The sequence below is a fragment of the Kaistella soli genome, assembly GCF_019038595.1.
In the GTDB taxonomy this organism is placed as follows: Bacteria; Bacteroidota; Bacteroidia; order Flavobacteriales; family Weeksellaceae; genus Kaistella; species Kaistella soli.
The window spans coordinates 519042-576712 of the sequence record NZ_JAHOPF010000002.1 but is presented as its reverse complement, the minus strand read 5'-3'; the positions used below and the strand labels follow the sequence as shown (position 1 = coordinate 576712).

Here is a 57671-nt window from a genome sequence, read left to right as displayed (position 1 = left end):
ACTTAAATTTAATAACCGCTAAACAGATTTTTTAAAAATCCCTGAAGCGATCTTCAATTAAATAAATCCCGTACTTTATCAAAAAATGTTTTCTCTTTACCGGAAGGTTCTGCCATCATTTCTCCGTTCTTCATCTGATTTTCGAAAAACTCGCGCTGTTCGGGTGAAAGGTTCTGCGGCGTCCATACATTGATGTGAACAAACATATCGCCTTTTCCGTAACTGTCGATGCTTGGTAAGCCTTTTCCGGAAAGTCTCAGGATTTTCCCTGACTGTGTTCCGGCATCCACTTTTATTTTTACTTTTCCGCCAACTGTAGGAATTTCTTTCTGAGTTCCTAAAGCTGCTTCCGCGAAAGAAACATAAAGCTCCTGATGAAGATTGTCGCCTTCACGTTTGATGGCTGCGTCCAATTCTTCTTCCACCACGACCAACAGATCGCCTGGATTTCCGCCGAAAGGTGCATCATTTCCTTTTCCGCGCACATTCAGCTGAATGCCTTCTCTTGCGCCTGCCGGAATATTGATGGTTACTTCCTCGTCTTCTTTCACTAAACCCTGAGCATTTGCGCCTGCAGGTATTTTATCAGCAATTTTCCCCATTCCCTGACAGGTGGAGCAATGCGTCTGAGTCTGCATTTGCCCGAACATCGTGTTCATTACTTTGATCTGAACTCCGCTACCGTTACAGGTCGGGCAGGTTTTTGAAGTAGCGCCGGGCGCCATTTTCATTTTTTTTACTTTGATGGTTTTCTGGGTTCCGTTCACCATTTCCTCCAGGTTCAGTTTAATTCTTACCCGAAGATTGGTACCGCGCAGCTGCTGTCTTTGTGCACCGCCGCCGCCACCGAAATGTCCGCCGAAAATATCTCCAAACTGGCTGAAAATGTCGTCCATATTCATTCCGCCACCGAAGCCACCGCCGCCAAAGCCGCCGCCACCGTTCATTCCGGCATGTCCGTATTGGTCGTAACGGGCTTTTTTGTTGCCGTCGCTCAAAACTTCATAAGCTTCCGCCGCTTCTTTAAATTTTTCTTCAGCCACCTTGTCGCCCGGGTTTTTATCCGGGTGATGTTTCAAAGCCATTTTGCGGTAGGCTTTTTTTATTTCGTCGGCCGAAGCAGATTTTGATACTCCAAGAACTTCGTAATAATCTCTTTTTGACATATTTTATATGAGGGAATTTCGAGTGAATTCCAGCGGAGTGAAGATGCCAATTCAGACATGCTTTTTCACCGCGGATTTATTCACTGCTTTCTTTTATTAGTTTCCTGTTACCACTTTTGCAAAACGGATCACCTTGTCGTTCAAAGTATATCCTGTTTCAATTACATCTACAATTTTTCCTTTTAAATCTTCTGATGGTGAAGGAATCTGAGTAATTGCTTCATGAAAATCAACATCGAATGTATCGCCTGCTTTCACTTCCATAGGTTTCAGGCCTTTTTCAGATAATTTATTTTTGAATTTCTGATAAATAAGTTCAACGCCCTGTAAATCAGCTTCATTACCGTTTTTAGCGATTTCTTTTAAAGCTCTTTCAAAATCATCCAAAACAGCAAGCATCGAAATCATCATATCCTGATTGGCGTACTGAAAAAATTCCATTTTTTCTTTCGCCGTTCTCTTTTTATAATTTTCAAATTCAGCAAAAAGACGCACGTAACGGTCTCTTTCTTCTGCCAAAAGTTCTTCAGAATTAGGTGTTGCTGTCACATTTTCAGTGTTTTCTGCTTCAGGGTTTTGGTTCAATTCTTCCTGCATGTTTACACTTTCATCGTGTATATCATTGTTTTCCGACATAATATTACATTTTATTAGTCATCAGTTCGCAACAATTTTGCCAAAGAAAGTTTTAGGACAATTCGGCAGAAAATGCTATTCGGTACTGAAGCGGTAAGAAACACCGCAGCAAATAAAATAGTCAGGAGATGATTCGGAAATCCCGAAGCCTGAGGAAGCATCCAACTGAAAATCGTTGCTGATAAGATAGGTGAAACCGCCATGAAGGCTGTGATTTGCTTTCTGAAACTTATTTAAAAATCCAAAAACTTCCGCAAATGCGCCCCATTTTTCGTTAATGCCGTACGCCGCTGATAAAGTGTATACCGCTGTAGCATCAGGAGTTTCACCATTCCAGTCGGCGCCGAGATTATATCCCATCCGCCACTTTTCAGATAAAGTGTGCTGAAACAGAAATTTGAAACTTGGTGCGATATGAGTGGTTTCGAAATGCTTTGAACTCAGTTTATTGGCAGTTAAATGCCCGATAAATGAAATTTTCGGAAGGAATTTTTTTTCGTCTGTAAGTTTTGCCTTAAAACCCAAAGTCAACGGCATCATTCCGGAAAAGGTTTCATTTCCCGATTTTTCCGAGCTGAATTCAGTAATCATTCTGAGCTCAAAATTATCATTGATTCCGTATTTCCAAAGAATGTTCGGGTGCGAAAACTTTTCAGCCTGAGTACCGGTTTTTTCATAGAGAAAGCCGCTTTCAATCTGGATGAATTTTTTTGGAGTAAGCGATGCCGATTCTGTCTGATCCGGACGGTCAGTCTCTATGCTTTCCTGAGAACACAAAAAGGAAAAAGTAAGTATAAGCAGTACCGAGCTGATCTTTTTCATGACGGAAAGAAGGTTTCAAAAAGTAAGTACAGATTTAGAACGATAATAATTACCGCAATAATCCAGACGAGGATTTTCAGCCAGCGTTTATTTACAAATTCACCCATTTTCAGTTTTGATCCGGTAAACATGACCAAAGGCACTACTGCAAAACTCAACTGCATTGAAAGTATCACCTGACTTAAAACCAGCAGATTGGTGGTTCCCTGTTCGCCGTAAAGAATGGTTACAATCAAGGCGGGAATTACCGCAATCAGCCGGGTAATTAATCTTCTCAGCCAGGGTTTTAAGCGGATATTTAAAAAACCTTCCATTACAATCTGTCCGGCGAGCGTTCCTGTTAATGTTGAATTCTGACCCGATGCAAGTAATGCCACAGCAAAGAAAACGCTTGCAAGGGTGGTTCCCAAGATTGGCGCCAGCATTTTATGAGCATCGTGGATATCTGCAACATCCTGATTGCCGGTGGTATGGAAAGTAGCTGCAGCCACGATTAAAATCGCAGCATTGATGAAAAAAGCAAGAAAGAGCGATATAGTACTGTCCAGCGTAGCAAATTTAATGGCTTCCTTTTTTCCTTTGGGAGTCCGTTCATAATTTCTGGTCTGCACGATGCTGCTGTGTAAATAGAGGTTGTGCGGCATCACGGTAGCTCCCAGAATCCCAATGGCAATGTAAAGCATCGACGGATTGGTAATAATTTCCTTTTGTGGAACGAGTCCGCTCAGTATGGGGAACACATCGGGTTTGCTGAGTATGATTTCATAGGCAAAACAACCGAATATTACGATAATCAATCCACCTACAATACTTTCGAGATAACGGAATCCTTTCGCCTGCAGGAACAGTATGATAAAAACGTCAACCACCGTGATTACCACTCCCCAAGTCAGCGGGATGCCGAAAAGTAAATTGAGCGCGATGGCTGAACCAATCACTTCCGCGAGATCGCAGGCGGCAATTGCAATTTCGCAGAATACCCAGAGGATGAAGTTAGTGGTAGGATTAAAATGATCTTTACAGGCCTGTGCTAAATCTCTTTCCGCAACAATCCCGAGTTTTAAGGAAAGATGCTGAAGAATAATAGCAAACAGGTTTGAGATTAAAATAACCGACAGCAAAGTGTAGCCAAACTGCGCACCTCCGGCAATATCCGTGGCCCAGTTTCCGGGATCCATATAACCTACCGCGACCATTAAGCCTGGGCCGGTAAATGCCAGCAGTTTCCGCCAGAAACCTGCGTCTTTCGGGATATTTACGCTGGAAAAAACTTCAGGCAAAGAGTTTGAAGTTCTGTCGTTCCGCCATGCTTTTGAAAAGAGTTTTGAAGCCAATGTCTGTAAATGTTAGATTAGTCTAACAAATTTAGTTAAATAAATATAATATGCAAATTCCGGACAAAAAAAATTACCTGAAAACTCAGGTAATTATTTAGAAAATAGGTTTGTAGATCTGATATATTAAATATGTTCAGACTTTTTCGTTTTGTTAAAGATCCAGAATATGATCGGGAAAATCAGCAGTGTTAGAATGGTTGCGGTAACCAAACCTCCAATAATTACGACCGCCAAAGGTTTTTGAGATTCGGAGCCAATGCCTGTAGAAAGCGCTGCCGGTAATAAACCGATGGATGCCATTAACGCTGTCATTACAACAGGCCTCGTTCTGGTTTTTACTCCCTGCAGAATGCCATCTGCGACATTCATTCCTGATTTAATATTCTGATGGAATTCTGAGAGTAAAATAACGCCGTTCTGAATGCAGATTCCAAAAAGTGCAATGAAGCCTACACCGGCGGAAATGCCGAAGTTCATACCGGTTAAATGAAGAGCAATAATACCACCAATTAAAGCAAAAGGAACATTTGCCAAAACGAGAAGTGAGTCCTTCAGATTTCCGAATAAAACGAATAGCAGAAAGAAAATCATCACCAGACTTACCGGCACTACCTGAGCTAAACGTCCTGTCGCGCGCTGCTGGTTTTCGAACTGTCCTGTCCAGCCGATGCTGTAATTATCGGGAAGTTTAATTGCATCTACTTTTTTCTGCGCTTCAGCTATAGTACTTCCTAAATCTCGGTCACGGATCGAAAATTTAATTCCGATGTAGCGTTTAATATTGTCGCGGTAGATAAAGGCGGCTCCGTTGTCCTGATGGATTTCGGAAATTTCTTTTAACGGAATCAGTTTGCCTTCCTGGTTAGGAACCATCAGATGAGCAATATCGTTTTCATCTTTTCTGTATTCTTTCGCATATCTTATCCGAATATCGAATTTTCTTTCACCGTCGAAAAGTTCAGATGCGGTTTTACCTCCGAAAGCGGTTTCCAGAACCGACTGCGCATCGGAAAGTGCGACGCCGTACATTGCCATTTTATCCCGGTCCAGAACGACGCTGAGTTGCGGCTGCCCGATATTTTTAATAATACCGGGTTCTTTTACGCCATCAATATCTTTTATAATAGTGTATACCTGTTTTGCATATTTGTCGAGGGTATTCAGATTGTCACCATAAATTTTCACGCCGTTTTCAGCTTTGAAACCTGCCACTGCTTCAGCAACATTGTCTGAAATCGGCTGGGAATAATTAAAAGTAATTCCCTGATATTCTTTCATTTTAGCATCCATTTCAGCTATCAAATCTTCCATGGAAATTTTTCTCGGCCATTCATCTTTGGGTTTCAGACTCACGGCAAACTGTACAAACCCGAATCCGTTGGGGTCGGTTCCGTCATTGCTTCTTCCGGTTTGGGACAGTACGCCGGTAACTTCAGGAAAGGTAAGCAGTGTTTTTTTGAGCTTTTCCGTTGTCTTCAGGGATTCATTCAAGCTGGTACTCATGGGCATTTCTGCGGTTACCCAAAGTGAGCCCTCATTAAGCGGCGGTAAGAATTCGGTTCCTAAAAATTTCGAGGAAAACAGGGTGATTCCCAAAAAGCTTAATGCCACTATTAAACTCAGCTTTTTATGTTTAAAAGTATATTTAAAGCCTTTCTCCACGATTCTTTCCCAAAAGATCACGAAAGGATTGTGTTTTTCTCTTACGTTTTTGTTGAGCATCATGTGCGAAAGCACCGGGACCAAAGTCAGCGTAAAGAGCAGCGCACCGATTAAAGCAAATCCAAGAGTAAAAGCCAGTGGTGAGAACATTTTTCCTTCCACTTTCTGGAATGAGAAGATAGGCAGCAGGGAAGTGATGATGATAAGTTTGGAGAAGAAAATGGCTTTTCCGAGTCCGATGCCGGTATTTTTAATCCATCCTGCTTTGGCAAGTTTGTTGAATCTTTCGGTACCGTATTTTTTAGCTTTATGATCCAGCATTACGAATATTCCTTCGACCATCACGACGGCTCCGTCGATGATAATCCCAAAATCTACGGCCCCTAAAGAGAGCAGATTGGCGCTCATCCCAGCCATTTTAAGACAAAAGAAGGCGAAAAGTAAGGAAAGCGGAATGATGATCGAAACAACGAATGTCGTGCGCCAGTCGGCCATGAAAAGAAATACAATGACCGTTACAAAAACGATTCCCTCGATCAGATTGTGCATGATGGTTCGGGTGGTAAAATCCATCAGCGTTTCCCGGTTGTAGAAGGTTTCTATCTTTACATCTTTGGGTAAAATTTTTGTGTTGAGTTCTTCGATTTTTTCTTTTACAAGTTTCAGAACTTCCACAGGATTTTCCCCTTTCCGCATCACAATGATTCCCGCCACGACATCATTTTTGTCATTGAAACCAGCCTGTCCCACTCTTGGCAGCGAACTTTCGTGCACGGCGGCTACATTTTTCACCAGAACAGGGTTGCCGTGATCGTTACGGATGATTACATTTTCAATGTCTTCAATGGATTTTAATAAACCAATACCCCGAACCACGAAAGACTGGCCGCTTTTTTCGATGACATCGCCTCCCACATTCAGATTGCTTTTGGAGACCGCGTCGTATACCTCAGAAGTAGTCAAACTGTATTGATCAAGTTTTCGTGGATCGATGCTGAGTTCGAAAATTTTGTCCTGTCCGCCGAAAACATTAATGTCGGCAACACCGGGAATTCCACGCAAAGCACGGTCGACCACCCAAGTCTGCAAAGTGAGCAGTTCCCGGGAATCTTTTTTGGGGCTTTCGAGGATATAACGGTAAATTTCTCCGGTCGGTCCGTAAGGCGGCTGCACGTCGGGCTGCGCACCTTCGGGAAGCGAAACTGTTCTGAGCTGATTGTTGACCTGGTTTCTTGCAAAAGTGTCATCCACACCATCATCGAAAATAATTTTAATAATGGAAAGTCCGAACATCGTTGTGCTCCGGACACTCGATTTTTTCTGTACAGAACTCATCGAAAGTTCGATAGGAGTGGTCACAAATCTTTCCACTTCTTCAGCACTCCGCCCGTTCCACTGGGTGATGATGACAATCTGGGTATTGGTGACATCCGGGAAAGCTTCAATCGGCATGTTTTTGAAACTGATAAAACCGGCAACCGCCAGAAGGGCAACCCAGACGAATGTGAATGCTTTGTTTTTTAAGGAAAAGGAAATGATACTTTTAATGAATTTATTCATTGTAAATTTTTAAATCTTTAAATCTTAATGGGAATTCTTACTGGATTAAGTTTTTATTCATTCAGGCTTCTGTAAATCAGCAGTTGATTTTCGGTGATGACGACGTCATTTTCGGAAAGTCCTTCAGAGATAAAAGCTTTTTCGCCGCTTTGCTTCAGAATTTTAACTTCCTGAATTTTAGCCTGATTATAAGATTTCAGAAGCACAACAAAATATCTGTTATCATCGAATATCAAGGCGTTTTTTGGGATGGCGACCGCCACAGTGTTTTCGGTGCTGGATACTTTTATGGTGGCTTTGCTTTCGGGAATCAGTTCGCCGCTGGTATTATCCAACACCACTCTTGCCTGCATTGAGTTGGTCTCGGGATCGATGATTTTGAAGATTTTATCAATTTTACCGTAGTATATTTTTTCAGGATCGATCAGGGTGGAAACCTGGGCTCTCATTCCCAGACTTACTTTACTGATGTCGCTTTCGTTGATGTTTACTATTGCCCAGACTTTTGAGGTGTTGGCCACATCGAAGATATTATCGCTTCGGTCACTTCTCAGCTGCATGTCTTTGTTGATGTTTTTCTGCACGATATAGCCACTGATGGGCGCCACCACCTGGTAAATATTTCCTTTTCTTACATTATAAACAGTGCTTACCGCTTTTGATCTCTGCATCTGATCCATTGCTTTTTGCAGTTGGCTTTTAGCTTCGCGTACATCTTTTTCGGTATTCAGTTTTCCTTCGAACATTTCGTTGGCAACGCGGAGATTATTCTGAGCTATAACCAGGTCTGTCCGCGCATCACTTACATCTTTCTGCACTTCAGCCAATTCCGTACTCCTGATGGTCGCCAGAACCTGACCTTTTTTGACATAATCACCAAGTTCTACATTTACGCTCATCACATTTCCGCCAACCAAGGGGAAGACGTCGATGTAACTGTTTTTGTCCGCAGCGATTTTTCCGTAGAAACTGTAGGTGTTTTCAACGTACTGGTTTTCAGCTTTGGCGGTTTTAATGGATTTAAGCATCGTCTGACTCAGTTCAAAACCTTTAGATACTGTTTCCTGGGTTTCCTGCTTGTGGGAACAGGATAAAACAGTAAAGGCAAGCAGAAGAGAGAGTGTATAATTTTTCATTCGTTAATAATAGATTTTGGTTTGTACTAAGTTGTTGAGCTGTTCGGCGGAGAGGATGATCTGTTTTTTCATTTCGCAGATCTGCAAGGCAGTCTGTCTGTAGCTTTCCATGAAATCAGTAAATTCAAGGAGACTTACGTTGCCGTGTCTGAAGTTGGTTACCATGCCTTTATACACCTGATCCAGATGATCCATATCACTGGTTTTGATCTGCGACAGTTGGTTATAATGATTTTTCCAGGTTCTGTATGAGGCTTCCACCATGGTTTCCAGATTTAATTTCTGATACTCCGCATTTTTCTGGTTTTGGCTGATGGAATAGCGCGCTTTCTCAATATTCCCCTGGTTGGTTTTCCATAAAGGAAGAGGAATTCCGATCTTTATATTGATTTCATTTTTAAAAGTTCCGCCGTTTTGATCCCAGGCTGCGCCTAGGGTGAGGTCAGGTGTATTGAAGGATTTTTGCCACTGTTCATAGAGCCTGCTGTTTTCCGTCAGTTTCAGAAAATAAAGATAATCAGCGTTATTTTCCAATGCTTTTCTTTTCAGATCGTCCAGATCGTCAAAAGGCTGAACTTCGAGAATCTGCTTAGCTTCATCCTCCGAAACTTGCGTATCGAAATCTTCAGTAGTACCTGTCAAAACTTTCAGAGTTTGTCTAAGTCCCATGATTTCGTTCTGAATCGTATTCTCATCACTGCTTAACTGAATGACAACCGATTGCAGCCTTACCGCATCTTTCAGCGAAATATTTCCTTTTGCTGTCTGTTCCTTATAAGCCTTCAGTAAATCATTCATATAAGCCAGCTGTTTCTGGGTGCTTTCCAGTTTTAGGTGCTCAAAATAAAGATTGTAATAATTGCTTCTAAGTTGGGTTCGGAGTTCTGCTAAAAGTTGGGAAAACTGGAGCTGTGTCAGTTCCTTATTGGATTTGGCGAAGGCAATTTCATTTTTCTTTTTGCCTCCCAAGTAAATCAATTGGCTGATTTCGAAACTTTTGGAATTCTTTGCATCTAAAATTTTGTGATCTTCAGGATTGTAAGCGTTGATCTGCAGGTCAGCCCGCGGCAGTTCCCAAATCCTTGCCTGCAGAATATCTGCATCGGCCATATTGATGTTATACTGGGCAGCAAGCAGGTGAAGATTATTTCTCTGAAAAGCAGTTTCACATTCCGTTACCGACATTTGCCGCTGAGCGCTCAATAATGATGAAAGGGCAACAAATAGCCCGGCAATTCTCTTCATTTCTCATATTTTTTGGAAATGCGAAAATGCGGTGCTGAACTTAAAATGAACTTAAAGAAACCTTAAAAAAAAATTAAATTATGATTTTGGGAAAGTAAGGGTGAATTTGTTGATGTTTTCTGATGGGGAAGTGTAGACGATGGATGCGCCGTGATATTCCAGAATTCTTTTTACAATCCGCAGACCCAATCCTGATCCGGAAATATGCTGTGAATTGTCGCCCCGCATGAACGCTTCGAATAATTTCTGCTGCTCAGCCGGAGATATGGTTTTTCCTGTCGTGATCATATCTACGGAAAGTTCGTCCGCAGCTTCGGTAATTAAAATATCGGCTTTGGTATCTTCAGAATAAAGCGCGGCATTTTTGAAAAGATTGATGAATACAATTGCTAATAACGACGGAATGCCTTTAATAACGAGAAGGCCATGTTCTGCGGATTCTTCGGAGATCAGAAAATCCATTTTCAGGGTCGGATGACTTTTTTCCACTGTTGCAAAAGCTTCAAATATCACTTCATCAATTCTTAGTTCTTCATAAAGATTCTGGATGTTTTCAGTATCAAACCTTGTGAGAAGCGAAAGCGAACTGATCAAATCCGACAGTTGGTAGACGTCCTGCTGAACCTGTTTTAAAGACGATAAAATATGTGGAGGATGCTGCTCCAGTTGGATTAAATTCTCGAGTTGAAAGGCAACCCGGGTAATCGGCGTCCTGATCTCATGGGAGGCACTGGCGGTGAAATCTTTTTGTGACTGGAAAACATCATTAAGCCTTGAAATCATGAGATTAAAAGATTTCGCGAGAACATTAATTTCATCGTTGGACTGCTGCACAGGGATTTGGGTCGTTAATTTATGCGCTGTCACTTCAGACACTTCTTTGTTCAAATTTTCCAAAGGGCGGAGAAACTGGCCCATAAAATAATAACTGAAAAAACCGATCAGCAGCGTGCTGATGATGTAAGCGGTGATGAGCGAGAATTTAAGATAAGCCAGTTTGGATTGTCCGGTGGTATCCACTGCGCTGGTAATAATGTAATAGTTTTTGCCATTGATGCTTTTTAAGGCTGCATATTTTTCCGGAGATGATTTCTCAAGATAAACTGTTCTTTTTTGATCCAGTTCATTCAGCAGATCCGTGTCCCAGCTGATAATGGTGTCTTTTAAAGTGCTGTAAATAAGTTTTTTTTCAGCATTGAAAATTAAAATGGATTCACCCAGCAGGATGTTGTCCGAATTTTCGCTGAAAAACACGGGTGCTTCTTTTTCAAAATTATTGGATTTCGAAATAAAATGGGAAGTGAGCTCCAGTCGTTGCTTAAATCTTTCTTTGAATTCATCTCTCCTGAAATCTTTAAAAGCAATATATATGATGACCAGTGCAGTACCGAAAAGAAGTGAAAAGGCAATACTGAGATTGAAGGCAATTTTTCTTTTTAAAGACATCTATGAAGGATTTAAATAATACCCAAAACCGGAGCGCGTGTGGATGAGTTTAACAGAGAAATCCTTATCTATTTTCTTTCTCAAAAAATTGATGTACACTTCTACTGTGTTGGTGTTGGTGTTAAAATTATGCTCCCAAACATTTTCAGTAATCTGCTGTTTGGAAACAGTCCGTCCCTGCGCATCGGCTAAATATGCGAGCAGCTGAAACTCTTTAACAGTAAGGTTTATTTCATTGCCGTTTCTGAAAACTTTCTGTTCAGTTTTATTAATAATAAGGTCTGCAACAGTAATAACTTCATCAGCAGCTGGGTTGTTGTTGCTGTTCCGTCTTAATAATGAACTGATCCTCAGAAGCAGTTCTTCAAACTGAAAGGGTTTAACCAAAAAATCATCTGCTAACCTGCCGAACGCGTTCTTTTTATCAGAAATATCACCGTTGGCAGAAATGATGATAATGGGAGTATTATGATCTTGCTCGCGGATTTTTTCGCAAACCTCGAGTCCCGAAATTTTAGGAACATTGATATCGAGTAAATAAAGATCGTAAGGCTGATTCTGTTTTAATTCCGTGATAAAAGATTCGCCATCATATACTTTTTTTACTGAGAACCTGTTGTTCTCCAGAAATTTGGTCAGTTCTGCGGAAAGGATGAGGTCGTCTTCGAGTAAAAGAATATTCATTTGAAAATTTTCACGAAATTAAGGAAATTTATCCCAAGACAATGAGCACTAAAAAATCCCGACAATTTTGTCGGGATTTGATATTATTTTATTTACTTTAATTATTTGGCAAACCTCACTGCCATTTTTCTGTCAACTGCTCTCTCAGCATCAGATGCAGTAGCGGCAACAGTGGCAAATTTGCTTCCGTACCCTTCAGCTCCCATAACCTGTGCACCAACTCCCGATTTTTCCAGAGCTGCTTTAATGAAGTTAGCTCTGGCTGTAGAAAGTTTAACGTTAGCAGCTTCATCACCTACTTTATCGGTATAACCGCCAACTTTGATTTTAGCTTCAGGATATGCTTTCAAGATCGCCACCAAATTGTCAAGCTGAGTCTGAGAACCTGCTTCCAACTCGGTTGATGACCCCATTTTAAAGTTTACTTTATCAAAAGTATACCACGCATCTTTTAATGCAGCATCATCCGCAGCATTTTTGTATCCTCCGGATTTCAGGAAAGATATCATAGAATCTTCCATTCCGCCTTTGTATCCTTTCAGAGCAACACCGTTCAGATCAATATTTTCATCTGTTTTCGGAGCAGTAGTTACCATTGAATCTGCAGGCATTGCCATAGCAGCGGAATCTGAGACTACCGCAGTAGAATCTGTCATGGTCGTAGTTTCAGTTGCCGGCTTGTTGCACTGTTTCCACAAAAACCATGCTGCAAGGGCAAGAAGTAAGAGCGGAAGTAACCATTTCCAGATCGATCCGGCGTCTTTGTCGTCAGTTCTCTCAGGATTCATGTGGGTATTGCCTCCCCGGTTAACTTCCACTTTAGGCTGATCGTATGATGTTACCGTAACTTTCTCGGTTTCAAGAGGAGTATCAGCACCGCCCCAATGTCCTAAACCTAAAGAGGCTAATGAAAGACCGGCAGGAAGTAATGAGGAAACAATGCCCTTCTGATCTCTTAAAAGCCCGGATAATCCTGAAGCTCCCAAATTATTGTCTGCAGCGTATTTCCCTAAAGAACCTACGGAAGCACCGGTCACCATATTCAGCAATGAATTTGATGAAGAGTTGCTTATTCCTGCATAACCTGAAATCGCATTGACCAATCCGCCAATTTTATCTCCAAAAATAGAAGATAGAACAGTAGATATCACAGAATTACCGGAAGAACCTCCCAGTAAATTTCCGAGTAATCCGCTGGAGGAAGCTCCAGTAATAGAGTCTAAAACGCCCGGATTATCAGCATGATTTGCCAATCCTCCCACAACAGCAGGCAGTAAACCGCTTATTGCTTTAGAAATTCCTGATTCGCTTTCTCCTAATTGGGAAGCTGCCTGAGAAACTAATGCAGGACCTAATTGCCCTTTGATAAGATCGATAACATTTAATGACATAATAGTTTATTTTAAAATTTAACTTAATAAAGTCATGCAAATTTCAATCCATTTGCGGTTGAAAATGCATAATTTATAATAAGATTAACATTCTATTACGTTTTATTCATTATATGCAATCATTAATATGATTTAGCGAAAATAACTCTCTGTTTTGATGGCTTTCCGGAAATCAGAGAAATTCCGTCTTCAAGTTTATTATCCAAAGGGATGCAGCGGATCGTTGCTTTGGTTTCGTTTTTAATCTGCTCTTCCTCTTGAGGAGTTCCGTCCCAGTGTGCAGAAATAAAGCCGCCTTTTTCTTCCAATACTTTTTTGAACTCATCGTAAGTCTCCACTTTGGTGATGTGGGTCTCGCGGTAATTTAGAGCCTTTTTGTAAATATCTTCCTGAATGGTCTTTAGCAATTCTTCGATGTAGATATCAAGATTTTCAATAGGCTGGGTTTCCTTGGTCAGATTGTCTCTTCTTGCAATTTCTACTGTTTTGTTTTCCAGGTCTCTTGCGCCCAGAGCGATTCTTACCGGAACACCTTTTAATTCGTATTCGGCAAACTTCCACCCCGGTTTGTTTTCGGTACGGTTGTCGTATTTTACGGAAATTCCTTTTGCTTTTAATTTCGCCTGAATATCGAACGCGACTTCATTCAGCTGCTGCAGCTGTTCCTCACCTTTAAAAATAGGAACAATAACCACCTGAATCGGTGCTAAAGTCGGAGGCAGAACCAAGCCCAAATCATCAGAATGCGTCATAATCAAGGCTCCCATCAGTCGGGTAGAAGTTCCCCAGGAGGTTCCCCATGCGTGTTCTATTTTTCCTTCTCTGTTGGTGAATTTTACGTCGAATGCTTTACCGAAATTCTGTCCTAAAAAGTGAGATGTTCCGGCCTGAAGTGCTTTACCGTCCTGCATTAAAGCTTCGATACAGTAAGTTTCATCAGCACCTGCAAATCTTTCAGATTCTGTTTTAATTCCTCTGATAACCGGTATTGCCATGAAATTTTCAGCAAAATCAGCATACACATCCAGCATCTTTTCGGTTTCCTCTACCGCTTCTTCTTTTGTAGCATGCGCCGTGTGACCTTCCTGCCAAAGAAATTCTGCGGTTCTTAAAAACAGACGGGTTCTCATTTCCCAACGTACTACATTGGCCCACTGATTAATTAAAATCGGCAGATCACGGTAAGACTGAATCCAGTTTTTATAGGTATTCCAGATGATAGCTTCTGAAGTTGGCCGGACAATTAATTCTTCTTCCAGTTTCGCTTCAGGGTCAACGATGAGTTTTTTAGGATTATCAGGATCGGTTTTTAAACGGTAGTGGGTTACCACTGCACATTCTTTAGCAAAACCTTCAGCATTTTTTTCTTCGGCTTCAAATAAACTTTTGGGGATGAAAATCGGAAAATAAGCATTTTCGTGACCGGTTTCCTTGAATTTTTTATCCATCTGATCCCGCATTTTTTCCCATATTGCATAACCGTAAGGTTTGATCACCATACAGCCACGAACTCCGGAATTTTCCGCCAGATCAGCTTTTACCACTAATTCATTATACCATTTGCTGTAGTCTTCGGCTCTGGAAGTAAGTTTTGCCATTATTTTATTATCTTTAGATTTAACTTTTATCGCGTATGCTTATCTAATTTGAAAAGCGTATTTTTACGCAAATTTATACCCTGAAGTTGGTATAATTTTGGTACAAAGTGCAAATATAAATCAAATTAAAACTTTTCACCTTATCATGAAAAAAATTACTTATAAAAATTTACTTGAAATGCTGAAATCTAAAACAGTTTTGGCGCTTTCAGGTGGTTTAATTTTGATGTCCTGCGGTACTCAGATGGGTGGCTACAGTGAGACAGACGGTGTTTATTATGACCCGAATAAGGATACATTACCTGAAGGAACCGTAATGAACAGCGGAAACAGAGTAGGTGAGTACTATGATTATCAGGCCAATGATAATCAGAACAAATATCTAAATTCCGATAACCGCAATGAAAAGTGGAATGACAAGAATGATAACGGAGGTTCGGATTGGGGCAATTACACAGGAACTGATACCTATTATAATGATTCATGGGATTATCCTTTCGGATTTTATTCCGGATTTGGTTTCGGAATGAGTTACGGATGGGGTTCTCCGTGGGGCTACGGTGGTTATTACAGCCCATGGGGATTGGGATATAATCCTTGGTACGGCTACTATAACCCTTACTACGGCTATAATCCTTATTATGGGTATAACCCCTACTACGGCTACAACCCTTACTACGGTTATAATCCGTACGGTTATTATTCTCCTTACGGAAACGGCTATAACAGTTATGGCGGAGGTTTCACTAATAAAAGAAGTGGTGCCGACGGTGCTTTCAGAAGTTCATCAAGAATGTCAAACTCAAATCTGAGACAAAATAATACTTCAAATTCAGGATTCCGGAATGATTCTCCAAGAATGAATACCAATAATCCGCAGATGAACAATAATCCTAGGTATAATCAGCCGAATAATAATAACAGTCAGCCAAGATTCAGAACAAATCCTCAGCCGAATACAACGCCTAGACAGAACAGCAGTCCGAGAGAGAATAACGCTCCGAGACAAAGTGCGCCAAACTATAATCAGCCGACAAGATCTTATGATGGAGGCGGTTTCAGATCAGGAAACAGCGGCGGATATAACAGCGGTTCTTCCAGTTCAAATTCAAATTCGGGATCTACAAGATCTTCATCAGGAGGTTTCAGAAGATAATATTTAATAGTGTATACTTATAAAATGATTAAAAAGTCTTTAATGATCCTTAGCATTTCTGCTGCATATTTTGCAAATGCCCAGGATATCTCAACCCTTAGGAATACTGCAGAGGTATATTCTAATTCATCCTTAAACGGTACTTCGAAATATAATTCGATGGCAGGCTCAATGGGAGCGTTAGGAGGAGATTTTTCTGTTCTTAATTCAAATCCTGCGGGTATTGCAGTAAGTATTGCCAGCGAAATTTCGGGAACTTTAGGAATTGAAAGCAATAAAAACACCGCTTCCTATGCCGGTAAATCGTTAGATTACAAAGTAAACAATACCGATTTGGGTAATGTCGGAGGAACAGCGGTTTTTCAGATCGACTCTTCTCCGTGGAAATTTGTAAACGTGGCAGTGAATTATTCCAGCCAGTCTCTGGAGGATTATTCGGAAACACCGGATAACAACGCTCTGGTGTACGAAATCAGAGATACAAATAATGCGCTGGTTGACGAACTGACGTTTGCCGGTCACGCTTATAACCGTTACGGAAACCGTTCAAAGATGAGCATTGGTGTCGGTGGGAATTATGACAACAGAATTTACCTTGGTGCCGGACTGAATTTTCATAATTCGGTGCTGGATCAGTATGATTCCGCGGCGTTTATCAACAATGCAAATGTGCAGGATGTTTACAACAAACAATATACGCCATTCTCAGAATCGGCTAATGGTTTTTCGGCGTCAGTGGGTGTTATCGGTAAAATCAATCCACAGTTCAGACTGGGTGCTTCGTTAGAAACCCCAACCTGGTGGAGTATTGCAAGAATTTACAGCGAATACGAAAATCCTGTGGACGGAACTTATACTGAAGACCGTAAACTTTCAACGCCACTGAAAGCCACTTTAAGTGCGGCTTATGTAGCCAGTAAAAATTTCGCAATCAATGTGGATTATTCATTGGGACTTACGAAATCCAAATATAAAGTGTATGGAGATGCAGAAACAGAACTGAACCAGTTTTTATCAGATCACTCCAACAACCTTTCAGAAATTAAAGTAGGTGCGGAATACCGACTAAATGATTTCAGATTAAGAGGAGGATACGGATTTGCGGCGAGTCCTTTTGACTCAATGTCAATTCCGACCGTTTCCGGGAATACAGCGTATGACAATTTAATTTTAGGAAAAAGAAATACCATTGCAGGCGGGATCGGATATGATTTTAAATCATTTTATATTGATGCTGCTTACCAGAACGTAAGTTCCGAATACAGCAGTCCGTTTCTTCAGGGTTCAGCAGCCAACAACACCGGCTATTTTTCCAACCAGTACATTGTTGAATCTGATGCGTCGGTGGTATCCAATGTAAAAAATAAGAGAGATAATTTCTATATCACATTAGGCTGGAAGTTTTAATTTCCAGAATTAAGTGAAATAATGATGGGGACTCCGGAGCAATCCGGAGTCTTTTTTGTTTAATGGTTATGGGACAAATGGCTTACCAAAGCCAGCACAATACCGCAAATCACCATTAAGATTTTGGTCCAGTCGATATTGTGGTTTTTGTTGCTCTCGAAAATAATAACGGAAGAGATATGAAGGAAGATTCCGCCAACCAGAGCTAAGAAATAGACCTTAAAATCAGGATTGAAATAATTTCCTAAAAGCAGTCCCAAAGGGGAAGCAATAGCAAAAAAAGCGATCACCAGCCATGATGAAGTGGTGAATTTGTTTTTCTGAATAAGAAATGCACCAAGAACAAAAGAAATGGGAAGGTTATGGAAAAGAATTCCCATTAAATAAGGATCAAAAATATTTTTCTCATTCGCCAGCGGAATTCCTTCCAGAAATGCGTGAATAAACATTCCGATCATCAGGGCAATGGGCAGGATGTTTTTTTCTTCCTGATGATGATGAAAGTGGCCGTGTTCAAAACCTTTAGTGAGATTTTCGAGAAGCATCTGCAGCAAAACCCCGGCAATTACGAAGATTCCGATGTTGTGATTGTCTGAAGCGTACACTTCCGGGAAAACATCATTCAGACAGATCGTAATCAGAAATCCGGCACTTAAAATCAACAGGTTTTTTGCGAATTTCTGTTTTTCTCCGAAAAATTTTCCGAGAAAAACTCCTGCTAAAACACTCAAAATCAATAAAAGTATGATCATGCTTTTTATCTTTTTTTCCTGAAAACATTAATGCATCTCGGCGAAGTTTCACGGTCGTATTCTCCCAGATTGTAGTCTCCGTAAATTTTGACTCTTTCAAATCCGGATTCTTCTGCATATTTTCCGATCTCTTCAAGCGTATGAAGTTTCACTTTCTCAAAAAAATGAAAATCCTTGTCCTTATCTTTAAAATGAATATCCTTGATGACATGCTGATTTTCAATTTTTTTAGTGATATGAAAATTTATTCCTTCTTTCATAGTCACCTCTTGGGGAACTAAAGTGTTTTTTACCCATTTTTCATTGAGGAAATCCAAAACGAAATAACCGTTTTCTTTTAACGTGTTTTTTACCGAACTGAATATTTTCCGGTCTTCAGCTTCATCCTCAAAATAGCCGAAACTCGTAAAAAGATTGAAAACTGCATCTACTTTTTCAGCCGAAATTTCAGGATAAATTTCTTCCCGCATATCGTGAACTCCGAATTTCAGAAAATGTTCTTCGGAATCAACTGTTTCGAATTTTTTATTCTGTGAAATACTTTCTTTAGACAAATCAAGTCCCAGAACGTTATAACCCAGCTGATGGAGAAAAACGGAGTGTCTTCCTTTTCCGCAGGCTAAATCGATTATTGTTGAGTTTATCGGAATATTTAAATCGCTGATAAGCAGCGAGATAAAGTTTTCTGCTTCTAAAAAATCCCTGTCTTTATAAAGAATATGATAATAAGGAGTATCAAACCAAGTTTCAAACCATGCCATTCTGCAAAAATAACTAAATTTGACTGAAATCCGCTGAAATGCCCAATACTTATTCTCAAATTTACATACAGATTGTTTTCTGCGTAAAAGGCAGGGAAAATCTCATTCCATCTTCCCACAGGATTGAACTTGAAAAATATATTGCCGGAATTGTAAACAACAGAAAACAGAAATTGCTTGCGCTTTATGCTAATCCTGATCACATACATCTGCTGTTTTCTTTTCAGAATTTAGATAAGTCGCTTTCTGAAATCGTGCGGGATATAAAAGCAGGTTCCTCCAAATTTATTAATGAAAGTCATTGGTGTAACAGGAAATTTAACTGGTAGGAAGGTTACGGAGCATTTTCTTATTCTAAAAGTCAGGTTGGGCAGGTTTGCAAATATATTCTGAATCAGGAAGAACATCATAAAAGATTAGTTTTAGGGATGAGTATTTAAATATCTTGAAGAATTCGGGAGTTGATTTTGATGAAAAATATCTTTTTGAATTTTATGATTAGAGGTCGCTCCTACGGAGCTCCACAACATTTGGAAATATAATATTCTACAGAGAGTCGGCTTCTACGGAGCCTTTTTAAACGAAATTTCACAATAACAATAGATACTGATTGGGTAGGCTCCGTAGGAGCTTACTTTTTGTAGTAACATAATTGAAAAAGTCAAGGAGCTCCGTAGGAGCGGTCTCTAAAAAGCTCGTGTATTTTTCAACAAGGATCTTCTGCGGAGCGTTCTGATCAAAATTTCATGAAAGGAATAGATGTTGATTTCGACGGCTCCGTAGGAGCCTACTTTTTGTAGCAACATAATTGAGAAAATCAAGAAGCTCCGTAGGAGCGACCTCTAAAATTCTTACCTTTGCAAAACGATGAACACAGAAAATCTACAAATACAGATAAAAACATTTTTCGGTCTCGAAGAAGTGTTGGCCGAAGAAGTGAAAAAACTGGGCGGCGCAAATGTTGAAATAAAAAACCGTGCGGTAAACTGCGAAGGCGACCTCGGTTTTCTTTATAAACTTAACTATTCAGCGAGAACGGCGGTAAAGATCTTAATTCCGCTGCTTACCTTTAAAGCCTGGGATGAAAGCCGTTTTTACGATAAACTTTTTGCTTTTCCCTGGGACGAATATATGAGCGTTGACCAGACCTTTGCAATTGACGCGACCGTTTATTCTGAAAGGTTTAAACATTCGCAGTTTATGTCCCAGAAAATGAAGGACGCCATCGTAGATTACTTCAAATTCAAACACAGGAAAAGACCAAACGTGGATGTTCAGGACCCAGATATTAAATTCCACCTGCATATTGACCGTGAACTGGTAACCATTTCTCTGGATTCTGGCGGCGACCCCTTATTCAAACGCGGATACAGAAAAGAGCAGGGGGAAGCTCCTATTAACGAAGTGTTGGCCAGCGGAATGCTGCAGCTTGCAGGTTGGGACGGAAAAGGAAACTTTTTGGATCCGATGTGCGGTTCCGGTACTTTGCTGATAGAAGCGGCGATGATCGCAATGGATTTGCCTGCGCAGATTTTTAGAAGAAAATTCGGTTTTCAGAACTGGAAAAATTATGATGCAGAACTTTTCCAGAAAATAAAAGAAGTAAGAATTAACCGCGTAAAAGAATTCAGCGGAAAAATTGTGGGTTATGATCTGGATTCTCAGATGCTGAACGCTGCACACCTCAATATCGAAGCTGCCGAAATGGAAGACGTGATTGAAGTGAAAAGACAGGATTTCTTCGAATCTAAAAAAGAATTGTTCCCATTATTGATGGTTTTCAATCCGCCTTATGACGAGAGAATTGAAATTCTGGACGATGATTTTTACAAAAAGATCGGTGATACTTTTAAGAAAAATTATCCTAATACTTTAGCGTGGTTTATTTCTTCAGATCTTGATGCTGCCAAGAAAGTTGGATTAAGACCTTCCCGCCGAATCAAGCTTTTCAACGGAAAGCTGGAATGCAGATTCCTGCAGTTTGAGATGTATGAGGGAACAAAGAAAATCCATAAATTAACAAACGAACCCACTTAATTAAGCGCTCCGAAATCCATTGAACTCAATCTCCATTATCATCGCCATCTACAACCGAAAGGACGAACTTTTCGAGTTGCTCAATTCCCTGTCCCATCAGACTGACAAGGATTTTGAAATTATAATTGTGGACGATGGTTCTCAGATTGATTTAAGACCGACCATAGAACTTTTTGCTGAAAGCCTGAACATTCAGTTTTTCCGTAAAGACAATTCCGGTCCAGGTTTGTCAAGGAATTACGGAGCCAGAAGAGCAAAGAATCACTGGCTTGTTTTCGTGGATTCTGATGTGATTGTGGAGAAAGATTATATAGTAAATATCAAAAAAAATATCGCTGAAATTCCGTGTGACGCTTTTGGCGGTGCCGACAAAGCCCACAAAGGTTTCAATCTGATGCAGAAAGCGATTTCCTATTCCATGACCTCGGTTTTTACCACGGGCGGAATCCGCGGCAGCAAAAAAGCGGTGACCAAATTTCAGCCGCGGAGTTTCAATATGGGCGTCCGCAAATCCACATTTGAAAAAGTCGGCGGTTTTTCGGAAATGAGAATCGGTGAAGATCCGGATCTTTCGATGACCCTTTGGGAAAACGGTTTCATTACGGCATTTTTCGATGATATTGGCGTTTACCACAAAAGGCGGGTCGATTTCGGGAAATTCTCGAAACAGGTTTATCAGTTCGGCTGCGCACGGCCAATCCTTAATCAGAGACATCCAAAATATGTGAAAATTTCTTTCGCGTTTCCGTCCCTGTTTCTCATCGGTTATATTCTTGGATTTATCGAGTATTTCCTGTTTCAGAAAGGATTTATTCTGGCGATGTACGGCTTATACACAGTGCTGGTGTTTTTCCATGCGCTGTACAAAACCAAAAACATCAGCATCGCATCGTTTGCCATTATTTCCACGTATATACAGATGTTTTCCTACGGTTACGGTTTCCTGAAATCGTGGGTTTTGCTCAATATTTTCAGACAGAAACCTGAGGAAGCATTTCCAAAGCATTTTCATCAGTAGTAGTTTGGGCGCACATTTCCGGCTTTCACTACTCGCTTTTTCTTTGCGGCGGCTTTGCCGCCGCAAAGAAAAGAGCTCAGACATGCCGTTCAATCCGGGGCGCGGTTCCGTTATCAATAGAAAATTAATTATTTTTACAAAAAATTTACAATGAACAGTTACTTAGAATTCAATTTCAAAATTTCACCCCTTCAACCATGGAACGAAATCCTCATGGCAGAACTCATCGAAATCGGTTTCGACAGTTTTACCGAAGAAAATGACGGAATTCTGGCCTATATTCAGAAAGAGCTGTTTAATGAAAACGAACTTCAGCAGATCCATTTATTGCAGAATGAGGAAGTGAAAGTAAATTACACTTTCCATGAAATGCCCAACATCAACTGGAATGAAGAATGGGAAAAGAATTTTGATCCTATCAATGTTGAAAACCAGGTTTCCATCCGTGCAGAATTTCATGAAAACCAAAACCTTCCCCACGAAATCATTATTCAGCCGAAAATGTCTTTCGGAACAGGGCATCACGCGACCACCTATCTCATGATTCAGCAGATGCTCGACATGGATTTTGAAAACAAAACCGTACTCGATATGGGCTGCGGGACGTCTGTTCTTGCGATCTTTGCCAAACAGAAAGGAGCCGGAAAAACAGTTGCGATCGATATCGACGAATGGTCAGTGGAAAATTCAAAAGAGAATGCAGCCAGAAACAATGTAGAGCTGGAGATTTCACAGGGAACTGCAGACAACCTAGGAAATGAAAATTTCGATATCATTCTGGCGAACATCAACAGAAATATCCTTATTTCTGATATTCCGACTTATGTTTCGGTTTTAAATAATGGTGGACAGCTTCTGCTTTCCGGACTGTGTTTCTTCGATGTCGATGATATTCTGGAGGTTTGTACGGAACACAATCTCACTTTAAAAAGGAAATTGCAGCGGGAAGAATGGGTTTCTTTACTGCTCGAAAAATAGAAAAACCCTGCTAATGCAGGGTTTTTTGTGACCTCGACAGGATTCAAACCTGTAACCTTCTGAGCCGTAATCAGATGCGCTATTCAGTTGCGCCACGAGGCCGTTTTTCGGTTTGCAAATATAGTACTTTTTTGCTTCCTTTGGAAAATGAAACCGACTTTTTTATTATTTCTTTCAGTTTTTTTTCTGTTTTCCTGTAAAAAAGAGTCCAAACCGGCTCCAAATGACTGGCAAATTATTTCTTCAAACGTTCAGTATAAGGAAAATTCCGGGATTTTGAATCTGAAATCAGGAAAATTCAGTTATGAAATTCCGACCGCAAAACTTCCGTTTAAACGGGTAATGCTCCTTAATGCAAGTCTGGTGGGTTACTTCACCGAATTGGGTATGGAGGATAAAATCATTGGAATATCAAGCCCGGAATATGTTTATTCCGACAAAATTCATCAGCTGATCAACGAAGGAAGAATTCAGAATATCGGTAACGAACAGAAATATGATATTGAAAAAATCATTGCTTTAAAGCCTGATGCTGTTTTCACGAATTATATAGCGAGTTTTGATAATACTTATGATTTAATAAAGAAAAACGGAATTGATATCATTTTTCTGGATGAATATCTGGAGCAAAATCCTTTAGAAAAATCAAAATATCTTCTGGTTTTCGGCAAACTGTTAGGCGCCGAAAAAGATGCAGATTTAAAATTTAATGAAATTCAGAATTCATACAAAACATTGAAAACTCTGGCTCAGAATGCTCGAAAAACACCGGTGGTTCTGGCCAACGAAATGTACGGAAATCAGTGGTTTTTGCCGGGAGGAAAAACCAATTTAGCTGCATTGATTTCCGATGCTAATGCAAAATATATCAATGCTGATAATACCGAATCGAAAGCTGTTCCCATGAGTTTTGAAGAAGTGTATGCGAAATCCAGGGATGCTGAGTTTTGGGTGAATGTGGGAAATCATCAGGAGAAAAAAGAACTCTTACAGATTAACCCGAATTACGCGAAAATGAACGTTTTCAACAACGGTAAACTGTATACGCTTTCCGGAAAAGAGAAATCAAAATCCAATGATTACTTCGAAAGCGGCGTGGTGCGCGCAGATCTTATCCTGAAAGATTATATCAAGATCTTCCATCCCGAACTTTTACCCGACTATAATTTAACCTATCTGAAAGAGTTGAAGTAATTAATATTCCTATTTTTGCAAAAAATTATTTACTGTTCATTATTTAGTATTCATCATTTATGTGGAAGAAAATCAAGAAACTTGTTTTTATTTTAATTCTGGCCAATATCATCTTCATTTTCTGGGGGAAATTTTTCAATCCGCCCATCACGCTTACCCAAATCGGCGGTTTGCTGGAGTACGGAAAACTTAAAAGAGATTATATCTCCTACGATGAAATGGGAACCAATGTAAAGAAAGCGGTAATTGCTTCGGAAGATCAGGCCTTTTTCAGTCATAACGGTTTCGATTATAAGGCGATTGAAAAAGCGATGAAACATAATGGGCAAGGCAAGAAACTGCGCGGCGGAAGTACCATATCCCAGCAGACCGCAAAAAATGTGTTTCTTTGGCAGGGCAGAAGCTGGATCCGCAAAGGTTTGGAAGCGGTTTATACGTCCATTATTGAACTGGTGTGGAGCAAAGATATCATCCTTGAACGTTATCTGAATTCCATCGAAATGGGTCGCGGCGTTTTCGGCGTAGAAGCAGCTTCTGAATATTATTTCAATAAAAGTTCGAAGGAATTAACCAAAAGTGAAGCGGCGTGGATAGCGACAATTCTCCCGAATCCGAAAAAATACGACCCGAAAAATCCCTCTCCATATCTGAACAAAAAGCATAACTGGATTTTGCGTCAGATGAATAACGTCAATTTGAAATAATTTATCTTTGCAGGGATTATGCCTTTATACAAACGAAATAAGATCGATTTTAATGAAATTCTAACCAAGTATTTCAGCTTTAGAAACGAGACGAAATCTCTCGAACCTCTTTCCGAACTGATGCTCAATCTCCGCAACAGCAATTTTGACGAAATACTTGATTTTCTTAGAAATAATGTTGAAATCACTGAAAATTTCGGTTATTATATCAAAAATATTTTCCAGGGCAAACCATTTAATTTATCGCTCACCGAAGCTAATATCTTATCGGAAAATGCTTTTTTTCCTGAGTTTAAAAAAAGACTTCTGAATAAAATTCTTCCAGCCGTAGAAAACGAAAATACCGTATGGTTTCTGGTGGATACTACCTCTGTGAGGCCGATGTCGGATCTTGAATATTTAAAGAATCTTCAGGAAAAGCAGCTTGACGAATTTTTCATTTTATTGGGAATTGATGATTTTGTCGTGTCCCGAAAAGTAAAGCAGGAACTTCTTTTTTCCATGAATATCCTGGCTTGGCGGGTTATCGGAAATGCGATGGACGTCGAGGTGGTCAATATGGCGCCGGAATACAGGAAATTTGACAATCCTTTTCTCGCCCTTCAAAATGAGCTGGATATTCTGAATGCTAATTTTAAGGATAATCCTGATTTCACTCTTACTTCCAAAGATGTACATCACAAGCAGATCAAAGTATATCTTCAGCAGTGTCTTGATTTTGTAACGCTTGCATTTAAAAATTCCGCGAAATACGGCATTTCCGGCAAAATCAATCAGTCGCTAATTAAGATCCGGCAGCAGCTGGAAAGAATGGGCGAAATTCTGAATGTCTTGGTAATCGATGGGGAGGGAGATGTTTTGGCGAAATCAAAGCAGTTGTTTTTCAATGTTTTACGGTATAAGTCTCATAAAAATAATCTTCGGGATCTTGTGGATGACAGCACGACTCTGATGTCGCACCTGATCACCAATCACACCGCGGAAACCGGCGCCCATTATATTACCTCGACGCGCAGAGATTATTTTAAAATGTTTCTGAAATCGAGTGGAGGAGGAATTATCGTAGGCTGTCTGGTGGTGCTTAAACTTTTTTACGGATCGCTTCCGGGAAGCGATTTTTCCCATGCAGTTCTTTATGCTACCAACTATGCGATGGGTTTCATAATGATTTATCTGATGGGATTTACTTTAGCGACAAAACAGCCTGCGATGACAGCAGCTACGATGGCGAAAGTGCTTTCCGAAGGTGAAAATACGAGAAAAAATTATGTGGAATTTGCGCATTTGGTTTCCAAATTATTCCGGTCGCAGTTTATTGCATTTATTGGAAATGTGGTGCTTTCATTTCCGGTTGCACTTGCTCTTATTTATGGTCTGGATGTTCTATTTCAGCAGAATTTTGCGGTAGATAAAGCTTCAAAACTTTTACAGGATCATGATCCTTTTCACTCGAAAGCTATTCTCCATGCATGTATTGCCGGTTTTTTCCTGTTTATATCCGGAATTATCTCCGGAAATGTAGGCAACAGTTCGGTGTTTTATCATATTCCGAAAAGAATTGCTAAAAACCCTTTTCTGAATTATTTTTTAGGGGAAAAAACCTCACAGAATATCTCCAATTATTACGCCAGAAACTGGGCAGGCATTATCTCAAATTTCTGGTTCGGTATTTTCCTTGGAATTACAGGTCCGGTGGGGCTTTTCTTAGGTTTGGATCTCGATATCCGTCATATTACGTTTGCTGCGGGAAATGTCGCTTTAGGCTTTTATGGTAAAGGTTTTATGGTAGATTCCTACACCTTCTGGATTTCTATTGTCACCGTTTTTATCATTGGATTTTTCAATTTTGCAGTGAGTTTCGGGTTATCGATGATTTTGGCTTTCCGGTCCAGAAAGGTGAATTTTGGAGAAGTAAAGGAGATTTACAGAGAAATTTTCAGGTATTTTATGAAGAACCCGCTTCGGTTTTTCCTGCCGATCCGCTCGCGGGCTTTGGATATGCGGGCCAAAGAAATGGTGGATAAAACAGTGGCTACAAAATCACAAGATCGTTAAAGTTTTCCTCCCCGAATTTTTCCTTAAATTTAGTCAGAAAAAAAGTTTTCCTCATCCTGAAATCGTTTTTCAGCAATGGTGATTTAATTTTAATTTCCAGGATTTTTTTATTTAAATTCACAGATTCAATCTCACTGAAAAGCGCATCATTAAGATATTCATTCAGAAAATCTTTCACTTCAAAAGCCATCAGTTTTTCTTCAAAACCATATATTCTTGCGAAAGATTTCACCAATTCGGAGCTTTGAAATTCTCTTTTCTTTTTCATGATTAAATTTCAAAAATTTTCGATTCTTCATTAATTTTCTTCACCACATTTTCCGTTCTTTCTTTACTGGTATCGGTAATGAAAATCTGCCCGAAATGTTCCTGATTCACCAGTTCAATCAGTTGCGCAACCCGGGTGTCATCCAGTTTATCAAAAATATCGTCGAGCAGAAGAACCGGGGTTTTGCCCGTGAGTTCTTTAATTCTGTTCATCTGAGACAGTTTCAGCGCAATCAGGAAAGATTTCTGCTGTCCCTGACTTCCGATTTTTTTTATGGAATTTCCGTTCATTTCGAAAAGCAGGTCGTCTTTGTGAATTCCTTTCGACGTATACGTAAGGATGCGGTCTTTTTCAAGGTTTTCAGTTAAAAGCTTCCGGAAAATCTGATCAGGCTGATCAGTTCCGGAACCTTCAAGAAGATGGGACTGGTATACTACGGTTACTTTTTCATTTCCGTTCGAAATTATTTCGTAATAACTCTGGATTAAAGGCAAAATAGAATCCGTAAACTCGCGTCTTTTTTCAAAAATCCTGGTTCCGAATTTAATTAAAGGTTCATTGTAAATTTCCAGATTTTCAGCATCGAAATACCTGTTTTTAGCGAAACTTTTCAGAAGAGCGTTTCTTTGCTGGATGGTTTTCTGGTACTGAATTAAATTAAAAAGATATTCAGCATCAGTCTGAGAAATCATCGCATCCAGAAATCTCCTGCGGCTCTCCCCGGAATCGGAAATTAAGTTGGAATCATAAGGAGAAATGATGACACTTGGCAAAAAACCGATGTGATCTGCGATTCTGTCGTAAGATTTATCGTTTTTTTTGATGATTTTCTTTGCGTCTTTTGGCATCTGGATCTTGATGATATTTTCCTTTTCACCATCGAAAATTTCGCCTTCTATTGAGAAAAAGTCCTCATCCGATCTGATGTTGTTGAGATCGGTATTTCCCAGAAAACTTTTGGCAACAGAAAGGTAGTGCAGGGCATCCAGCAAATTGGTTTTTCCAGCACCGTTATTTCCAACAAAACAGTTGATCTGTGGCGAAAAACTGAAAGTTTTCTCCGGATGATTTTTGAAATTAATTAATTGGAGTTTTTGAATGATCATTTTAAGGTTCAAATATTTCAGAATTCTGTCTTGCGTCCCAAATTCTCAAAATTCTTATTTGATCTGCATTTAGTGAATAATATAAGTAATAATCTTCGACTAAAATTGCGCGGATATTTTCTATTTCTGTTGTAATTCCAGAAAATGGATTATCGGAGATTTGCTGTAATTTTAATTCGAATAATTGATTTAATTTTATGCTGTATGAAGGTGATTTATTTCGTGAGGTCCAATATTCGAAGATTGATTTTTTATCGGAAACCGCTTTTGATGACCAAATTATTTTAACCATTCTTCTGTCATTTTCTTTACCTCTTCATGCAAGTAAAAGTTGCCTTTTTCGATTTCGTTCTCTGCATCATGAAGCATTTTTTTCTGACTTTCGGTAAGATGTATTTTTGATTGATATACGGACGGAGTTTCTTGCACTGAACCTTCTTTTTCCGGCATCTTAAAATTCATTAATAATTCCTCAATTTTCAGGAGAATACTGAGGTCATCAAGCTCTACAATGTTTTGTATAATTTTTCGTTTTTTTTCATTCAAATTTTCCATCACTCAAAATTTCAGTAAAGATAAAAATTTCAGTTCAGAACGCTCTCAAAAATAGGTGCCGATTTAGTTGTCAAAATTGACGAAGTGCGGAATATCGGTAGAAAAAGAATTGAGCGGAAGCATGCTGTTGCGGTAACCGTTAAATTCGTACGCAGGTTTATTGTCAAACGGAACGCTGGGGTAGTAAGCAAAAGAAATCTGAATATTGTTGAAAACCAGATATGGATTATTGATCAGAACACCAACTCCGAATTTCGACTGTGTTTTTGCGCTGAATAATTTTTGGTTATTTTGAGAAAGCCATCCCAAAGCCACAATGCTGTAAGGACTGAAATGAAAATTTTTCCAGGTTTTATCGATGAAAAACTGAGTCTGATAACGCAAAATTAATTTTTTGGTCCCGATGAAATCACCGCTGTATGCAGGAAACTCACTCTGGTCGGAAATATTAATTCGGTCTTTGTAGGTCGTGTTGTACATTTCGCTTCCCCACGCAAAAGTTGGGGAAAAGAAATGTCTGACTTTTCCGTATTTCCAGGGTTGCTGATTTGTAAAATAAGTTCCTTCAAGACGGAATGAATCGCTGTTTTCTGTGGCTTCGTTAAAGAATCTTCCGTATTCGGCTTTGACGGTAAAATATCCCCAGTTGATAAAACTTCCGACCGATGCAGAAATCCCTGCATAAGGAGTTATTTTGCTGCTTCTTTTGATCACTCCTGAAGTAATGCCGAATGATTTGCCGTAAGGAATGTCTTCGGGAAGATTATATTTAAAAATATTTTTTTCGACAGAAAATTTTCGTTCTATATAAGCTGCTGAAGCTAAAAAACTGTTGTAGGTCGCAAAAAAAACATCCTGATCGTTGGGTGGACGGTCTTTGTACTGATAATTTTCAAACCGGCCCAACACTGCAATATTCCGCGAGATTTCACTTCCGTCCCCGAAAAATACAGGAAACTGATATCCTCCCCATAAATCCTGACGGTAAACCTTGATCTGAACTTCAGGATAGATATCCGCATTTTCAACCGGCATTGCAACTTTCCGCATAAAATATTCGAAGGTAAAACCGCCTGCCCATCTTGTGAGCGGAGAAAAGAAATCGCGCCTTGCAGTGAAATTTATCCTCTCATTATTCAGGAAATCTTTTTCGCCCGAAATTCCTGCATTGACAAAGCTTCCGAACAGATTGTACGCGGTATAACTTCCGTAGAGATTATTCTGTTTGTCATTAAAATCATTTGCGTACAGAACACTCAATTCATGGCCTAAACCCAGAAGATTTTCTTCGGTAGCGCCGACTCCGAATTTGCTTCCTGAAAAACTCAGTCTCGGTTTGAGACTCCATGAATCGAGAACACTTACCTTGACATCGATAGAATCTTTTGATGAAGGAAGCTCGTTAATGCTTATGTTCACACGGTTCACAAACTGCATGTCCCGTAAAACACGTTCAGATTCGTAGATTTTCTGAGCATTATATTCTTCGCCTTTTTTAAAGAGAAGATAATTGCTGATGGTAGATTTTTTAGAATCGATGTGAACGCGTTCTGCAAGACGGTCGTACCATTTTGGATCTTTGCTTTGATCTGAAATTTTATATCCGAAAGGATCGAAGGTTTCGATTTCGATATTTCTGATAATTTTTCCGTTGTAGGAAGTTTGGGGAAGTTCTTTTGGATTTGATTCTACAGAAACGGAATCTGGTTCCCGCCGGAAAATAAGGCGGTGAAGAAATTTGGTCGATTTTCTTTTATCAGAAAATTCTTCAATTTTATAATATATCAGATCTTTTTTCTCCTGCGCCGAAAGAAAAGATATTGAAGAAAGAATAAAGAAGATTAAAATGAGATATTTGGAACGCAATATTATTTATTTAGTGAAAACTGCATAACAATTAATGAGCCAACTCAGTATGAGAAATACGAAAGGCATCCCACTGCAAACTTCCACCCATAAAGAAAAGTAAGTTTCTTTATTGGTGTTTTCAGAAAAATAAATGAGAATAAAAGTGCAGACACAGGTTAAAAAAAAGGCTACAGAATATGCGTTTTTGAGATAAAATACCGCAGTTATTAAACTGATAAAAATAAATAAATACGCCAGATATTTGGTGTTCTGAACCCCGATTAACCTTGGAAAAGTTACTACTTTGTCATCTTTCATATCGCGGATGTCAAAAGGTAAAACCAAAGCCGTAATAAAAAACAGACTGATGACGAAAATTTCTAAATGAAAATACGGCAATATTAACCACGAATTGATTAAAGCCCAGGTCAATCCAACATAAAAAACCTTTAACAGCGGTATTTTCCGGATGTGATTATTTAAAAATGATGAATTGTAAAACAAACCCATAGTAACAATAATCAGCCATTTCAGCAGCCGGATTTCATTATGATTAAGATAAATCAAAACTGCTGAAAAAATTCCGCAAACCACATTGAACGCAAAAATTCTGGTAAAAAAATGGTGATTCTGATATTTCGTATAAAGATAGCCGCTGAAATAAGTGATGAATATTAAAATCACTGTGGGGAAGCGGAACAGGTTTTGCTCCAGCATAAAAAATACGGCAAACAGCGTTCCCATAACCGAAACAAAAATTTGGCTGTCAATGATATATTTTTTTACTAAATTTAAAAGCTGCATTGATGCAAATTTAACCAATAAATCGTTTTCCCATCCTATTTAAGATTTAGCACCAACTCTATGAAAAACTTTACCAGGCTTTTTACCCTATTTCTTTTTCTTTCACTTTTTTCTCCGCTTTTCGGGCAGAAATATTACGATGACCAGTGGAAAAAAGTCGCTGAAAATTACAAAACCGGAAAATACAAATCGAATCTTCCCATTATTTTAGAAATCCAGAAACAAGCCATGAAAGATGACAATGCGAATCAGTTAATACGCTCGCTGAAAGCGGAATTCAGCATTGTGAACCAAACCCGTGATGACGGAAACAACGATTCATCAAGTCAGTTTTTTAAAAAGCTTTCTTCTTTCGGTGATCAGCTGAAAGGAGAACAGAAACTGGTTTATGAGGTATTGCTGGGTCAGTTTTTTATGGATTATTATCAGAATGAATCCTGGGAAATTAACCAGCGGGCCAATATTAATAATCAGGATGTTGCCCAAATTGAAACCTGGAGTAAACTTGATTTCAAGAATTATTTAACCCAACATTTTGAAAATTTAAATAAGAAAAAAGCCGTTTTGCAAAAAATACAGCTTTCAAAATACAAAGCTATTTTCGAGGAAACTCAGGATCTGGACTATTTCCCTACTTTATTCGACTGGAATGCGGTAAATGAAATTGAATTTTTGAAAAATTCTGAACTTTTTACTCCGAATGAACTCAAAGAGAATCACCAGAAAATATTGAATATTTATGACGGACTGATCACCAGGAATTCAGGAAATTCCAAACTCTATTTTCAGCATCAGACACTGAACTATAACTGTGAATTTAACAACTGCAAGGATAAATTAGCGCTGCTTCAGGATCTTGTAAAATCAAATACAGAAGGCGATTACAAAGTTTTGATTATTGCTGAGATCATGGACGAACTTACTTCTGAACAGAAGAATCAGGACGCGCTTTCCTGGGCTGAAACTGCGAAAAAACAGTATTTAAAATCGAAATTTTCAGATAATATAAAAAACCGGGAAAACCAGATTGTAAATCCCGCCTTGTTAATTAAATATGAAACGCACACACAGGCAAATCTGCCGATACATTTGGTTGCAGAGGCGAAAAATGTTCATCAGTTTTCTTTAAATATTTATGAAGTAAAAGATGATTTTCAGAATTTTTTGAAATATGTCTCCAATCAGTATGACAAAAATATTTTCCAAAATGTGAAGAAAACGCTTGTGCGTAAAGAAACCTTCAGTCTTCAGGATTTAAAGGATTATAAAAACCACAAAACTTCGCTGGAAATTAAGCCGCTTCCTTCCGGAATTTATATGGTGGAATATGTCGTGGAAAACGCCATTCAGGAGAATTTTTATTTCATTTCCACATCTTCGCGAATTATTTATGCAAAAAAAGATGAAAGGAAATCTCTGGAAGACCAGCTGAAATTGGTGAGCCGCGAGAACGGACAGTCCATTTCTAATGAAGGTTTGAAAATCTTTGAATATTCCCGCGGAACAGGCGTGAATTCATTTAACGCAGCTTCTGATCAGTCTGCGACTTTCAAATTTCCTGTCTCCAGCGAAAAAGATTATTACCGGTATTATCTTGTTCAGCAGCCGAAAACGAACGATTTTAATTTAATTCAGGTGTATGGAAACAATTATTATCCGGAAAATGAGATCGGAAAACAGAGAGATTTGGCGCAGATTTTTTTAGACAGGGGAATTTACAGACCTGGGCAAACCGTCTATTTTAAAGTAATCAACACGAAGTTGCTGAATGAGAAAGAATCAGTTTCTCCGGGAATTTCTCAAAAAATTACGCTGTACGATGCAAATGGTGAAGAGATTTCTTCTCAGAATTTTAAAACCGGTGAATTTGGTTCGTATAGTGGAAATTTCGTTTTGCCAAACGGAAAACTGAACGGAAACTTTTCGCTGCGTATTCATGAAAACAACATCGAAAGCTACAAATCATTTCAGGTTGAAGAATACAAAAGACCAAAGTTTGAAGTCATTATCGATCCGGTGAAAGACGAATACAAGTACGGACAAACCATAGAAATCAAAGGAAAAGCGATGACTTTTTCCGGAATTCCGCTGAGCAATGCGACTGTAAATTATGAAATAAAAAAACGCAATATCCGGTGGATGTATTTTTACTGGTATCCGCGTGGAAATGATAATGAAAACTCGATTTTAGGTGACGTGAAAACCAATGAGAAAGGAGAGTTTACCATTAAACTGGATTTGAAGAAAGACGAAACTTTAGATGGAATTCAAATCGATAATTATGAAATTAATGCTTCCGTAACGGATATCAACGGTGAAACACAATCGGAAACGGCAAATGTGCGGGTAGCTTCGGTTTCCCATTACATCAAAGCCGACGATATTAAAGATACTTTTACCGATGAGAATATTAAAATAAAAGTCGAGACCAAAAACTATAACGAACAGAATTTGAAGAAAACTTATCAGGTAAAACTTTCCAAACTGGTTGCCGATGAAAGAGTTTTCAGGGATAATTTTAAAGACGAAATTCAGGATTTGCCCAAGTTTTTGAAAAGCGAGTTTGTGCAGAAATTTCCGCACGATTATTTTTCCAAAGAAGAAAAAGAGAAAGGAATTCAATCTGTCATTCTGAATGGAGCGTTGCGGAATGAAGAATCTCTTGATTTAGGGAAATTAACCGCCGGAAAATATAAACTGGAGCTTTATAATATCGAAGGAAAAGACACCATAAAAACCGAAAAAACTTTCGAAGTTTTCGATAAAAGATTCTTAACTGATTCGCAGAAACCTTTCCTGAAAGTTATTCAGCCAAAAAGTGAATTTAAAAGGACTGAAAAAGCGAAAATCTATGTTTATTCGGCTGTTCCGAATGCTTTGGTTAACATCTATGTTCAAAACGGAAACGGTGAAACTTTAACCGAACAGAAATCTTTGAAGAACGGCGTTTTGGAATATGAAGTAGCGTTCCCGAAAGATGAAAGTATCGATCAGATCAATGTACAGTTTCAGTTAGTGGCTTTTAATGATGTGCAGACGCAATCGGTTAATTTAAAGATTGCTTCCGACAAAAAACCACTACGAATTGAAACGGTGACTTTCCGCGATAAACTTCAGCCGAATTCCAAAGAAAAATGGACGGTGAAAATTCTTGGCGATGACAAAGAACGCGTCAATGCTGAAGTTTTGGCCAATATGTACGATAAATCTTTGGATCAGTTTGCAGCCAATTCTTATTCCTGGCAAAAACTGTATCAGAAATATTTCCTCATAAATTCTTATGGAATTAATGAATACCTGTCTCAGGAAAACTTCAGCAAAAGGGTGCCGTATCTAAATCAGAAAGGAGTTAATATTCCCGAATTTAATTGGTTTAATGGAGGGATTTACGGAAACCGAATGGAAGTAATGTACAGTGCGGCAGTTGCCGAACAGTCAAATGCTGTTCGAGCCAAATCTGAAATGAAATCGGTTGGGAATCCGCCGCCACCGCCGCCAAAAGCCGAACGTATGGTTGATTCCACTTCTGTTTCGGATGTGGAAGAAGTTGTGGTAACTGGACTGGGCGGGAAAAAAGAGGATTTGGGAAAAATTCCGGTTCGTCAAAACTTAAACGAAACCGCATTTTTCTACCCTAATTTATTAACTGACAAAGATGGAAATGTAACTTTTGAGTTTACTTCTCCGGAAGCATTAACACAATGGAAACTGATGTTTTTAGCCCATACCAAAGATGCAAGATCTGCAGTTTTGGAGAAAGAAGTGGTAACGCAGAAGGAGTTTTCGGTTACGCCGAATTATCCGAGATTCCTGCGTGAAGGTGACGAACTGAATCTTCAGTCGAAACTTTCAAGTTTAGTCAGTCAAAAGCTGAACGGAACGGCACAGCTTCAGATTCTGGATGCTTTTACCAATGAAGATATTTCCGGTAAATTTAGTTTGAATGAAACACAGGAAACCTTCAGTCTTGCCGAAAATGGAAATGCTGTGGTCAACTGGAAACTCAAAGTTCCGAACGATGTTTCTTCGATCATTATTAAAATTGTCGCCAAAGCCGGTAATTTCTCGGATGGTGAACAGAAAGCAATTGCTGTGTTGCCAAACAGAATGCTGGTTACCGATGCAGTTCCGATTTTCGTGAAAGAAGGTCAGACGAAAACGTTTACACTGGAAAATTTAGTCAAAAATTCTTCAACAACTGCTACAAATTTTTCCAATACTTTGGAACTGACAACCAATCCGATCTGGGAAATTATGTTTGCTTTGCCAAGTCTGAAAAACGACCAGAATAATTCAGCTGATGTTATTTTTAATAAATGGTTTGCTGATGTTTTGGCTTCTGAAATCTTTAAAGCCAATCCAAAACTGAAAACTGTTTTTGAAGAATATCAAAGCAAAGGTTTACTGACTTCAAATCTTGAAAAAAATCAGGAACTGAAACAGTTGCTTCTGGAGGAAACACCGTGGGTTTTAGATTCTAAAAATGAAACCGAGCAAATGGAAAAATTGGCGCGTCTTTTTGATGCAAATACGATGCGAAATTCCATTCAGAATGATTGGGCAGAACTGAAAAAACTGCAGAATCCGGATGGCGGTTTTTCTTGGTATCAAGGTTATCCAAGTTCGTACTATAATTCGTTGTATATTTTAAAATCTTTAGGAAAAATTAATGAATGGCTGAAAGGAAACACTGCAGATTATCAAAGTTCTGAACAGAAAGAAATGGTTTCGAAACTGATCAGTTTTGTGGATACCGAAGTGAACAAATATGGCGAAATCGACAAGAAAAACCTCGTGAATAATTATGTTTTAGATTATCTCGACACCCGAAATTATTGGGAAAAAGAATATCCTCTAAAAACCAAAGGAACTGCGCTGAAAAATGCCGTAATTTCCAAAGCGAAAACAGAAAAAATCACCGATTTTACCTTTTTTGGATTGCACCGTTTAGCGATTTTATTTGACAGTTATGGGATGAAAGATGTTTCGAAAAAATTCCTTACTTATTTAAAGGAAACCTCGACCGAAACAGAAACCCAAGGTGTTTACTGGAAACAAAATCTGAACGATTGGGGCTGGTACAATTCTAAAACTGTAAATCACGCCGGTGCATTGGAAGCGTTTAATAAACTGACTCCGAACGATACAAATTTCATTGAGGAAATGAAAATCTGGCTGATTACGCAGAAAGAAGTGAATTCATGGGGAAGTTCGCGCGGAACCGCGGAAGTGATTTTCACTATTTTAAATTCAGGAAAATCATGGACGAGTTCAGAAAGCGATAAATCAACCATTGTTTGGGGCGGAAAAGAACTTGTAAATCCGGACAAAAAAGCAACCGGATACGTGAAAAGCTCAGTGAAGGAATCTGTAATTGATAAAAATTTAGGAACGGTTACCGTCACCAAACCCGGTCCCGGAATTGTTCAGGGCGGCTTGTTCTGGCAGTATTATGAGGATCTGGACAAAATTAAATCCTCCGAATCTTACCTTTCGATCACGAAAGAACTGTATAAAAAAGTGAAAACCGTAAACGGCGAAGAGTTAATTAAAATCACAGAAAATTCACCGTTAAAAGTGGGGGATAAAGTTACCGTAAGAATGATTCTGAACACCGACAGAAATATGGAATTCATTCACCTGAAAGATATGCGTGCTGCAGGTTTTGAGCCGTTGAACGTTATTTCAGGTTATGAATGGAAAAACAGTTTGGGTTATTATCAGTCCACGAAAGATGCTTCAACAAATTTCTACATCGAAAATATGCCCAAAGGGAAGTACGTTTTCGAGTACGATTATATCTGCAACGCATCGGGAACTTTCAGCAACGGAATTACCACTTTGCAGAACTATTACGCGCCACAAATGAATGCGCATACGAAAGGCACGAAGGTCACCATTTCTGAGTAGATTATTCTCATGAATTTTTAAAACCGTTTCAGTTTTCTGAAGCGGTTTTTATTTTTTGACAAATGTCAAAGGAAACGCTTTTTAAAGACCGGAACTTTGTACCCGCAAAACAAAGAACTGAAAAATGAAAAACTTTAATAAGGCATTTTTTGCCGCCATGCTTGGTTTTCCAATGGTTTTCCGGGCGCAGACCGCACCGGATCTCCAGGAACTTGTGAATGCGGCGCTTCAAAGAGATGCTGCGATAGAACAGCAGAATTTGGATGCAAAAGCAATCGGTCTTGATCAGCAGAAACTGAAGGATGTTTTCCTTCCTAAAGTAGAAATCTCCGGTAAAGCAGGATATCTTAATGCAACCGCTGATATTAATTCCCCCGAACTTGTAGTTCCGGCAATCAAACCTGTTTTTCCGGGAATGGTTTTTCCCGAAGGCGCGCTCGATAATCAGTTCAATTTATCGGGTTTTGATGTTGCAGCAAAAGCCGAAGCTTCGGTTTTGATTTATTCCGGCGGAAAAGTAAAGTATTTGAAACAGGCATTGACGGAAAAAAATAATTCCAATCGGGCGTTGCAGGAAAAATATCAGGATGAAGTGATTACTCAGGTTTCAAAAGCGTACGATCAGTTTGCTTTGGTCACCGAATCTAAAAAAGTGCTGGATGAAAGCAAAAAACGCCTCGACATCAATAAGAAAACCGCCGAAAAAGCGTTGGGATACGGCTTAATCACGCCTTACGATTTCAAAAAAATTGAATTGGCAGAGGCAACACTCGATTCTAAAATGGTTGAATATGAAGGAAAAAGAGAACTGCTGATTACGCAGCTTTACCTTCTGACAGGAATTGAAAAAACGAGGATTGCTTTAATCAATCCAACTTTAGAAAAAATAGAATACCTGAATGGAGATCAGTCAGTAGAAAACCGCGCAGAACTGAAGGCATTTGATTTTGGGATTAAAGCCATTGATGCTAAGATTAAAGCTGAAAAAACATGGTGGATTCCCAAGGTTCAGGCAACGGCTTCCGTTTCTTATTTGGGGCTGTTCAATTCGAATGTTTCTTCTTCTAAAGATGTAATTCCCGGAATGGTGAATAGGCTTGATTCAGATTTAAAAAACACTCAGATCTTTCCGATGTTTCAGGCCGGAATTGGTTTTAAATGGGATGTTTTTGATGGCAATGAAGGGAAACACGAAATGGAAAAAGCCAGGATTGAGAGAGAAATTTTGGAAAGCAAAAAAACGGATGCAGAAAGAAAACTGCAGCTCAATTTAGCTAATAATCAAACCAATTACAATATCGCTTGGTCCCAAATTGAATTGAAGGCAAAAGCGAGACAGATTGCCAAAAATGCTTTAACGCAAGCCGAAAAGGAATTCAGATACGGTTTAATTAAATCCAGCCAGTTGATTGAAGCAGAAAATGATCTTGAAAATGCAGAACTGGAATATCAAACCGCAGTATTCAATCAAAGAAGGTCCGCCGTAGAACTGATGAAATCTACCCAAAATTTGTCCGCAGAAAAACTATAATTATAAAACAATAACATTACAATGAAAAACTATATGCTTAAATATTTCGCTCTGGCAGGATTAATCTCAGTAACTGCATGTAAGCAGGAAACTCCTCAAAAACTTATTGAAGGAAAAACCAAAAAAGAAGTTATCGCTTTCGCACCGAAAGTTACCGGAAGAATTTTGAAGATTTATGTGGAAGAAGGACAAACGGTGAAAGCTGGTGATACTTTGGCGATGCTTGATGTTCCGGAAGTTTCAGCAAAAATTGCGCAGGCAAAAGGTGCTACAGCCGCCGCATCTGCACAGGCAAGACTGGCAAAAAACGGTGCGACCCCAGATCAGCTGAAGCAGTTGAAAGCCAAGCAGAAAGGTTTGCAGCAGCAGTATGAATATGCACAGAAATCGTACAGCAGAGCACAGAATATGTACAGAGACAGTCTGCTTTCTCCCCAGAATTATGATGAAACGTATGCCAAGCTTCAGGGCGCAAAAGCCCAGTACGAAGCAGCAAATGCAGAACTGCATGATGTGGAAATGGGAACTAGATTAGAGAAAATTGACATGGCCGCGGGCCAGGAAAACCAGGCGAGAGGCGCTTTACAGGAAGCGAATGTAGCGTATTCTGAAAGATACATTATCGCAACCAACGACATGGAAATTGAAACCATCACTTTAAATGTAGGCGAACTGGCAACCGCGGGTTACGCATTGTTCAACGGGTATATTCCCAATACAACGTATTTCAGATTTACCATTCCGGAAAGTAAAATTGCTGATTATCAGAAGGGAATGACTGTGAATCTAAAATCAACTCACGGAAACAAAGAATTTGCAGGAAAAATAGTTGCGATCAGACAATTGACTAAATACGCGGATATTACCACCGCTTTCCCCGATTATCAGCCGGAAGACGCAGTATACGAAATTAAGGTAATCCCCAGTGACGTGGCACAGGCGAACAATCTGTTGGTGAATTCAAGTGTGATTTTAAAATAATTTAAAAAATCACAGGACATGAAACAGATTAAATATCTTTTGAAAAGAGAGTTCCGGTTGTTTTTTACGAACACCACCATGCTTTCGGTTTTCTTCCTTGCACCGCTTGTTTACGCGCTTTTAATCGGTTTTACCTATCAGAGTGGAAAAGTGACGGATATTCCGGTCATCGTAATTGATCAGGATAAAACTCCAACCTCACAGCAGATGGTGGATATGCTGGAAGACAATCATTCCATAAAAGTTTTGAATTATCAGGCAGAACCTGCTTCTTTAAAAGATGAGGTCATAAAAACAGAAGCCGGAGCCGTTGTCATTATTCCTGAAAGATTTGAAGCCGGTATTCTCCAAAAAAAATATCCGGAACTGAATGTGTATATCAATACTTCCAATGTACTCACAGCCAATTTTGCCTCCAAAGCGATTCAGCTGACCGTTGGAACATTTTCGGCCGGTGCGGAAATGAAGGCTTTGCAGAAAAAAGGGATGAATGCGGATCAGGCAAAAATTTCCTTTGAACCTTTCAAAGCGAATTATATTACGCTTTTCAACACCACCAGCAATTATCTGGTTTTTATGTGGCCTGCTCTGATGGCGGTGGTTTTACAGCAGGTCATTCTTTTGGCAATGGCGGTTACGTTTTCCGAAGAATTTAAAAGAGATTCTTTTGTGAAAGATTTTGCCGGAAAACAGAAATATGCCGTTCTGGTGATGGCAATTAAATGTCTGCCGGTCTGGCTTTTTTCTAATGTCAACCTCCTTATTTTTTATTGGTGCGGAGTGTATTTTAAGATCCCGATGCCGGAGAATGTATCCAATTTCTTTTTAGTAACCGCAATGTTTGTAGTAGCTTCAACCAATTTAGGGGTTTTGGTAAGTATTCTGATCCCGAATGCACTGAAGGCGACACAGATTTTGATGATTATCGCATCGCCTGCTTTCATCATCAGCGGTTTTACCTGGCCAACATACGCAATGCCTGAAATGATCACCAGATTTACAGAAATAATTCCTTTGACACCATATCTTCAGGCGATTAAAATTATGGTTGTACAGCATGGTTTAGACCAACTTACTCAGAAATATCTTTGGCATCTCTTTATCTTAGGTTGGGTGTTTTTTATTTTGGGTTGGGTGGCACTGAAGATCAAAATTAAAATCTTATTCAAAGAATATCATTTATCTGCTGATACCGAAAAAGGTATTGAGGAGTAAAAAAAATAGTTTTTCATGTTCTTGTGAAGGGCGTTCCCATATTTTTGGGGCGCTCTTTTTTCTTACTTTTGTTTAAATTTTTATTGAATGACCATCATTGAGCACCTTAGGCAGCATATAAAACTGGATACCGAAATTGAAAGATTTTTAAAGGAGGAATGTGAGTTTAAAGTGTATCGGAAAGGTGAGCTTCTGAGCCACCAGAATCAGTATAACCGAACAGTATTTTTCGTTGAAAAAGGCTTACTGCGGATGTTTTACTATGAAAACGGAAAGGATATCACCACTAATTTTTATTCCGAAGGAAAACTCACGGCGAATATTGATACCCTTTTTAAGGATCAGCCCACAAGGTACAATATTGAAACGCTTGAAAAATCCGAAATCGTTACTTGTAACTTTCAGAAGCTTGAAGAATTCTGCTCGGTTTCTCTCACTTTTGCCAATTTCAGCCGATATATTCTGGGAAATCTGATGATACAGATGTCGAACAGAATTTCTTCCCTCCAGTATATGACTGCCAAAGAAAAATACGCGCAGCTGATGGCGGAAAATCCTGATATTATTTTGCGCGCTCCGCTGGGGATGATAGCAAGTTATCTTGGGATTTCTCAGGAAACTTTAAGCAGAATAAGAAGTGAAAAATAATTTTTGAGGTGTTATTACCACTTGTTTTCCAAATTGCTTAACTTTGATTTTCTCTAAATATACTTGAAAACCATGCAGAACATTTTCGACGCCAAAGACGCCCAGAATTACATCGACAGAATCAACAGCCTTACTCCGGAAACTCCAGGAAAATGGGGGACAATGAGCGTGGATCAGGTGCTCGCTCATCTCAATGTGGCTTATGAAACTATTTACGAACAGGAAAAACATCCGAAGCCCAATTTCATTGCAGGATTTCTGTTAAAAAACTTCGTGAAATCAAAAACCGTGAACGAGCTTCCATATAAACAGAATCTTCCTACGGGACCAATGTTTATCATCAAAGGAAACAAAAATTTCGAGGAAGAAAAAAAACGGCTGATCGGTTTTATTCAGAAAACACAGCAGCTGGGAAGAGAAGCTTTCGATGGTAAAATGTCACATTCTTTCGGGAAACTTACCGCCCAGGAATGGAACAACATGCTGGCGAAACACCTTAATCACCATTTGGATCAGTTTGGAGTTTAAAGCCTTAAACAACACAAAATGAAAAAATATTTGCTCCTTTTTTTGGTCTTCAGTTCTTTCGCATTTTCTCAGATGCCCAATATTGCTGAGGTCTGGCTGAATAAATCCCAGCCTTACACCGGAACGATTGGCGGTGATAAAGAGCCGATTAAAGTGAAAATCAAGATTTCTGAGCAGAACCGTAAAAATGATCAGGAGTATTTCGTTTCCGGTTACTCGCTGGTGGAAAATAATTATTCCAAATTTGAAGGAAAACTGAAAATCACCCAATATAAAGACGGTAAAAAAAGAAGTACCGTTTTCGGTGAATATGAGCTGGCCGAAGAACCTAATGGAAAACATTCAGGTATACTGAAAGGAAAATTTATTTATACCTTTATCTGGGACAGAAAGACAGAAAAAATCGGACAGCAGTACATCGAATTCATCGGCGACTGGACAAATTATGACGGAACACTACATTTTAAAACCAACTGGAAAAACCAATAATAATGCTAAGACAGATATTTGCCGTGATAGCAGGGATTGTAGCCACTTCCATCATCGTGGGAATTGTACAGTATATCGGTCACATGCTTTATCCGCTGCCGGCCGGAAGCAACAGCAATGATCCCGAAGTCATCCGTAAATATGTAGAAACAGCACCGTTTATGGCACTTTTCTTTGTAATTATTTCCTACGCTGCCGGAGCAGTTTGCGGAGGTTTTGTAGCAAGTAAAATCGCAAGGGACAGCAGTCGCGCACCGGTTTTCATCCTCGGGGCTGTATTTGTTTTAATTTCGGTTTATATGATGGTTACGATTCCGTCGCCATTCTGGTTCTCGATTTTAGGGATCGGAGCATGGGGACTCGTGTTTGTTGGCAGGGATCTCACTCAAAAAAGAAGGTTATGAAAATAGAAATTGTCGGTTTTGAACCGAAATACAGAGAAGATTTTAAAAATCTGAATGTGGAATGGCTTCAGAAGTATTTTGTGGTCGAGCCATTCGATGCACATCAGCTTTCCAATCCTGAAACAGAAATCCTTGAAAAAGGCGGCAGAATTTATCTTGCAAAAGCTGGAGACAAGATTGTTGGAACAGCTTCTTTACTAAAAGAGCACGGTGTTTATGAGCTTGCGAAAATGGCTGTAACCGAAGAGTTTAAAGGCCGCGGAATCGGAAAACTTCTCATGACGCACTGTATTGAAGAAGCAAAGAAATTGGGAACAGAGAAAGTGATTTTACTTTCCAACCGAAGTTTAACTCCCGCCATTGAAATGTATAAAAAGTTCGGTTTCACTGAAGTTCCGGTAGACGCCGAAACGCCTTACGAGAGATGTAATATCAAAATGGAACTTTCTCTCCAATAAACAAATCAAAAAACAAACAATAAAAATAAGAACTATGGCACAGGTAAATGCGTATTTAACATTCGACGGCAACTGCGAAGAAGCCTTCAATTTTTACAAATCCGTTTTCGGCGGAGAATTCCCGATGATCGGGAAATTCGGAGATATGCCTCCACAGGAAGGAATGCCGCCAATGTCGGAAGAAATTAAAAACCGGGTGATGCACGTAACGCTGCCGATTTCTCAGGAAACAATCCTGATGGGAAGCGATACAATGCCCGGCATGCACGACCACAAAGCTGGAAATAACATTTCACTTTCCATCAACACGGATTCCAAGGAAGAAGCAGAGCGCCTTTTCAACGGGCTTTCTGAAGGCGGAAACGTAACAATGCCGCTTGCCGACACGTTTTGGGGCGCCTATTTTGGTATGTGGACCGATAAATTCGGTATCAACTGGATGGTGAATTACGATGATCCTGCGAAAGTACAGTCACATTAATTTATTTTAGGAGCAGGACAGTTCCCGCTTTTTCCGGCGGCTAGGTCCCGCTTTCCGTTACAATCTTTTTTCAGCGGCGGCTTTGCCGCCGCTGAAAAAAGGATTTCCACTGCAATCGGGGGCTAGGATGAAGCCCCGTTTTTCTTCCGGAATGATAAAAAAATAGATGATATCCGAAAATAAAACAAAACCCACAGCACTCAGCGTTGAAGAGTTTATTCTGAGCTCCGACGAAAAGAAACAGAAAGACAGTTTTGAACTCGTCAGCATCATGGAAGAACTTTCCGGCGAGAAAGCCACCATGTGGGGACCGTCCATCATCGGTTTCGGTTCTTACCATTACCAATATGAAAGTGGGCGTGAAGGTGATATGTGCAGGATCGGATTTTCTCCCAGAAAGTCAGCATTCTCTTTGTACATTACGAATTGCGGTTCGGAAAAAGAGAGTAAGCTGGTAGAGGATTTAGGAAAAATAAAAAAGGGAAACGGCGGATGCATTTATTTCAAAAAGCTCGATGAGTTAGATAAAGATGTTCTTAAGAATCTCATCACAGAATCTTTGAAATCTGCCAAAAAAAAAATGGGGCTAAAATATAATGGTCAGTAACATAAATTTAAAATTTATAATATGAGCAAAATAGCATTAGTAACAGGAGCCAGCCGCGGTTTGGGAAAAGATATGGCATTAAGTCTCGCCAAAAAAGGAATTGACGTTATTTTCACCTACCATTCGAAAGGAGATGAAGCAGCCCAAACTGCCCTCGAAATAGAAAAATTGGGCCAAAAGACCGCTTTTCTTCAGTTAAGTATGGATAATCAGTCTGGTTTTGAAGATTTCTTTAAGAATGTAGAAAAAGTTCTTAACGAAAAATTTAGCGGTCAGAAAATAGATTTTCTCATCAACAACGCCGGAATCGGTTTGCGCACAATTTTAGGTGAAACTGATGAAAAAACTTTCGATACTCTGATGAACGTTCATGTGAAAAGCCCATATTTTTTTACCCAAAGTATGCTCAAGTATATGAATGACGGCGGTGGAATTATCAATATAGGAAGCGGCTTGTCGCGGTTTTCGATGGTTGGCAATTCGGTATATGCAAGTTTTAAAGCGGCGATCACGACCATGACCAAATACTGGGCGATGGAAATCGGAAAAAGGCAAATCCGTGTAAATACCGTTGCGCCCGGAGCTATTGAAACCGATTTTGGTGGTGGCACCGTTCGCGACAATAAAGAAATCAATAAACACATTGCCGAAAATACTGCCCTAGGAAGAGTCGGACTTCCCGAAGATATCGGTTCTGTGGTTGCATTTCTCTGTACGGAAGACTCGAAATGGATTAACGGACAGAGGATTGAAGTTTCCGGAGGTATTAACTTATAAAAAAAAACTGCTGAATTTTCAGCAGTTTTTTATTTTATGAATGTTCTTTAAATATTCGGGTTTTCAAGAATCACCGCGTAGCCTTGTCCAACACCGATACACATTGTAGCCAATGCATATTTTTTGCCGGTTTTATTCAGTTCCAAAGCCGCAGAATAGGTAATCCGCGTACCGCTCATTCCAAGCGGGTGACCAAGTGCAATTGCACCGCCGTTCACATTTACTCTTGCATCGTCGTTTGCGATTCCAAGTTCCTTCAGACACGCTATACTTTGCGCCGCGAAGGCTTCGTTCAGTTCGATGATATCAATTTGGTCTAAAGTGAGATTGGCTCTTTTTAATGCCAGTTTTGTAGCGTCAACAGGTCCGATTCCCATAATTCGGGGTTCAACTCCCACAACGGCGGAACTTACGATTTTCGCTAAAGGTTTCAGTCCGTAATTTTTTACCGCGTCATCTGAAGCAATGAGCACTGCAGCGGCACCGTCATTTAATCCCGAAGCATTTCCTGCAGTTACGGTTCCGTTTTCTTTAATAAAAGCTGCTCTCAATTTTCCTAAACCTTCCATTGTGGAATTGGGTTTGATGAATTCGTCTTTGTTGATAATGAGCGAATCGCCTTTTCTCTGAGGAATCGCGATATCAGAAATTTCTTCTGCCAATCTTCCGGATTCCTGCGCTTTTTTTGCTTTCATTTGAGAATTCAAAGCGAATTCATCCTGTTCCTCGCGTGATATTTTATAGATTTCAGCAAGGTTTTCCGCGGTTTTGCCCATGGCTTCTGTTCCGTACATTTTTTCCATCTGCGGATTGACAAAACGCCATCCGAAACTCGAATCGTACATCTTAGAATCAGTTCCAAAAGCGCTTTCTGCCTTTGAAATCGCGTAAGGTGCGCGTGACATTCCTTCCACGCCGCCGGCAATAAAAAGATCACCTTCGCCGGATTTTATCGCTCTCATCGCCTGAGCAATTGAGCTCATTCCTGATGCACAAAGCCTGTTCACGGTTTCTCCCGGAACATTGGTTGGAAGTCCGGCCAAAAGCAGAGCCATTCTTGCAACGTTTCTGTTATCTTCTCCGGCCTGATTGGCGCAGCCGATAATCACGTCATCAATTTTATCCAAAGGTAATTCCGGATTTTTGGCTACAAGGCTTTTAATCACGGAAGCCATCAGGTCATCTGTTCTTACTGGTGCTAAACTTCCTTTGAAATTTCCAATGGCAGAACGGGTTCCGTCGATAATATATGCTTCTTTATTCATTTTTTTTAAATTTAATTTTTATTACTGGTGTGGTATTCCAGATCCAGTATTTTGCGGTGCACAAATTTAATCATAAAAGCGGTGGAAACGGTCACCAGCAAACCGATTATGCAGCCGATGAATACCGAAACGAACCTTTCCACCGGTGCCATAAAACTTTCGTCCGGCCGCTCCATCAAAACGATGATGATCGCAACAATGGCGCTCCGCGACACATTCAGCAGATTAAACAGTTTGCAGATCAGCGCTGCCGCTGTAATTCCGATCAGAATTTTAAAATACACCTCAATCGGGAGTGAAAATACAATAATTCCGGATAATGCACCGATAAAATTAGCTTTCACCCGCTCAATGGATAATCTTTTCGAATCTTTGCCCTCCGGAGAAATGACCAGCAGAATAGAAAGCAAGGCCCAAAAAAGATCAAACCCCGGAAAGGTTTTTAGTAAAAAATACCCAATAGAAAATCCAATGATACACCGGATGATATAAATTAAAATCGGTGAAAAAAGAAAAGCTCTTATTTTGTTTGATTTCTGCAATTGTGTGATTTAATCCACCAATTTTTACGAAAGATTTTCAATGAATTTTGCGGGAGTTTTTTCCCGAACTTCTTCTAATGTTGCGCCGGGCATTACTTCAGTTAAAGTAAGTTTTCCGTCAATATAACTGAAAACTGCAAGGTCAGTAATCACCACATCAACAGATTTTAAAGCGGTTAAAGGTAAATCGCAGACCGGAACTATTTTCGAGGTTCCGTCTCTTTCCGTATGCATCATCGTGATGATGAGTTTTTTCGCGCCCGAAGCCAGATCCATTGCGCCGCCAACTCCTAAAAGCGGTTCGCCCGGAACAGCCCAGTTAGCAAGATTTCCAGCTTCGTCCACCTGAAGACCGCCCATCACGGCGGTATCAATATGCCCACCGCGGATCATCGCGAAAGAGTCGGTGCTGTCGAAATAGCTGGTTCCCGGAAGTGCTGTAACGGGGATTTTTCCTGCATTCACGGGATAATCCATTGCGCCGCCGCCATCTTCAGGAACAGGACCAACACCCAACATTCCGTTTTCTGTATGAAGAATGATTCCGTGTTCTTCGGTGATTAAATCAGCAACTAAGGTTGGAATTCCGATGCCCAAATTCACTACTTCACCTTTCTGAAGCTCGGCTAAAGCGCGTTTTGCCATATTCATTCTTTTTTCCGAAACGACTTTTGATTTGCTTACCGAACCTGAACTTCCAAGTTCTTCCAAAGTCGTATGCGCCTGAACCAAATAATCGATATAACAGCCTTGTGTGTGAATATTTTCAGCGGCAATTTCGCCAACGGCAACAATTTCTTCCACTTCTGCAATCACCAGATCAGCGGCAGTTGCGAAAGCACGGTTAAAATTCTGCTCCGTCATTCTGTACTGAAGATTTCCGGCAGTGTCTGCTTTCCAGGCGCGGATAAAGGCTACATTTCCTCGGATCCCGGGAACGAAAACCATTTCTTTTCCGTTGATGATTTTGGTTTCTTTTCCTTTGGCAATTTCGGTTCCGGCAGAAGTTACGGTATAAAAACCGCCAATTCCTGCGCCGCCTGCGCGAATCGCTTCTGCGAGCGTTCCCTGTGGAATGAGTTCATATTCCACATCGCCGTTTTGGGCTGCTTTTACGGCTTCCGGGTTTGAAGTGAAAAAGGAGCCGATCATTTTTTTTATCTGTCCGTTTCGTAAAAGCCGGCCACCGCCTAAACCCGGTTCGCCAACATTATTTCCGATGAAAGTAAGGCTTTTAGTTTCTGTTTCCGCCAAAGCGTGCATCAGGTGAACCGGATTTCCGGTCATCCCGAAACCGCCCTGTAAAAGGGTGTCACCGTCTTTTACCAACGCTGCGGCTTCCTGTGGTGTAATTTGTGGAACGTGTTTCATTTTACTTTTTTTATATTTAATGCAAACTGCATATTTCGTTATTGATTTAAAAACTGAATGACTGCGCTGTTGAATTCGGTTGGTTTTTCGAAGTTGGAAAGATGACAGGTTTCCAGAATGACATGTTCAGCATTTCTGATATTCGTCTGTAGGAAATCGCCGTCTTCAACGGTGGTTACTTCATCGTATTTTCCTGAAATAATAAGGGTAGGAATGCTGATTTTGGAAAGGTCATTTCTGAAATCGGCATCGCGGACCATTGCGCAGTTGGAAATGTATCCTAGCAAAGGTGTCTCATCAAAATTTTTCAGAATTCCATCCACTTCATTTTTGTGATTTTTATTGAAGCTTTCCGTAAACCATCTTTCGGCAGTTGCTTCAAGAATCGAAGAAAGTCCGTTTTCGGATACGCTTTTGATCCGGCTGTTCCAGCCTTCACCGGTACCGATTTTGGCTGCGGTATTGGAAATAATTAATTTTTTAATTCTTCCTTCACCATTTAAAGCAAGCCACTGACCGATTAGTCCGCCCATTGAAATTCCACAGAAATAAAAATAATGAATTCCTAAAAATTCAGTGAGTTGTAAAATATCGTTTCCTAGAAGTTCAGCACTGTAATCGCCCTCCGTTACTTCGCTTTTTCCGTGTCCGCGGGTATCGTAAAACAGAATATTGAAATGTTTTGAAATCTCCTCATGCTGTTTTTTCCACATCGAAAAATTGGTTCCCAATGAATTTGAAAATACAAGCGTATTCTCGTGGCCGTAATCTTCAAAACGATAGTTGATTTCTGTGTTATTTACTTTTGCTGAAGGCATTTAATTAAATTTTTTGTCTTTCAAAATTGAAAAAACCAAACAAACTCTACATCCGGAAATGAAGAGTCTGTCTGAAGATTAGATTGATTTCAAACTGTTATGATGCGAGTGCTCTCGTTCTGTGATTTTCGCCGTTATCATGAATTGCTTCTTCTTTCACAATAGTGAAATTGAAAAATGAATGTGCGTAAGCTTCGTCTCCGTAACCATTAGCGACAGCTTCTTCCGCGGAATGTCTGGTAATTTTAGGTACCAAATCTGCTTTCGTTGCAAAAGCAAAATCTTCAAAAATTAAAGGATCTCCTTCGATATTGATCTGGGTAGTCAGTTTTCTGTAACCCGGCGCTGTAACGAAGAAGTGGATATGCGCAGGTCGGCTTCCGTGTCTTCCCAAAAGCGTCATCATTTTATCGGTTGCGCTTCCGGGCGGACATGAATATCCCGGTGGAACAACGGTTTTGAACTTATATTTTCCATCAGCTCCAATTCTGATGGCTCTTCTTAAATTGTATTCAGACTGACTTGTATCGAAATAAGAATACATTCCATGTTCGTTGCAGTGCCAGACTTCCAGCAAAGCGCCTTCTACAGGATTTCCGTCAACATCTTTTACGGTTCCTTCCATATAGAATCTTTCCAGATTACGGTTTTCTTCAGGATTGTTTTCCAGTTCCGCGTAAGATTCAGTTTCCGGAGAGCCCGCAACATAAAGGGGTCCTTCGATGGTTCTCGGTGTTACATTATGTAATCCTGACTCCTGGTCTTCATGATCCATCATATCATCCATAAACTTCTCGATTCCCAAACCTGCGAAAAGCAATCCCCATTCGTTATTCTGCCCAACCGTTTTCAGATAATCTGCTGCGTGCCACATTTCCTCCGAAGTAATATTAAGGTCGACCATTGCATAAAAAAGGTCTTTCAGAAGACGGTTTGTAATTTCTTTTACTCTCTCATTGCCCTGTCCGGCTTTTTCCTGACTTGTGATTACCGCCAATACGGCATCTATCTGTTCTCTTGTCATCATGATTTTTAAATTTATTTGAATTGATATTGTTGTTAAATTTTAGAGAAGTGTTTCGCGCAAAGCGTTCGGGTGTTTGCAGACACTGGTTACTTTGATGGTCATGTAAGGGAAAAGTGGGAGGGAACTCAGGATTTCATGAAGTTCATCCGGACTTTCTACTTCCAGAACACTGATGTTGGAATATCTGCCCGCAACGCGCCAGAGATATTTCCATTTCCCGGAATTCTGCCACTTTTGGGAAGTTTCCTGTTCTCTCTGCATGAAAGATTTTTTTTTGTCTTCGTCCCAGGTTTCGGGGATGTGAACATCCATTTCTACTACGTATACCATGATTTATTTTCTTTTGTAATGATTCAGTTTATCTTCGTCCACTTCGATTCCTAATCCGGGACCTTTCGGTAGTTCGAGTTTGCAGTCTTTAAATACCATCGGATTGGTGACGATATCGTCGGTCAAAAGCATCGGTCCAAAAAGTTCGGTTCCCCAGCTTAAATTGGTAAAAGTGCTGAAAATATGCGCCGATGCTACGGAACCAATTGTTCCTTCAAGCATGGTTCCGCCGTAAAGACCGATGTCAGAAGCTTCTGCCATACCGGCGATTTTTGCAGCGTTATAAAGTCCTCCAGTCTTCATGATTTTAATAGCGAAAACACTTCCGCCGCGGATTTTACAGAGTTTCATTGCGTCTTCGGTTGTCGCCACGGCTTCATCTGCCATAATGGGAACGTGGAAATATTCTGTAAGCCGCGCCAGTCCGTCGAAATTTGTTTTAATGATAGGCTGTTCAATTAAATCGATGCCGTTGTCCTGCAGAACTTTAATCCAGATTTTTGCGGTGTATTCATTCCAGGCCTGGTTGATATCCACGGTAATTCTGATGTTTTCGCCCAGGGCTTTTTTTATGGCAACTACATGCACTACGTCTTTTTTGGGTTCGTTGCTTCCTATCTTTAATTTAAAAGTATCGTGACGGTTAATTTTAATCAGGTGTTTAGCTTCTTCAATGTCCTTTTCGGTATTCCCGCTGGCTAAAGTCCACAAAACAGGAAGTTTGGAATTAATGGAACCTCCGAAAAGTTCAGCGACAGAAACACCGAGACGTTTTCCCTGTGAATCGAGTAAAGCGGTTTCAATACCGGCTTTTGTGAAGGTATTTCCTTTTACATTCCGGTTAATTTCGTGCATCAATACATTAATATTGGTAGCATCTTTTCCGATTAATAATGGTGAAATATACTGATCAACAGTCAGCTTCATGGATTCCGGGGATTCCGGTCCATAGGTCATTCCGCCGATCGTTGTAGATTCTCCCCAACCGATAATACCGTCTGTGGAAGTGATTTTAATAATCACCATCGTCTGCTTCATCATCGTCGCCATTGAAAGTTTGTGCGGACGGATGGTTGGTAAATCTATAATTGAGGCTTCAACGCTGAGAATTGCCGGATTTTTTTCCATTAATATTCGGGTGATATTGAGTTAAACTTCTGGTAATGAATCTGTAAACCGAAGTTACCAATATCTGAAATGATGGAATAGGATTTTTTCAGCAATTAGTAGGATTTCTTGCAAATAGCTGAAGAAATGCGGTGTGGAATTACGAATACGACGCGGATAAGGAGTGCATTTAATTAAAGTTTGAACGGTACTGTTTTGGGGTCTGTCCGGTTTTCTGCTTGAAAAGTCTCGCAAAATAACTCGGATCATCAATGTCGAACTGATAGGAAACTTCAGAAATGCTGAATTCGGGATTCTTTAAGGTTGATTTAATATTAAGGATAAGGAAATCCAGAATAACCTCTTTGGGCGATTTCCCCGAAATGGCCTTGCAGATCTGACTTAAAGCTGCGACCGTAATTCCCAGTTCCGACGAGTAATCTTCAACTCTTTTCTTAATGGAATTGTTCTCCTGAACCAGTTTTTTGAAATTCCGGAAAACTGTTCTTTCATTTTGGTTCAGCGTGTGAATTACCGTCTGGTTGGAATTATTGATTCTGTATAGCCGCAACAAAAGCATTCCCACAAGATATTGAAGCGCCAAATCTTTTCCCGGAAGTGCATTATTATACTCAAAAACGCATTTGTGAATGGTATTGTAAGCGTCTTCCACCAATTGGTTTTTCTGGCTGATTTCGGTGATGCTGATGGTATCGAGCTCGTAAATCACTTCCACATCAAACTTCAGCATCTGCTCGACAGCGTTTGCGGAAAGTGAAATTAAATATCCTTTAGAACCGGGTTCAAACTCAAGGCCATGAAAAACCGACTGGGGAATCGTAATAATAGAAGGTTTTTCTACGATAAAATGTTCGTTATTCGCCAAAAGCTCAACTTTTCCTTTTTCAAGAACGAAGATTTGAAAAAGATTGCGGTGCGCGTGGGTTTTTACGGAATACCTAATCCGCGAGAACATCTCATCAAGTGAGACGATGTTGATGATTTCTCGTACCAGCTTGATGTGATTTTCACCAAAAATTCCGTTGTAATAAACCTTTTGAGACATTTCTTAAAATTACAAAAAATTAAGAATATGAAAATGGTTTTTCCCGAAAACTCATTTCGACTTTATTTGATAAACTCCATCAGTGGCGTAATAAACCGGTCGAAAACTTCGATATGCGGTGAGTGTCCTACATTTTCAAGCTCGACCAATTTCGAGCCTTTGATTCTTTTCTGGGTTTCCTTTCCTAAATTTTGGTAAAGTCCCATTAAAGGCTGCAGTTCTTTCGGTGCATTTCCTTTTCCAATCGCGGTTCGGTCGCGGGTTCCGATGATGAGAAGGGTAGGAACGGTAATCTTCTGAAAATCTTCAACCACAGGCTGCGTGTAAATCATATCAGAAGTTAAAGCCGCATTCCAGGCGGTGATGGGAAAATCTTTAGAAACCGTCCAGCCTGCCAAAAGATTCAGCCATTTATCGTATTCCGGCTTCCATTTTCCATCGTAGTAAAATTTGAGCTGATAATCTTTATAGGAATTATAGGTATTTTTAAGTTCCGCAGTATATTGTTTATCGATATTCTGGTAAGGCGAAAAATTCCGGTAATCTTCGAGTCCGATTGGATTTTCGAGAATCAGTTTTTCCACATTTTCAGGATACATCACAGCCATTTTCGTGGCAAGCATTCCGCCCATAGAATGTCCAAGGACGATGAATCTTTCTATTTTCAAATCATCCAGTATTGATTTGGTGTTTTCGGCTAGCTGCTGAAAACTGAACTGATACTGTTTAGGTTTTGATGATTTCCCGAAACCGATCTGATCCGGCATAATGACGCGGAAGCCTTCTTTCTGAAGTTCTTTTGCCGTCTGTTCGAAATAATATCCGTTGAAATTTTTACCGTGAAGAAGGACTATGGTTTTTCCGTTAGGTTTTGCAGGTTTCACGTCCATGAAAGCCATTTTCAACTGTTGTCCCTGATTTTTTAATGCTTTAAACTGAACGGGAAAAGGATATTTTACCGCAGATAATTCGGCATCCCAAGGTTCAAGTTTTGAAAGGTTCTGTGATTTACCAGCGAAACCCAGCAATACGGAAAACAGCAGTATGAATAGTTTTGTAGATTTCATTCTTTCATTTTTAGATCTGCCCAAATTTACGAAAATAAAAAAAGAACCGTTACCGACTCTTTCTATTCTGATCTTATTGGTAGGATTCCCACCATCTTTCGTACACTTTCGCATCATCTTCCCAGTTTACTTTTTCGCCAATTTTTGGAGTGATAATTCTTGCGTTTTCAGTATTAAGTTCCATCATTTTCTTCAGCGGTTCGTCCCATGCATGAACCGAGAGCGCAAATTTGGAATTATGTACCGGAATCATCCTTTTCGCATGGAGTTCTTTCATGGCTTTGATATTTTCACCGGGCAGGAAATGAATATATCGCCAGTCTTTGTTGTACTGTCCGTTTTCGAGGATCGCCAAATCAAAACTTCCGAATTTATCGCCAATTTTTTTGAAATGATCATCGTAACCGCTGTCGCCGCCGATATAGATTCTCTGTTTCGGAGTTTCAAAAACAAAACTTGCCCAGATCGCCTGGTCGCGCTTTAAACCACGGCCGGAAAAATGTCGTGCAGCTTCGCAATAAACCTTAAAACCGTTTCCTAGATCAGAACTTTCGCCCCAGTCGAGTTCGATGATTTTATTAGGATCGTAACCCCAATATTCCAGGTGTTCTCCGGTTCCGAGACCGGTAATCACCATTTTTACTTTAGGCTGGAACTTTTTCACGGTTTCATAATCCAGATGATCCCAGTGATCGTGTGAAATAATTAAATAATCAAGCTCCGGAATATCATCGGTGGTATACAAATCGGCTCCTTCAAAAGCTTTTGTTGTAAAAGTAAAAGGCGAAGCATTTCCGCTGAAAACCGGATCGACAAGAATTTTTTTACCGTCGATTTGCATAAAATACGACGAATGTCCCATCCAGACATATATATTTTCCAGAGGGTTCAGATTTTTCAAATCTGTTTTGCTGAAATTAAATTTCTGTTTCGGCCTCAGGTTTTCCTTCTTTCCGAACAGAAAGCGGAACATCACTTCCGGCATCGACGTGTCTTCCGCAAGTTGTGGGGTATGATTCAGGTTGCTGAATTTTCCGTTTTCGTAATGCGGCGATTTCTGAATTCTTTCCAGACGTTTTCCTGAGGGCGCTTTCCCGAATTTTGGGTGTTTCATAATCAGGAAAGTTGCTGCCACTAAAACGGCGATCAACAGGAGGGATGCTATCATGAGTTTCTTTACAATAATCATTATTTTTAAATACTGCTTTTATTCACTGTTAAAGTAAGACGTTTGGCCGTAGATTTTACTTTAAACAGGGCGACAAATGTAATTTAAATTATGAAATGAGTAAAATCAGGGTCAATGATTTTATCTTTCATTAATATTTGATTAACTTTATTACAACCAAAAAAATCTAATATTATGCACGAGAATGTAGTAGTTAAACAAAGAGTTAACGCGCCCGTAGAGAAGGTTTGGAACGCTTTAACCGATAAAGCGCAGATGAAAGAGTGGTATTTTGACATCCCCGATTTTGAACTTGGACTTCATAACGAGTTCAATTTTTTTGAACCGGGCGGTGAAAATAAATATCATCATCACGCAGAGATTCTGGAAGTGATTCCTAACGAAAAATTCAAGCATACCTGGTCATATCCGGAAATTTCCAGAGAGAAAACCATCGTGAAATGGAAGCTCGAAGAAGACGGCGACGGTACCGTAATTACGCTGACGCATAAAGGTCTGGAGAATTTCAGCCACCTCGGGCAAGATTTTCAGAAAGAAAGCTTCACGAACGGATGGAATGAAATTTTAGGAAAAAGTTTTAAAGAATATATTGAAAAATAAAAGATACTGAAAAACACGCTGAGAGGCGTGTTTTTTTTGATTCTATTAAGTGAAATGTTCCAAAGATTTTTCAAAGGAAAAAAGTGGCTGAATTTCTAGCCCCGACCGAACGGCATGTCTGAGCTCTCCGCAGCGGCGGAAGCGAGTAGTGAGGGCGGGACAGGTTGTTGGGAGAGCTATAACTTGTGTTGCTCCTAATCTCTACTGCTGTGCGGGCAGATTTGATCTGCTCTGAACTTTTTTATAGGTATAAGCACTCATCATAATGCTGAATTCATACAGCAAAAGCAGCGGGAAAGCGGCCATCAGCATACTTAAAACATCGGCAGGCGTAATGACGGCTGCAACTACCATGATGAGAACAATCGCGTGACGGCGGTAGGTTTTCATGAATTTTGGGGTTAAAATCCCAACCGAAGTGAGGAAATAAACGATCACCGGGAAAAGGAATACTGTGCCCATTCCCAGTACAACCTGCATGAATAAAGTGGTGTAATCGCTGAGATCAAAAAGCTGGGTGATGGAATCTGAGATTTTGAACAGCAGACCGAAATTGATCGCGAAAGGTAAAATGAGGAAATAACCGCATAAAATTCCAAGCAGGAAAAGGATCCACACGAAATTGATGAGAAAAACAGAGTTCTTGCGTTCGTTCGGGTGAAGCGCCGGAGCTATAAAGCGCCAAAGTTCAATAATAATATAAGGAAATGCGACAACGATTCCTCCAAAAATAGAAACCGACATCATCACATTGAACTGCTGAAAAAGTTTCTTCTGCTGCACCGCAAAATGATCGGGAAGCACAATGCTGTCATGACCAAGGAATTCGCGGGAAAAATGATTCACGACACGGAAGGTGAAGAAATCGTTTCTTGTAGGTCCGAAAAAAACATGATCCATGATCCAGTTTACATTGAAACCAACAAGGAGTGCGCCCACAATAATGGCAATGATAGAGCGGATTAAGTGTCCTCTCAATTCACCGATGTGTCCCCAAAATGACATGTCTTTTCTGTCGCCCATTTTAAAAAAATTCAAGATTCAAATTCAAGATTGCGAAATTACAGAAATATTGGTGAAAATATCTGAAGCTGCATCAAATTATTTCCTTGCAAAATACCAGACATTGATTGCAGGTTGATAAGCTTTCAGATTTACATAGTCCTCACAAAAATTCCGATGCGTTTGACAGCGGATGAAATACAGGAATGTTTAATTTTCCGAGTTCCTAAAACTGAATTCAGGTTTTATTCTAATTAATGCCTTCGTCCAGAAGTCTGTGAATGTCGATGATTCCAAAATATTTTCCGTTTTCGGTAACGATCAGCTGACCGATGTTTTTGTCTTTAAGGATCTGCATGGCTTCTTTTGCCAAAGCATTTTTATCGATGCTTTTCGGGTTGCTGCTCATGATGTCTTTTGCCAGAATCTTCGAAACATCCTGTCCGCTCATCAGCATTCTGCGTAAATCTCCGTCAGTAATTACTCCGGTAATCTGCTCGTTATCGGTTACCACGGTAATTCCGTGCGAAGAAGCGCTTATCGAAATGATAATTTCCCTGATGTTGGAATTGGCTGAAACCTGAGGTTTTTGGGAAGACAAAAACTGTCCGACTTTCGCAGTAAGGTTTTTTCCTAAACTTCCTCCCGGATGAAATTTCGCAAAATCGTTCTCCCGGAAACCGTTCAGTTCCATCAGGCAAACCGCCAAAGCATCTCCCAATGCCATCTGAACAGTGGTTGAACTTGTTGGCGCGAGTTTTATAGGACAAGCTTCTTTTTCTACGGACGTATCTAGAACAACAGCAGAAAATTCAGCCAATTTGGAGTTAAGGTTGCCTGTCATTCCAATTAAGGCCGAAGAATAATCTTTCAGAAACGGCAATAGGTTAACAATCTCAGGTGAGTTACCGGAGTTGGAAATACACAGCACC

52 protein-coding genes, 1 tRNA gene and 1 pseudogene (1 of these 54 only partly in view) are annotated in these 57671 nt (G+C 39.9%); 22 read left to right on the top strand and 32 right to left on the bottom strand.

The features are described from left to right. Positions 1-53: 53 nt before the first annotated feature. The 11 genes from dnaJ to proS form a co-directional block, all read right to left on the bottom strand. Positions 54-1166, bottom strand: a complete 1113-nt coding sequence (gene dnaJ / locus KSK37_RS05730) for a molecular chaperone DnaJ (RefSeq protein WP_217200007.1) — start codon at positions 1164-1166, stop codon at positions 54-56. A gap of 96 nt (positions 1167-1262) precedes the next feature. After that, positions 1263-1802 (bottom strand): nucleotide exchange factor GrpE, encoded by a 540-nt coding sequence (locus tag KSK37_RS05725; RefSeq protein ID WP_217200005.1) that lies wholly within the window; start codon positions 1800-1802, stop codon positions 1263-1265. 75 nt (positions 1803-1877) lie between these two features. Then, complete coding sequence (locus KSK37_RS05720; RefSeq protein ID WP_217200003.1) at positions 1878-2624, bottom strand: transporter; 747 nt, start codon at positions 2622-2624, stop codon at positions 1878-1880. Next, positions 2621-3958 (bottom strand): Nramp family divalent metal transporter, encoded by a 1338-nt coding sequence (locus tag KSK37_RS05715; protein WP_217200001.1) that lies wholly within the window; start codon positions 3956-3958, stop codon positions 2621-2623. Before KSK37_RS05715 ends, KSK37_RS05720 begins: the two co-directional genes overlap by 4 nt. A 126-nt stretch (positions 3959-4084) precedes the next feature. After that, the gene (locus KSK37_RS05710; protein ID WP_217199999.1) at positions 4085-7183 is read right to left on the bottom strand and encodes an efflux RND transporter permease subunit; all 3099 of its coding nucleotides are present in this window, start codon (positions 7181-7183) and stop codon (positions 4085-4087) included. A gap of 53 nt (positions 7184-7236) precedes the next feature. Beyond that, positions 7237-8319, bottom strand: coding sequence for an efflux RND transporter periplasmic adaptor subunit (locus tag KSK37_RS05705; RefSeq protein WP_217199997.1), 1083 nt, complete (start codon positions 8317-8319; stop codon positions 7237-7239). Between the two features lie 3 nt (positions 8320-8322). Then, positions 8323-9564, bottom strand: coding sequence for a TolC family protein (locus tag KSK37_RS05700; RefSeq protein WP_217199995.1), 1242 nt, complete (start codon positions 9562-9564; stop codon positions 8323-8325). Positions 9565-9642: 78 nt separating this feature from the next. Then, the gene (locus tag KSK37_RS05695) at positions 9643-11010 is read right to left on the bottom strand and encodes an ATP-binding protein (RefSeq protein ID WP_217199992.1); all 1368 of its coding nucleotides are present in this window, start codon (positions 11008-11010) and stop codon (positions 9643-9645) included. Beyond that, entirely contained in the window at positions 11011-11694 is a 684-nt protein-coding gene (locus KSK37_RS05690; RefSeq protein WP_217199990.1) for a response regulator transcription factor, read from the bottom strand. It lies immediately after the preceding gene. Positions 11695-11795: 101 nt separating this feature from the next. Further along, positions 11796-13085: an OmpA family protein gene (locus tag KSK37_RS05685; RefSeq protein WP_217199988.1), complete on the bottom strand. Its 1290-nt coding sequence runs from the start codon at positions 13083-13085 to the stop codon at positions 11796-11798. Between the two features lie 122 nt (positions 13086-13207). Next, the gene (proS, locus tag KSK37_RS05680; protein ID WP_217199986.1) at positions 13208-14683 is read right to left on the bottom strand and encodes a proline--tRNA ligase; all 1476 of its coding nucleotides are present in this window, start codon (positions 14681-14683) and stop codon (positions 13208-13210) included. Positions 14684-14828: 145 nt separating this feature from the next. Between proS and KSK37_RS05675 the strand changes: the two genes are divergently transcribed. Both KSK37_RS05675 and KSK37_RS05670 read left to right on the top strand, forming a co-directional pair. Continuing rightward, entirely contained in the window at positions 14829-15839 is a 1011-nt protein-coding gene (locus KSK37_RS05675; RefSeq protein WP_217199984.1) for a prolyl-tRNA synthetase, read from the top strand. Between the two features lie 42 nt (positions 15840-15881). Further along, a complete protein-coding gene (locus KSK37_RS05670; RefSeq protein WP_246566247.1) occupies positions 15882-17246 on the top strand; it encodes an OmpP1/FadL family transporter in 1365 nt (454 codons plus the stop codon). Between the two features lie 59 nt (positions 17247-17305). Here the strand turns inward: KSK37_RS05670 and KSK37_RS05665 are convergent, their stop codons facing one another. Both KSK37_RS05665 and KSK37_RS05660 read right to left on the bottom strand, forming a co-directional pair. Beyond that, positions 17306-17998 carry a ZIP family metal transporter gene (locus KSK37_RS05665; RefSeq protein ID WP_217199980.1) on the bottom strand — a complete coding sequence of 231 codons (693 nt, stop codon included), beginning with the start codon at positions 17996-17998 and terminating at the stop codon, positions 17306-17308. A gap of 5 nt (positions 17999-18003) precedes the next feature. Beyond that, on the bottom strand, positions 18004-18759 hold the full coding sequence (locus KSK37_RS05660) for a class I SAM-dependent methyltransferase (protein ID WP_217199978.1): 756 nt from the start codon (positions 18757-18759) through the stop codon (positions 18004-18006). A gap of 38 nt (positions 18760-18797) precedes the next feature. On the opposite strand from KSK37_RS05660, the pseudogene tnpA reads away from it, so the two are divergent. The 4 genes and pseudogenes from tnpA to prmA all read left to right on the top strand — a co-directional run bounded on the left by tnpA (position 18798) and on the right by prmA (position 22792). Beyond that, positions 18798-19261, top strand: a pseudogene (tnpA, locus tag KSK37_RS14195) (IS200/IS605 family transposase). A 365-nt stretch (positions 19262-19626) separates the two neighbouring features. Then, positions 19627-20796, top strand: coding sequence for a THUMP domain-containing class I SAM-dependent RNA methyltransferase (locus KSK37_RS05650; RefSeq protein ID WP_088360170.1), 1170 nt, complete (start codon positions 19627-19629; stop codon positions 20794-20796). Between the two features lie 19 nt (positions 20797-20815). Beyond that, positions 20816-21814, top strand: a complete 999-nt coding sequence (locus KSK37_RS05645; protein ID WP_217199976.1) for a glycosyltransferase family 2 protein — start codon at positions 20816-20818, stop codon at positions 21812-21814. A 150-nt stretch (positions 21815-21964) separates the two neighbouring features. Further along, positions 21965-22792 (top strand): 50S ribosomal protein L11 methyltransferase, encoded by an 828-nt coding sequence (prmA, locus tag KSK37_RS05640; RefSeq protein ID WP_217199974.1) that lies wholly within the window; start codon positions 21965-21967, stop codon positions 22790-22792. Between the two features lie 28 nt (positions 22793-22820). Here prmA and KSK37_RS05635 read toward each other — a convergent pair. Then, positions 22821-22894 (bottom strand) — tRNA-Arg (locus KSK37_RS05635). 45 nt (positions 22895-22939) lie between these two features. Between KSK37_RS05635 and KSK37_RS05630 the strand changes: the two genes are divergently transcribed. Genes KSK37_RS05630 through KSK37_RS05620 form a run of 3 tightly spaced genes read left to right on the top strand, consistent with a single transcriptional unit; the run spans position 22940 to position 26745 of the window. Further along, complete coding sequence (locus tag KSK37_RS05630) at positions 22940-23986, top strand: ABC transporter substrate-binding protein (protein ID WP_217199972.1); 1047 nt, start codon at positions 22940-22942, stop codon at positions 23984-23986. Positions 23987-24045: 59 nt separating this feature from the next. Continuing rightward, positions 24046-24690: a monofunctional biosynthetic peptidoglycan transglycosylase gene (gene mtgA, locus KSK37_RS05625; protein ID WP_088360166.1), complete on the top strand. Its 645-nt coding sequence runs from the start codon at positions 24046-24048 to the stop codon at positions 24688-24690. 18 nt (positions 24691-24708) lie between these two features. Next, positions 24709-26745, top strand: a complete 2037-nt coding sequence (locus KSK37_RS05620) for a formate/nitrite transporter family protein (RefSeq protein WP_217199970.1) — start codon at positions 24709-24711, stop codon at positions 26743-26745. Here KSK37_RS05620 and KSK37_RS05615 read toward each other — a convergent pair. The 6 genes from KSK37_RS05615 to KSK37_RS05590 form a co-directional block, all read right to left on the bottom strand. Further along, the gene (locus tag KSK37_RS05615; RefSeq protein WP_217199967.1) at positions 26723-27013 is read right to left on the bottom strand and encodes a hypothetical protein; all 291 of its coding nucleotides are present in this window, start codon (positions 27011-27013) and stop codon (positions 26723-26725) included. The genes KSK37_RS05620 and KSK37_RS05615 overlap by 23 nt on opposite strands. A gap of 2 nt (positions 27014-27015) precedes the next feature. Then, positions 27016-28119, bottom strand: coding sequence for a DNA replication/repair protein RecF (gene recF / locus KSK37_RS05610; RefSeq protein WP_217199965.1), 1104 nt, complete (start codon positions 28117-28119; stop codon positions 27016-27018). Position 28120: 1 nt separating this feature from the next. After that, positions 28121-28411 (bottom strand): type II toxin-antitoxin system RelE/ParE family toxin, encoded by a 291-nt coding sequence (locus KSK37_RS05605; RefSeq protein ID WP_217199963.1) that lies wholly within the window; start codon positions 28409-28411, stop codon positions 28121-28123. Further along, entirely contained in the window at positions 28399-28674 is a 276-nt protein-coding gene (locus KSK37_RS05600; RefSeq protein WP_088360161.1) for a hypothetical protein, read from the bottom strand. Before KSK37_RS05600 ends, KSK37_RS05605 begins: the two co-directional genes overlap by 13 nt. A 63-nt stretch (positions 28675-28737) precedes the next feature. Beyond that, on the bottom strand, positions 28738-30540 hold the full coding sequence (locus tag KSK37_RS05595) for a POTRA domain-containing protein (protein WP_217199961.1): 1803 nt from the start codon (positions 30538-30540) through the stop codon (positions 28738-28740). Between the two features lie 6 nt (positions 30541-30546). Then, the gene (locus KSK37_RS05590) at positions 30547-31326 is read right to left on the bottom strand and encodes a UbiA prenyltransferase family protein (protein ID WP_217199959.1); all 780 of its coding nucleotides are present in this window, start codon (positions 31324-31326) and stop codon (positions 30547-30549) included. A gap of 60 nt (positions 31327-31386) precedes the next feature. Here KSK37_RS05590 and KSK37_RS05585 point away from each other — a divergent pair, with 60 nt between their 5' ends. The 12 genes from KSK37_RS05585 to KSK37_RS05530 all read left to right on the top strand — a co-directional run bounded on the left by KSK37_RS05585 (position 31387) and on the right by KSK37_RS05530 (position 45355). Continuing rightward, positions 31387-37236 (top strand): alpha-2-macroglobulin family protein, encoded by a 5850-nt coding sequence (locus KSK37_RS05585; protein WP_217199957.1) that lies wholly within the window; start codon positions 31387-31389, stop codon positions 37234-37236. Positions 37237-37360: 124 nt separating this feature from the next. Next, positions 37361-38767, top strand: a complete 1407-nt coding sequence (locus tag KSK37_RS05580; protein WP_217199954.1) for a TolC family protein — start codon at positions 37361-37363, stop codon at positions 38765-38767. A gap of 21 nt (positions 38768-38788) precedes the next feature. After that, positions 38789-39748 carry an HlyD family secretion protein gene (locus tag KSK37_RS05575; protein ID WP_217199952.1) on the top strand — a complete coding sequence of 320 codons (960 nt, stop codon included), beginning with the start codon at positions 38789-38791 and terminating at the stop codon, positions 39746-39748. An 18-nt stretch (positions 39749-39766) separates the two neighbouring features. After that, on the top strand, positions 39767-40963 hold the full coding sequence (locus tag KSK37_RS05570) for an ABC transporter permease (protein WP_217199950.1): 1197 nt from the start codon (positions 39767-39769) through the stop codon (positions 40961-40963). Between the two features lie 87 nt (positions 40964-41050). Continuing rightward, positions 41051-41611 carry a Crp/Fnr family transcriptional regulator gene (locus tag KSK37_RS05565; protein ID WP_088360154.1) on the top strand — a complete coding sequence of 187 codons (561 nt, stop codon included), beginning with the start codon at positions 41051-41053 and terminating at the stop codon, positions 41609-41611. 72 nt (positions 41612-41683) lie between these two features. Next, complete coding sequence (locus KSK37_RS05560; protein ID WP_088360153.1) at positions 41684-42139, top strand: DUF1569 domain-containing protein; 456 nt, start codon at positions 41684-41686, stop codon at positions 42137-42139. Between the two features lie 18 nt (positions 42140-42157). Next, a complete protein-coding gene (locus KSK37_RS05555) occupies positions 42158-42628 on the top strand; it encodes a hypothetical protein (protein ID WP_217199949.1) in 471 nt (156 codons plus the stop codon). 2 nt (positions 42629-42630) lie between these two features. Beyond that, positions 42631-43032, top strand: a complete 402-nt coding sequence (locus KSK37_RS05550) for a hypothetical protein (protein ID WP_217199947.1) — start codon at positions 42631-42633, stop codon at positions 43030-43032. Then, positions 43029-43490, top strand: a complete 462-nt coding sequence (locus KSK37_RS05545; protein ID WP_088360150.1) for a GNAT family N-acetyltransferase — start codon at positions 43029-43031, stop codon at positions 43488-43490. Before KSK37_RS05550 ends, KSK37_RS05545 begins: the two co-directional genes overlap by 4 nt. Before the next feature lie 34 nt (positions 43491-43524). Further along, complete coding sequence (locus KSK37_RS05540) at positions 43525-43971, top strand: VOC family protein (protein ID WP_088360149.1); 447 nt, start codon at positions 43525-43527, stop codon at positions 43969-43971. 166 nt (positions 43972-44137) lie between these two features. Then, positions 44138-44578 carry a DUF1801 domain-containing protein gene (locus KSK37_RS05535; RefSeq protein WP_246566245.1) on the top strand — a complete coding sequence of 147 codons (441 nt, stop codon included), beginning with the start codon at positions 44138-44140 and terminating at the stop codon, positions 44576-44578. A gap of 21 nt (positions 44579-44599) precedes the next feature. Continuing rightward, positions 44600-45355 (top strand): SDR family NAD(P)-dependent oxidoreductase, encoded by a 756-nt coding sequence (locus tag KSK37_RS05530; protein WP_217199945.1) that lies wholly within the window; start codon positions 44600-44602, stop codon positions 45353-45355. A 47-nt stretch (positions 45356-45402) separates the two neighbouring features. On the opposite strand, the gene pcaF is transcribed toward KSK37_RS05530, so the two are convergent. From pcaF to KSK37_RS05480, 10 genes are all read right to left on the bottom strand, one after another. Continuing rightward, a complete protein-coding gene (pcaF, locus tag KSK37_RS05525) occupies positions 45403-46620 on the bottom strand; it encodes a 3-oxoadipyl-CoA thiolase (RefSeq protein WP_217199943.1) in 1218 nt (405 codons plus the stop codon). 11 nt (positions 46621-46631) lie between these two features. After that, on the bottom strand, positions 46632-47162 hold the full coding sequence (locus KSK37_RS05520) for an FUSC family protein (RefSeq protein ID WP_217199940.1): 531 nt from the start codon (positions 47160-47162) through the stop codon (positions 46632-46634). Positions 47163-47186: 24 nt separating this feature from the next. Then, positions 47187-48533 (bottom strand): 3-oxoacid CoA-transferase, encoded by a 1347-nt coding sequence (locus KSK37_RS05515; protein WP_217199938.1) that lies wholly within the window; start codon positions 48531-48533, stop codon positions 47187-47189. 38 nt (positions 48534-48571) lie between these two features. Next, positions 48572-49351, bottom strand: coding sequence for a 3-oxoadipate enol-lactonase (gene pcaD, locus KSK37_RS05510; protein ID WP_217199936.1), 780 nt, complete (start codon positions 49349-49351; stop codon positions 48572-48574). A gap of 97 nt (positions 49352-49448) precedes the next feature. Then, the gene (locus tag KSK37_RS05505; RefSeq protein ID WP_217199934.1) at positions 49449-50378 is read right to left on the bottom strand and encodes a dioxygenase family protein; all 930 of its coding nucleotides are present in this window, start codon (positions 50376-50378) and stop codon (positions 49449-49451) included. A gap of 39 nt (positions 50379-50417) precedes the next feature. Continuing rightward, positions 50418-50708, bottom strand: coding sequence for a muconolactone Delta-isomerase family protein (locus KSK37_RS05500; RefSeq protein WP_088360142.1), 291 nt, complete (start codon positions 50706-50708; stop codon positions 50418-50420). A 3-nt stretch (positions 50709-50711) separates the two neighbouring features. Beyond that, positions 50712-51836, bottom strand: coding sequence for a muconate/chloromuconate family cycloisomerase (locus tag KSK37_RS05495; RefSeq protein ID WP_088360141.1), 1125 nt, complete (start codon positions 51834-51836; stop codon positions 50712-50714). Positions 51837-52005: 169 nt separating this feature from the next. After that, the gene (locus KSK37_RS05490) at positions 52006-52881 is read right to left on the bottom strand and encodes an AraC family transcriptional regulator (protein ID WP_217199932.1); all 876 of its coding nucleotides are present in this window, start codon (positions 52879-52881) and stop codon (positions 52006-52008) included. Positions 52882-52943: 62 nt separating this feature from the next. Next, positions 52944-53948: an alpha/beta fold hydrolase gene (locus KSK37_RS05485; RefSeq protein WP_217200080.1), complete on the bottom strand. Its 1005-nt coding sequence runs from the start codon at positions 53946-53948 to the stop codon at positions 52944-52946. Positions 53949-54021: 73 nt separating this feature from the next. Continuing rightward, entirely contained in the window at positions 54022-55116 is a 1095-nt protein-coding gene (locus tag KSK37_RS05480) for an MBL fold metallo-hydrolase (protein ID WP_246566243.1), read from the bottom strand. Positions 55117-55311: 195 nt separating this feature from the next. On the opposite strand from KSK37_RS05480, the gene KSK37_RS05475 reads away from it, so the two are divergent. After that, positions 55312-55737: an SRPBCC family protein gene (locus KSK37_RS05475; RefSeq protein ID WP_088360137.1), complete on the top strand. Its 426-nt coding sequence runs from the start codon at positions 55312-55314 to the stop codon at positions 55735-55737. A gap of 201 nt (positions 55738-55938) precedes the next feature. On the opposite strand, the gene tatC is transcribed toward KSK37_RS05475, so the two are convergent. After that, entirely contained in the window at positions 55939-56760 is an 822-nt protein-coding gene (tatC, locus tag KSK37_RS05470; RefSeq protein ID WP_088360136.1) for a twin-arginine translocase subunit TatC, read from the bottom strand. 229 nt (positions 56761-56989) lie between these two features. Continuing rightward, positions 56990-57671, bottom strand: the 3' portion of a protein-coding gene (locus KSK37_RS05465) for a KpsF/GutQ family sugar-phosphate isomerase (RefSeq protein WP_088360135.1). The gene runs 278 nt beyond the window's last position; the window shows 682 of its 960 coding nt (coding positions 279-960); the start codon falls outside the window, past its right edge — the gene reads right to left on this strand; it ends in the stop codon at positions 56990-56992.

Excerpts from the sequence above, each read along its gene's own strand:
- KSK37_RS05685 (WP_217199988.1), bottom strand. The coding sequence starts at position 13,085 with ATGTCATTAAATGTTATCGATCTTATCAAAGGGCAATTAGGTCCTGCA.
- KSK37_RS05550 (WP_217199947.1), top strand. The coding sequence starts at position 42,631 with ATGCTAAGACAGATATTTGCCGTGATAGCAGGGATTGTAGCCACTTCC.
- KSK37_RS05605 (WP_217199963.1), bottom strand. The coding sequence starts at position 28,411 with ATGGTTAAAATAATTTGGTCATCAAAAGCGGTTTCCGATAAAAAATCA.
- KSK37_RS05725 (WP_217200005.1), bottom strand. The coding sequence starts at position 1,802 with ATGTCGGAAAACAATGATATACACGATGAAAGTGTAAACATGCAGGAA.
- KSK37_RS05535 (WP_246566245.1), top strand. The coding sequence starts at position 44,138 with ATGATATCCGAAAATAAAACAAAACCCACAGCACTCAGCGTTGAAGAG.
- KSK37_RS05575 (WP_217199952.1), top strand. The coding sequence starts at position 38,789 with ATGAAAAACTATATGCTTAAATATTTCGCTCTGGCAGGATTAATCTCA.
- tatC (WP_088360136.1), bottom strand. The coding sequence starts at position 56,760 with ATGGGCGACAGAAAAGACATGTCATTTTGGGGACACATCGGTGAATTG.
- KSK37_RS05585 (WP_217199957.1), top strand. The coding sequence starts at position 31,387 with ATGAAAAACTTTACCAGGCTTTTTACCCTATTTCTTTTTCTTTCACTT.
- KSK37_RS05590 (WP_217199959.1), bottom strand. The coding sequence starts at position 31,326 with ATGCAGCTTTTAAATTTAGTAAAAAAATATATCATTGACAGCCAAATT.
- pcaF (WP_217199943.1), bottom strand. The coding sequence starts at position 46,620 with ATGAATAAAGAAGCATATATTATCGACGGAACCCGTTCTGCCATTGGA.
- KSK37_RS05695 (WP_217199992.1), bottom strand. The coding sequence starts at position 11,010 with ATGTCTTTAAAAAGAAAAATTGCCTTCAATCTCAGTATTGCCTTTTCA.
- KSK37_RS05710 (WP_217199999.1), bottom strand. The coding sequence starts at position 7,183 with ATGAATAAATTCATTAAAAGTATCATTTCCTTTTCCTTAAAAAACAAA.
- KSK37_RS05555 (WP_217199949.1), top strand. The coding sequence starts at position 42,158 with ATGAAAAAATATTTGCTCCTTTTTTTGGTCTTCAGTTCTTTCGCATTT.
- pcaD (WP_217199936.1), bottom strand. The coding sequence starts at position 49,351 with ATGCCTTCAGCAAAAGTAAATAACACAGAAATCAACTATCGTTTTGAA.
- KSK37_RS05720 (WP_217200003.1), bottom strand. The coding sequence starts at position 2,624 with ATGAAAAAGATCAGCTCGGTACTGCTTATACTTACTTTTTCCTTTTTG.
- KSK37_RS05600 (WP_088360161.1), bottom strand. The coding sequence starts at position 28,674 with ATGGAAAATTTGAATGAAAAAAAACGAAAAATTATACAAAACATTGTA.
- KSK37_RS05705 (WP_217199997.1), bottom strand. The coding sequence starts at position 8,319 with ATGAAAAATTATACACTCTCTCTTCTGCTTGCCTTTACTGTTTTATCC.
- KSK37_RS05485 (WP_217200080.1), bottom strand. The coding sequence starts at position 53,948 with ATGAAATCTACAAAACTATTCATACTGCTGTTTTCCGTATTGCTGGGT.
- KSK37_RS05615 (WP_217199967.1), bottom strand. The coding sequence starts at position 27,013 with ATGAAAAAGAAAAGAGAATTTCAAAGCTCCGAATTGGTGAAATCTTTC.
- KSK37_RS05650 (WP_088360170.1), top strand. The coding sequence starts at position 19,627 with ATGAACACAGAAAATCTACAAATACAGATAAAAACATTTTTCGGTCTC.
- mtgA (WP_088360166.1), top strand. The coding sequence starts at position 24,046 with ATGTGGAAGAAAATCAAGAAACTTGTTTTTATTTTAATTCTGGCCAAT.
- KSK37_RS05570 (WP_217199950.1), top strand. The coding sequence starts at position 39,767 with ATGAAACAGATTAAATATCTTTTGAAAAGAGAGTTCCGGTTGTTTTTT.
- KSK37_RS05670 (WP_246566247.1), top strand. The coding sequence starts at position 15,882 with ATGATCCTTAGCATTTCTGCTGCATATTTTGCAAATGCCCAGGATATC.
- KSK37_RS05690 (WP_217199990.1), bottom strand. The coding sequence starts at position 11,694 with ATGAATATTCTTTTACTCGAAGACGACCTCATCCTTTCCGCAGAACTG.
- KSK37_RS05565 (WP_088360154.1), top strand. The coding sequence starts at position 41,051 with ATGACCATCATTGAGCACCTTAGGCAGCATATAAAACTGGATACCGAA.
- KSK37_RS05530 (WP_217199945.1), top strand. The coding sequence starts at position 44,600 with ATGAGCAAAATAGCATTAGTAACAGGAGCCAGCCGCGGTTTGGGAAAA.
- KSK37_RS05515 (WP_217199938.1), bottom strand. The coding sequence starts at position 48,533 with ATGAAACACGTTCCACAAATTACACCACAGGAAGCCGCAGCGTTGGTA.
- KSK37_RS05475 (WP_088360137.1), top strand. The coding sequence starts at position 55,312 with ATGCACGAGAATGTAGTAGTTAAACAAAGAGTTAACGCGCCCGTAGAG.
- KSK37_RS05490 (WP_217199932.1), bottom strand. The coding sequence starts at position 52,881 with ATGTCTCAAAAGGTTTATTACAACGGAATTTTTGGTGAAAATCACATC.
- KSK37_RS05500 (WP_088360142.1), bottom strand. The coding sequence starts at position 50,708 with ATGGTATACGTAGTAGAAATGGATGTTCACATCCCCGAAACCTGGGAC.
- recF (WP_217199965.1), bottom strand. The coding sequence starts at position 28,119 with ATGATCATTCAAAAACTCCAATTAATTAATTTCAAAAATCATCCGGAG.
- KSK37_RS05505 (WP_217199934.1), bottom strand. The coding sequence starts at position 50,378 with ATGATGACAAGAGAACAGATAGATGCCGTATTGGCGGTAATCACAAGT.
- KSK37_RS05665 (WP_217199980.1), bottom strand. The coding sequence starts at position 17,998 with ATGATCATACTTTTATTGATTTTGAGTGTTTTAGCAGGAGTTTTTCTC.
- KSK37_RS05630 (WP_217199972.1), top strand. The coding sequence starts at position 22,940 with ATGAAACCGACTTTTTTATTATTTCTTTCAGTTTTTTTTCTGTTTTCC.
- prmA (WP_217199974.1), top strand. The coding sequence starts at position 21,965 with ATGAACAGTTACTTAGAATTCAATTTCAAAATTTCACCCCTTCAACCA.
- KSK37_RS05580 (WP_217199954.1), top strand. The coding sequence starts at position 37,361 with ATGAAAAACTTTAATAAGGCATTTTTTGCCGCCATGCTTGGTTTTCCA.
- proS (WP_217199986.1), bottom strand. The coding sequence starts at position 14,683 with ATGGCAAAACTTACTTCCAGAGCCGAAGACTACAGCAAATGGTATAAT.
- KSK37_RS05560 (WP_088360153.1), top strand. The coding sequence starts at position 41,684 with ATGCAGAACATTTTCGACGCCAAAGACGCCCAGAATTACATCGACAGA.
- KSK37_RS05540 (WP_088360149.1), top strand. The coding sequence starts at position 43,525 with ATGGCACAGGTAAATGCGTATTTAACATTCGACGGCAACTGCGAAGAA.
- dnaJ (WP_217200007.1), bottom strand. The coding sequence starts at position 1,166 with ATGTCAAAAAGAGATTATTACGAAGTTCTTGGAGTATCAAAATCTGCT.
- KSK37_RS05495 (WP_088360141.1), bottom strand. The coding sequence starts at position 51,836 with ATGGAAAAAAATCCGGCAATTCTCAGCGTTGAAGCCTCAATTATAGAT.
- KSK37_RS05480 (WP_246566243.1), bottom strand. The coding sequence starts at position 55,116 with ATGATAGCATCCCTCCTGTTGATCGCCGTTTTAGTGGCAGCAACTTTC.
- KSK37_RS05660 (WP_217199978.1), bottom strand. The coding sequence starts at position 18,759 with ATGGCATGGTTTGAAACTTGGTTTGATACTCCTTATTATCATATTCTT.
- KSK37_RS05545 (WP_088360150.1), top strand. The coding sequence starts at position 43,029 with ATGAAAATAGAAATTGTCGGTTTTGAACCGAAATACAGAGAAGATTTT.
- KSK37_RS05700 (WP_217199995.1), bottom strand. The coding sequence starts at position 9,564 with ATGAAGAGAATTGCCGGGCTATTTGTTGCCCTTTCATCATTATTGAGC.
- KSK37_RS05675 (WP_217199984.1), top strand. The coding sequence starts at position 14,829 with ATGAAAAAAATTACTTATAAAAATTTACTTGAAATGCTGAAATCTAAA.
- KSK37_RS05620 (WP_217199970.1), top strand. The coding sequence starts at position 24,709 with ATGCCTTTATACAAACGAAATAAGATCGATTTTAATGAAATTCTAACC.